This is a genomic window from Geobacter sp., from assembly GCA_009684525.1.
In the GTDB taxonomy this organism is placed as follows: domain Bacteria; phylum Desulfobacterota; class Desulfuromonadia; order Geobacterales; family DSM-12255; genus Geoanaerobacter.
On sequence record WKKR01000006.1, the window covers coordinates 173,014 to 229,077 of the forward strand.

The 56,064-nt window shown below is 60.4% G+C and carries 60 protein-coding genes and 1 other annotated feature (2 of these 61 cut by a window edge); of the genes, 51 read left to right on the forward strand and 9 right to left on the reverse strand.

Features of this window, described 5'->3' with window-relative positions; translation table 11 throughout:
* From rfbA to GJT30_17075, 14 genes are all read left to right on the forward strand, one after another.
* Window positions 1-596 carry the 3' portion of a glucose-1-phosphate thymidylyltransferase RfbA gene (gene rfbA, locus GJT30_17010; protein ID MSM41320.1) on the forward strand. Its footprint begins 307 nt before the window's first position, so the window shows 596 of its 903 coding nt (coding positions 308-903); its start codon lies beyond the left edge, outside the window; it ends in the stop codon at window positions 594-596.
* Window positions 589-1,077, forward strand: coding sequence for a dTDP-4-dehydrorhamnose 3,5-epimerase (locus tag GJT30_17015; GenBank protein MSM41321.1), 489 nt, complete (start codon window positions 589-591; stop codon window positions 1,075-1,077). Before rfbA ends, GJT30_17015 begins: the two co-directional genes overlap by 8 nt.
* 187 nt (window positions 1,078-1,264) lie before the next feature.
* Window positions 1,265-2,089 carry a rod shape-determining protein MreC gene (mreC, locus tag GJT30_17020; protein ID MSM41322.1) on the forward strand — a complete coding sequence of 275 codons (825 nt, stop codon included), beginning with the start codon at window positions 1,265-1,267 and terminating at the stop codon, window positions 2,087-2,089.
* Complete coding sequence (gene mreD, locus GJT30_17025; GenBank protein MSM41323.1) at window positions 2,082-2,570, forward strand: rod shape-determining protein MreD; 489 nt, start codon at window positions 2,082-2,084, stop codon at window positions 2,568-2,570. Before mreC ends, mreD begins: the two co-directional genes overlap by 8 nt.
* Complete coding sequence (gene mrdA, locus GJT30_17030; protein ID MSM41324.1) at window positions 2,567-4,465, forward strand: penicillin-binding protein 2; 1,899 nt, start codon at window positions 2,567-2,569, stop codon at window positions 4,463-4,465. Before mreD ends, mrdA begins: the two co-directional genes overlap by 4 nt.
* Window positions 4,462-5,562 (forward strand): rod shape-determining protein RodA, encoded by a 1,101-nt coding sequence (gene rodA / locus GJT30_17035; GenBank protein ID MSM41325.1) that lies wholly within the window; start codon window positions 4,462-4,464, stop codon window positions 5,560-5,562. Before mrdA ends, rodA begins: the two co-directional genes overlap by 4 nt.
* A gap of 748 nt (window positions 5,563-6,310) precedes the next feature.
* Window positions 6,311-7,333 carry an AmmeMemoRadiSam system radical SAM enzyme gene (gene amrS / locus GJT30_17040; GenBank protein ID MSM41326.1) on the forward strand — a complete coding sequence of 341 codons (1,023 nt, stop codon included), beginning with the start codon at window positions 6,311-6,313 and terminating at the stop codon, window positions 7,331-7,333.
* Between the two features lie 95 nt (window positions 7,334-7,428).
* Entirely contained in the window at window positions 7,429-8,790 is a 1,362-nt protein-coding gene (locus GJT30_17045; protein MSM41327.1) for a PAS domain-containing protein, read from the forward strand.
* 8 nt (window positions 8,791-8,798) lie between these two features.
* The gene (locus tag GJT30_17050) at window positions 8,799-9,452 is read left to right on the forward strand and encodes a 1-acyl-sn-glycerol-3-phosphate acyltransferase (protein MSM41328.1); all 654 of its coding nucleotides are present in this window, start codon (window positions 8,799-8,801) and stop codon (window positions 9,450-9,452) included.
* The gene (rnhA, locus tag GJT30_17055) at window positions 9,436-9,897 is read left to right on the forward strand and encodes a ribonuclease HI (protein ID MSM41329.1); all 462 of its coding nucleotides are present in this window, start codon (window positions 9,436-9,438) and stop codon (window positions 9,895-9,897) included. The genes GJT30_17050 and rnhA overlap by 17 nt, the downstream gene beginning before the upstream one ends.
* 22 nt (window positions 9,898-9,919) lie before the next feature.
* Window positions 9,920-10,237, forward strand: a complete 318-nt coding sequence (locus tag GJT30_17060) for an HNH endonuclease (GenBank protein MSM41330.1) — start codon at window positions 9,920-9,922, stop codon at window positions 10,235-10,237.
* Between the two features lie 43 nt (window positions 10,238-10,280).
* Window positions 10,281-10,871: an HAD-IA family hydrolase gene (locus GJT30_17065; GenBank protein MSM41331.1), complete on the forward strand. Its 591-nt coding sequence runs from the start codon at window positions 10,281-10,283 to the stop codon at window positions 10,869-10,871.
* A gap of 39 nt (window positions 10,872-10,910) precedes the next feature.
* Window positions 10,911-11,372 (forward strand): hypothetical protein, encoded by a 462-nt coding sequence (locus GJT30_17070; protein ID MSM41332.1) that lies wholly within the window; start codon window positions 10,911-10,913, stop codon window positions 11,370-11,372.
* A 15-nt stretch (window positions 11,373-11,387) separates the two neighbouring features.
* Window positions 11,388-12,170: an amidohydrolase family protein gene (locus GJT30_17075; GenBank protein MSM41333.1), complete on the forward strand. Its 783-nt coding sequence runs from the start codon at window positions 11,388-11,390 to the stop codon at window positions 12,168-12,170.
* An 82-nt stretch (window positions 12,171-12,252) separates the two neighbouring features.
* Here the strand turns inward: GJT30_17075 and GJT30_17080 are convergent, their stop codons facing one another.
* The 3 genes from GJT30_17080 to lptF are packed head-to-tail and all read right to left on the reverse strand — an operon-like array spanning window position 12,253 to window position 15,577.
* Window positions 12,253-13,281, reverse strand: coding sequence for a transcription factor (locus GJT30_17080; protein MSM41334.1), 1,029 nt, complete (start codon window positions 13,279-13,281; stop codon window positions 12,253-12,255).
* A gap of 29 nt (window positions 13,282-13,310) precedes the next feature.
* Window positions 13,311-14,390: an LPS export ABC transporter permease LptG gene (gene lptG, locus GJT30_17085; protein MSM41335.1), complete on the reverse strand. Its 1,080-nt coding sequence runs from the start codon at window positions 14,388-14,390 to the stop codon at window positions 13,311-13,313.
* On the reverse strand, window positions 14,387-15,577 hold the full coding sequence (lptF, locus tag GJT30_17090) for an LPS export ABC transporter permease LptF (protein ID MSM41336.1): 1,191 nt from the start codon (window positions 15,575-15,577) through the stop codon (window positions 14,387-14,389). The genes lptG and lptF overlap by 4 nt, the downstream gene beginning before the upstream one ends.
* A gap of 230 nt (window positions 15,578-15,807) precedes the next feature.
* On the opposite strand from lptF, the gene rpsB reads away from it, so the two are divergent.
* The 18 genes from rpsB (at window position 15,808) to GJT30_17180 (ending at window position 34,920) form a co-directional block, all read left to right on the forward strand.
* Window positions 15,808-16,578, forward strand: a complete 771-nt coding sequence (gene rpsB / locus GJT30_17095; protein MSM41337.1) for a 30S ribosomal protein S2 — start codon at window positions 15,808-15,810, stop codon at window positions 16,576-16,578.
* Between the two features lie 93 nt (window positions 16,579-16,671).
* Window positions 16,672-17,322, forward strand: a complete 651-nt coding sequence (gene tsf / locus GJT30_17100; protein MSM41338.1) for a translation elongation factor Ts — start codon at window positions 16,672-16,674, stop codon at window positions 17,320-17,322.
* Between the two features lie 105 nt (window positions 17,323-17,427).
* Window positions 17,428-18,147, forward strand: a complete 720-nt coding sequence (locus GJT30_17105) for a UMP kinase (GenBank protein ID MSM41339.1) — start codon at window positions 17,428-17,430, stop codon at window positions 18,145-18,147.
* A 1-nt stretch (window position 18,148) separates the two neighbouring features.
* Window positions 18,149-18,706: a ribosome recycling factor gene (locus tag GJT30_17110; protein MSM41340.1), complete on the forward strand. Its 558-nt coding sequence runs from the start codon at window positions 18,149-18,151 to the stop codon at window positions 18,704-18,706.
* Window positions 18,707-18,946: 240 nt separating this feature from the next.
* Entirely contained in the window at window positions 18,947-19,687 is a 741-nt protein-coding gene (locus GJT30_17115; protein ID MSM41341.1) for an isoprenyl transferase, read from the forward strand.
* Window positions 19,688-19,718: 31 nt separating this feature from the next.
* Window positions 19,719-20,516, forward strand: coding sequence for a phosphatidate cytidylyltransferase (locus tag GJT30_17120; protein ID MSM41342.1), 798 nt, complete (start codon window positions 19,719-19,721; stop codon window positions 20,514-20,516).
* A gap of 66 nt (window positions 20,517-20,582) precedes the next feature.
* Window positions 20,583-21,752 carry a 1-deoxy-D-xylulose-5-phosphate reductoisomerase gene (locus GJT30_17125; GenBank protein MSM41343.1) on the forward strand — a complete coding sequence of 390 codons (1,170 nt, stop codon included), beginning with the start codon at window positions 20,583-20,585 and terminating at the stop codon, window positions 21,750-21,752.
* A gap of 73 nt (window positions 21,753-21,825) precedes the next feature.
* Entirely contained in the window at window positions 21,826-22,893 is a 1,068-nt protein-coding gene (rseP, locus tag GJT30_17130) for an RIP metalloprotease RseP (protein ID MSM41344.1), read from the forward strand.
* Window positions 22,894-22,935: 42 nt separating this feature from the next.
* Window positions 22,936-23,628, forward strand: coding sequence for a tRNA (adenosine(37)-N6)-threonylcarbamoyltransferase complex dimerization subunit type 1 TsaB (gene tsaB / locus GJT30_17135; GenBank protein ID MSM41345.1), 693 nt, complete (start codon window positions 22,936-22,938; stop codon window positions 23,626-23,628).
* 103 nt (window positions 23,629-23,731) lie between these two features.
* Window positions 23,732-25,393, forward strand: a complete 1,662-nt coding sequence (gene ilvD, locus GJT30_17140) for a dihydroxy-acid dehydratase (protein ID MSM41346.1) — start codon at window positions 23,732-23,734, stop codon at window positions 25,391-25,393.
* A gap of 100 nt (window positions 25,394-25,493) precedes the next feature.
* On the forward strand, window positions 25,494-27,194 hold the full coding sequence (gene ilvB / locus GJT30_17145) for a biosynthetic-type acetolactate synthase large subunit (GenBank protein ID MSM41347.1): 1,701 nt from the start codon (window positions 25,494-25,496) through the stop codon (window positions 27,192-27,194).
* Window positions 27,195-27,350: 156 nt separating this feature from the next.
* Window positions 27,351-27,842: an acetolactate synthase small subunit gene (gene ilvN, locus GJT30_17150; GenBank protein ID MSM41348.1), complete on the forward strand. Its 492-nt coding sequence runs from the start codon at window positions 27,351-27,353 to the stop codon at window positions 27,840-27,842.
* Window positions 27,843-27,923: 81 nt separating this feature from the next.
* Window positions 27,924-28,940: a ketol-acid reductoisomerase gene (ilvC, locus tag GJT30_17155; protein MSM41349.1), complete on the forward strand. Its 1,017-nt coding sequence runs from the start codon at window positions 27,924-27,926 to the stop codon at window positions 28,938-28,940.
* A gap of 89 nt (window positions 28,941-29,029) precedes the next feature.
* A complete protein-coding gene (locus GJT30_17160) occupies window positions 29,030-29,671 on the forward strand; it encodes a phosphatidylserine decarboxylase family protein (GenBank protein MSM41350.1) in 642 nt (213 codons plus the stop codon).
* A 35-nt stretch (window positions 29,672-29,706) separates the two neighbouring features.
* The gene (gene pssA, locus GJT30_17165; protein MSM41351.1) at window positions 29,707-30,456 is read left to right on the forward strand and encodes a CDP-diacylglycerol--serine O-phosphatidyltransferase; all 750 of its coding nucleotides are present in this window, start codon (window positions 29,707-29,709) and stop codon (window positions 30,454-30,456) included.
* A 138-nt stretch (window positions 30,457-30,594) separates the two neighbouring features.
* Window positions 30,595-30,860, forward strand: a binding site (T-box leader).
* Between the two features lie 52 nt (window positions 30,861-30,912).
* Window positions 30,913-32,469: a 2-isopropylmalate synthase gene (locus GJT30_17170; protein ID MSM41352.1), complete on the forward strand. Its 1,557-nt coding sequence runs from the start codon at window positions 30,913-30,915 to the stop codon at window positions 32,467-32,469.
* Window positions 32,470-32,593: 124 nt separating this feature from the next.
* Entirely contained in the window at window positions 32,594-33,085 is a 492-nt protein-coding gene (locus tag GJT30_17175; protein ID MSM41353.1) for a hypothetical protein, read from the forward strand.
* Entirely contained in the window at window positions 33,085-34,920 is a 1,836-nt protein-coding gene (locus GJT30_17180) for a hypothetical protein (GenBank protein ID MSM41354.1), read from the forward strand. Before GJT30_17175 ends, GJT30_17180 begins: the two co-directional genes overlap by 1 nt.
* Before the next feature lie 90 nt (window positions 34,921-35,010).
* Here GJT30_17180 and GJT30_17185 read toward each other — a convergent pair whose 3' ends face one another.
* Together GJT30_17185 and GJT30_17190 are read right to left on the reverse strand one after the other, a co-directional pair.
* On the reverse strand, window positions 35,011-35,211 hold the full coding sequence (locus GJT30_17185) for a cold-shock protein (protein ID MSM41355.1): 201 nt from the start codon (window positions 35,209-35,211) through the stop codon (window positions 35,011-35,013).
* 198 nt (window positions 35,212-35,409) lie between these two features.
* On the reverse strand, window positions 35,410-36,381 hold the full coding sequence (locus GJT30_17190) for a TIGR00730 family Rossman fold protein (GenBank protein MSM41356.1): 972 nt from the start codon (window positions 36,379-36,381) through the stop codon (window positions 35,410-35,412).
* A gap of 223 nt (window positions 36,382-36,604) precedes the next feature.
* On the opposite strand from GJT30_17190, the gene GJT30_17195 reads away from it, so the two are divergent.
* Both GJT30_17195 and GJT30_17200 read left to right on the forward strand, forming a co-directional pair.
* Window positions 36,605-37,888 (forward strand): homoaconitate hydratase family protein, encoded by a 1,284-nt coding sequence (locus GJT30_17195; protein MSM41357.1) that lies wholly within the window; start codon window positions 36,605-36,607, stop codon window positions 37,886-37,888.
* 73 nt (window positions 37,889-37,961) lie between these two features.
* The gene (locus tag GJT30_17200; protein ID MSM41358.1) at window positions 37,962-38,489 is read left to right on the forward strand and encodes a 3-isopropylmalate dehydratase small subunit; all 528 of its coding nucleotides are present in this window, start codon (window positions 37,962-37,964) and stop codon (window positions 38,487-38,489) included.
* 51 nt (window positions 38,490-38,540) lie between these two features.
* Here GJT30_17200 and GJT30_17205 read toward each other — a convergent pair whose 3' ends face one another.
* From GJT30_17205 to GJT30_17215, 3 genes are read right to left on the reverse strand one after another with little or no spacing between them, the layout of a single operon-like run.
* Window positions 38,541-39,194 (reverse strand): ATP-binding cassette domain-containing protein, encoded by a 654-nt coding sequence (locus GJT30_17205; GenBank protein ID MSM41359.1) that lies wholly within the window; start codon window positions 39,192-39,194, stop codon window positions 38,541-38,543.
* Between the two features lie 3 nt (window positions 39,195-39,197).
* Window positions 39,198-39,881: an ABC transporter permease subunit gene (locus GJT30_17210; protein MSM41360.1), complete on the reverse strand. Its 684-nt coding sequence runs from the start codon at window positions 39,879-39,881 to the stop codon at window positions 39,198-39,200.
* 11 nt (window positions 39,882-39,892) lie between these two features.
* Window positions 39,893-40,708 carry a tungsten ABC transporter substrate-binding protein gene (locus GJT30_17215; protein MSM41361.1) on the reverse strand — a complete coding sequence of 272 codons (816 nt, stop codon included), beginning with the start codon at window positions 40,706-40,708 and terminating at the stop codon, window positions 39,893-39,895.
* 214 nt (window positions 40,709-40,922) lie between these two features.
* Between GJT30_17215 and GJT30_17220 the strand changes: the two genes are divergently transcribed.
* The 5 genes from GJT30_17220 to GJT30_17240 all read left to right on the forward strand — a co-directional run bounded on the left by GJT30_17220 (window position 40,923) and on the right by GJT30_17240 (window position 46,529).
* Window positions 40,923-42,437: a hypothetical protein gene (locus GJT30_17220; GenBank protein MSM41362.1), complete on the forward strand. Its 1,515-nt coding sequence runs from the start codon at window positions 40,923-40,925 to the stop codon at window positions 42,435-42,437.
* Window positions 42,434-43,207 carry an MlaE family lipid ABC transporter permease subunit gene (locus GJT30_17225; GenBank protein ID MSM41363.1) on the forward strand — a complete coding sequence of 258 codons (774 nt, stop codon included), beginning with the start codon at window positions 42,434-42,436 and terminating at the stop codon, window positions 43,205-43,207. The genes GJT30_17220 and GJT30_17225 overlap by 4 nt, the downstream gene beginning before the upstream one ends.
* A gap of 31 nt (window positions 43,208-43,238) precedes the next feature.
* Window positions 43,239-44,309 carry an MCE family protein gene (locus GJT30_17230; GenBank protein ID MSM41364.1) on the forward strand — a complete coding sequence of 357 codons (1,071 nt, stop codon included), beginning with the start codon at window positions 43,239-43,241 and terminating at the stop codon, window positions 44,307-44,309.
* 122 nt (window positions 44,310-44,431) lie between these two features.
* Window positions 44,432-45,298, forward strand: a complete 867-nt coding sequence (locus GJT30_17235) for a carotenoid biosynthesis protein (GenBank protein ID MSM41365.1) — start codon at window positions 44,432-44,434, stop codon at window positions 45,296-45,298.
* 193 nt (window positions 45,299-45,491) lie between these two features.
* A complete protein-coding gene (locus tag GJT30_17240) occupies window positions 45,492-46,529 on the forward strand; it encodes a c-type cytochrome (protein ID MSM41366.1) in 1,038 nt (345 codons plus the stop codon).
* Window positions 46,530-46,611: 82 nt separating this feature from the next.
* Here GJT30_17240 and GJT30_17245 read toward each other — a convergent pair whose 3' ends face one another.
* Window positions 46,612-47,421, reverse strand: a complete 810-nt coding sequence (locus GJT30_17245) for a nucleoside phosphorylase (protein MSM41367.1) — start codon at window positions 47,419-47,421, stop codon at window positions 46,612-46,614.
* 115 nt (window positions 47,422-47,536) lie between these two features.
* Between GJT30_17245 and GJT30_17250 the strand changes: the two genes are divergently transcribed.
* The 12 genes from GJT30_17250 to GJT30_17305 all read left to right on the forward strand — a co-directional run.
* Window positions 47,537-49,123 (forward strand): hypothetical protein, encoded by a 1,587-nt coding sequence (locus GJT30_17250; protein MSM41368.1) that lies wholly within the window; start codon window positions 47,537-47,539, stop codon window positions 49,121-49,123.
* A 172-nt stretch (window positions 49,124-49,295) separates the two neighbouring features.
* Complete coding sequence (locus GJT30_17255; GenBank protein MSM41369.1) at window positions 49,296-50,651, forward strand: signal recognition particle protein; 1,356 nt, start codon at window positions 49,296-49,298, stop codon at window positions 50,649-50,651.
* Window positions 50,652-50,694: 43 nt separating this feature from the next.
* Window positions 50,695-50,961, forward strand: a complete 267-nt coding sequence (gene rpsP / locus GJT30_17260; protein ID MSM41370.1) for a 30S ribosomal protein S16 — start codon at window positions 50,695-50,697, stop codon at window positions 50,959-50,961.
* A gap of 53 nt (window positions 50,962-51,014) precedes the next feature.
* Entirely contained in the window at window positions 51,015-51,245 is a 231-nt protein-coding gene (locus tag GJT30_17265; protein ID MSM41371.1) for a KH domain-containing protein, read from the forward strand.
* The gene (gene rimM, locus GJT30_17270; GenBank protein ID MSM41372.1) at window positions 51,245-51,766 is read left to right on the forward strand and encodes a 16S rRNA processing protein RimM; all 522 of its coding nucleotides are present in this window, start codon (window positions 51,245-51,247) and stop codon (window positions 51,764-51,766) included. The genes GJT30_17265 and rimM overlap by 1 nt, the downstream gene beginning before the upstream one ends.
* Window positions 51,767-51,833: 67 nt before the next feature.
* Complete coding sequence (gene trmD / locus GJT30_17275) at window positions 51,834-52,571, forward strand: tRNA (guanosine(37)-N1)-methyltransferase TrmD (protein MSM41373.1); 738 nt, start codon at window positions 51,834-51,836, stop codon at window positions 52,569-52,571.
* Complete coding sequence (locus GJT30_17280) at window positions 52,564-53,145, forward strand: RNA methyltransferase (protein ID MSM41374.1); 582 nt, start codon at window positions 52,564-52,566, stop codon at window positions 53,143-53,145. Before trmD ends, GJT30_17280 begins: the two co-directional genes overlap by 8 nt.
* A 55-nt stretch (window positions 53,146-53,200) precedes the next feature.
* The gene (gene rplS / locus GJT30_17285; protein ID MSM41375.1) at window positions 53,201-53,557 is read left to right on the forward strand and encodes a 50S ribosomal protein L19; all 357 of its coding nucleotides are present in this window, start codon (window positions 53,201-53,203) and stop codon (window positions 53,555-53,557) included.
* A 73-nt stretch (window positions 53,558-53,630) separates the two neighbouring features.
* Complete coding sequence (locus tag GJT30_17290) at window positions 53,631-54,281, forward strand: ribonuclease HII (protein ID MSM41376.1); 651 nt, start codon at window positions 53,631-53,633, stop codon at window positions 54,279-54,281.
* Window positions 54,278-54,667, forward strand: a complete 390-nt coding sequence (locus GJT30_17295; protein MSM41377.1) for a YraN family protein — start codon at window positions 54,278-54,280, stop codon at window positions 54,665-54,667. The genes GJT30_17290 and GJT30_17295 overlap by 4 nt, the downstream gene beginning before the upstream one ends.
* A 72-nt stretch (window positions 54,668-54,739) precedes the next feature.
* Entirely contained in the window at window positions 54,740-55,591 is an 852-nt protein-coding gene (locus GJT30_17300; protein MSM41378.1) for a carbon-nitrogen hydrolase, read from the forward strand.
* On the forward strand, window positions 55,591-56,064 hold the 5' portion of the coding sequence (locus GJT30_17305) for an NAD+ synthase (GenBank protein ID MSM41379.1). It continues 348 nt past the right edge of the window; the window shows 474 of its 822 coding nt (coding positions 1-474); its start codon is at window positions 55,591-55,593; the stop codon falls past the right edge of the window. Before GJT30_17300 ends, GJT30_17305 begins: the two co-directional genes overlap by 1 nt.

The following is a 56,064-nucleotide window of genomic DNA, read 5'->3' on the forward strand; positions in this document are numbered from 1 at the left end:
AACCAGTCTGCCTGATCCTCGGGGATAATATCTTCTATGGCAAGATGGGCCTGGACCGAGCCGTGGCCGAGTTTGACCGGGGCGCGCGGATCTTCGGCTACTATGTCAATGATCCGGAGCGTTACGGGGTGGTGGAGTTCGATGCCACGGGCCGGGTTATGGGCATCGAGGAGAAGCCGGCGCATCCCAAGACCAACTATGCCGTCCCGGGGCTCTATCTGTACGACGGCAATGTGACCGCCCTTGCCAAGGGGCTCACCCCTTCGCCCCGCGGCGAACTGGAGATTACCGACCTCAACCTGGAATACCTGCGGCGCGGCGAGCTGAGCGTGGAGAAGCTGGGACGGGGGATTGCCTGGCTCGATACCGGCACCCACCAGAGCCTCCTGGAGGCGAGCCACTTCATCGGCACCCTCGAGGCCCGGCAGGGGCTGAAGATCGCCTGCCTCGAAGAGATAGCCCTGCGCATGGGTTTCATCGACTGCAAGGGGATGGCTGCGGCCATCGCCAATACCCCCAATTCGGGGTATCGCGAGTACCTGGTGCGGGTCTACAACGAAATCGAACTGTGCGGCGGGGAGGCAGGGCATGTCTGAGCAGCCGGTGTACGTGAAGGGGAAGATCCACGACGTGACGGCGCGGCCGCTCTCCAAGTTCCTGGACGAGCGGGGGTGGCTGGCAGAGCTTTATCGCTCCGACGAGGTTGCGGCAGAGGTGATGCCGGTCATGGCCTACATCTCCATGACCCAGCCCGGCGTGGCACGCGGTCCCCATGAACATGCGGACCAGACCGACTATTTCTGCTTCATCGGCCCGTCCAATTTCAAGATCTATCTCTGGGACGCCCGTGCGGACTCTCCCACCTTCGGCACCAGGCAGGTTATCTATGCCGGCGCGGACAGCCCCTTCATGGTTATCGTCCCCCCCGGTGTGGTGCATGCCTACAGGAACATCGGCAACGAAAACGGCATTGTCTTCAACGGACCGAACCGCCTGTATGCTGGTCACGGCAAGCACTCGCCCGTTGACGAGATCAGGCATGAAGAAGCACGGGGGTCGGCTTATCTGCTGGACTAGCGGTTCCCAGGGGTACCTGTTCCCCTGCACTGAAGGGATGGTCGGGCTGCTCGGCAAGGAATATGCGGGATGCGGAGGGGGGGCTCATGTCTCCCCTTTGCCGTTTGCCGCAGTGAACGAAACCTCTTACAGGTTTTTGAACAACTCAGGTTTTTCAACAATCTGCTAACCATGGCCGGTTGCATCTATGTGGGATCTGATCAAAAAATATCGTGTGCCCTTTGTCACCGGTGCGGTTGTGCTGGTTGCCTTTCTCATCTACGGCAGCAACCTGAAGCACCGGGAGAGTGCCAACTTCTTCGAACGCGGGGTTCTGACGGTTCTGTCGCCGCTCTTCAGCGTGGGCGCCGTGGTGAGCGGCGGGGCCGAAACCGTCTGGAACGACTATATCGCCCTCGTGGATGTCCGCCGCCAGAACCGGGAACTCTTGGAGCACCTCCGCACCCTGAACAGCCGTCTCGTGGGGGAGCAGGAGGCACTGCTCGCCAATGAGCGTCTCAAAAAGCTCCTGGAGCTGAAAGAGCAGATGCCGGTCCCGTCGCTGGCAGCGTCGGTCATCGGTGAAGACGGTGCTCCCTGGTTTAAGACTCTGGTCATCGACCGGGGGGGTAAAGACGGGCTGCAGGAGGGGATGCCGGTTGTTACCTCGGCAGGGGTGGTGGGGCAGGTGGTCAAGGTGGCTGCCAACAGTTCCCGTGTGCTTCTGCTGACCGACCACGCCAGCGCCATTGCCGCGGTGGTCCAGCGGTCGCGCGCCCGTGGCGTGCTGCGCGGGACCGGCAGCAGGCGGCTTTCCCTGGAGTTCGCCATCCGGGAGGACGATGTCAAGGTAGGTGATCAGCTGGTGACCTCCGGGATCGGCGGGGTCTTTCCCAAAGGGCTCCCCCTTGGCGAGATAACCATGGTAAAAAAAGGTGAATACGGCATTTTCCAGACCATCGAAGTCAGACCGATGGTTTCCATTTCTCGCATCGAAGAAGTGCTGGTCCTGTTGAAGCAACGGAATGAGTAAACTGCTCAAGCCCGGCATAGCGATTCTTTCCGCGTTGATTCTCCAGGTGACGCTCTTCCCTGCCTATATCGTCGATCCTTTCAAGCCCAACCTGCTGCTCATCGTCGTGGTCTGGCTGGGACTGCGGGCGACGCCGGTCAGGGGCGCGCTGCTCGCCTATCTGCTCGGCCTGGTGCAGGACAGCTGCAGCGGCCTCTACCTCGGCCTTAACGGCTTTTCCTTCCTGATGACCTTTCTGGTTCTGCAGAACATCGCGCATCGTCTCTATGCCGACAACCGCTACCTCATGACCCTGGCCGTCTTTATCGCCACCATTGCGTGTGGTCTCGCGCATCTGGTGCTTCTGGCGCTCTTTTCGGCAGCGGAGGGGATTTACGCCTCCCTGCTGGTCTCCCTCATCCCCCAGGGCGCGGTCAATGCCCTGGTCGCTTCCGTGGTGTTCGGCATCGTCGATGCCGCCCGAACGGAGGAGGTAGCGTGAACCAGCAGCGTTATGTCCGCGACACCCGTGAAAAGGGGCGACGGGTCATCTGGGGTGCCATCTTCGCCGGCGTCATTTTCTTCATCCTCATTACCCGGCTCTGGTATCTGCAGATTCTCCAGGGGGACACTCTCCGGGTGCAATCGGAAAGCAACCGGCTTCGCTTTGTTCCCGTGGCTGCATCGCGCGGCACCATCCTGGACCGCAATGGCAAGGTCCTGGTCAGCAATACCCCTTCGTTCAGTGTGGCGGTGATCCCCCAGGAGGTGAAGGAGAAGGATGCGCTGTTCGCCTCACTGGCGCGCTACCTGGGGCTCGACCCGGCCGGACTCCAGGAACGCTGGGAAAAAGGGAAGGGGCGAGCCAAGTACTACCCCATCATCGTGGCTGCCGGGATCAGTAGAGACCAGGTGGAGTTCCTGCAGGAAAACCAGCTCTGGATGCCGGGCGTCGACATCGAGATGAAACCGGTCAGGCAGTACCCCAACGGGACCCTTGCCGCGCATCTGCTCGGTTACCTGGGCGAGATCAACGAGCAGGAGCTGGAGGCCAATCATTTCCGCAGCTACAATCCCGGCGACTATGTGGGGAAGAGCGGGCTGGAGCGGAGCTGGGAGGAGATGCTGCATGGTACGGACGGCGGCCGCCAGATAGAGGTGGATGCCCGTGGCCGCTATCTGCGCACCCTCAGCGAGACCAAGCCTGCCGTGGGCAACAGCCTGGTGCTGACCATCGACCTGGTCCTGCAGCAGGCAGCCGAAAAGGCCTTTGGCGACCAGGCCGGGGCAGCGGTGGTGGTGGATGTCAACACCGGCGAGATCCTGGCCTTTGCCAGCAGCCCCTCGTTCGACCCGGCACTGTTCACCGGCCGGATGCCGCCCGATACCTGGAAGGCCTATCTGGAGGACAAGCGTCATCCGCTGGAGAACAAGGCGCTGAAAGGGCAATATCCTCCCGGCTCCACCTTCAAGATCATCACGGCCCTGGCCGGCCTGGAGAGCGGGCTTATCGACGAGCATACAACGGTGAACTGCACCGGTGCCTATGAAGTCGGCACCGATGTCTTCAAATGCTGGGACAAGAAAGGGCATGGCAGGGTCGATCTGAAGCGCGCCATCAGAGAGTCGTGCGACGTCTATTTCTATCAGCTCGGCGAACGGCTCGGCGTCGACCGGATTGCCGAAATGGCACGGAGGTTCGGGCTGGGGGCGCCGATGGGAATCGGCCTTGAAAACGAAAAGGGGGGGCTGATCCCCACCATGGCCTGGAAGCAGGAGAAATTCAAGAAGAAGTGGTATCGCGGCGAGACCATGCCGGTCTCGATCGGTCAGGGCTATACCCTGCTGACGCCGATCCAGCTTGCCACCATGACGGCTGCCGTGGCCAACGAAGGGACGGTCTACCGCCCCTACCTGGTAAAACGGGTTATCGATCCGGACGGTAAAGTGATCAAGGAAACCAAGCCCGAAGTGCTGTATCGCCCCCAGGTCAGGCCGAACAGCTTCCGATTGGTAAAGGAAGGGCTTCTGGCCGTTGTCAACGAGCCGCGGGGGACCGGTGGCGCCGCTCGTCTCTACGAGGTCAAGGTTGCCGGGAAGACCGGTACTTCCCAGGTCGTCAAGCAGCGCGGTCCCAATCGGGAGGTTGCCTATAAGTACCGTGATCATGCCCTGTTTGTCGCCTTTGCCCCCTATGACAAGCCGGAGGTGGCAATTTCCGTGGTGATCGAGCATGGCGAGCACGGGGGCGCAGCCGCCGCACCGGTTGCCGGCGCTATTCTGCGGGCATATTTCGAGCAAAAAGGGGTCATCAAGCGGCCGGTGCCGCAAACGGTGGATGAAACGGAAGAGGAAGCACCGACGGGTGCCGACCGGGGAGAAGGAACCCAGCAATGATCGATCGCCGGCTCTTTACCAATTTCGACTGGATGCTGTTCGGGCTGATACTGCTTCTGGCCGCCATTGGCGTTGCGAACATCTACAGTGCGTCGGCATCCTACCGTATCGCCACAGTTCCGTTCTATCTCAAGCAGCTCTCCTGGCTGGCCGGCGGCCTGATTATCATGGTACTGGCCTGCAGCATCGACTATCACGTGCTTGAAGACCTGGCATACTGGTCATACGGAGGAGTACTGCTCCTCCTGCTCCTGGTAATGGCGGTCGGCAAGACCTCCATGGGTGCCACCCGCTGGTTGAACCTGGGTTTCATCAGCATCCAGCCGTCGGAACCGATGAAGATCGTCATCATCATGATCTTTGCCCGCTTCTTCAGCCGCTATCCGGTCCTGGGCGGGCTCGGGTTCCGTCAGATCGGCATTCCCCTTGCCATTGTCGGCATCCCGGCGATCCTGATCATGAAACAGCCCGACCTGGGGACCGCCATTATCGTGCTCTTGGTGGCGTTTTCCATCATCATCTTCATCGGGGTGCAGTGGCGGGTCGTGGTGGGGGGGGTGCTGTCCGTGGTGCCCCTGATCTACGGAGGTTGGCACTACTATCTGCGCGACTACCAGAAAAACCGCATCCTCAACTTTCTCAACCCCGAACGCGACCCCCTGGGGAGCGGCTATCACCTCATCCAGAGCAAGATCGCCGTCGGCTCGGGCGGGATCCTGGGGAAGGGATACCTGCACGGGACCCAGACGCAGCTTCGCTTTCTCCCTGAACAGCATACCGACTTCGCCTTTTCGGTCTTTGCCGAAGAATGGGGGCTGGCGGGCTGCATGGTGCTGCTTTTCCTCTACCTGATGCTGGTTTTGTGGGGGTTGCAGATTGCCGGGCGGTGCAACGACCGGTTCGGCAGGCTGCTGGCACTCGGGGTGACAGCCATGCTCTTCTGGCATATCGTCATCAATATCGGGATGGTTATCGGTCTGTTCCCGGTGGTGGGGGTCCCGCTGCCGTTTCTCTCCTACGGTGGGACATCCCTGGTTACATCCATGACCGGCGTGGCCATTCTTCTGAATGTCAGCATGCGCCGTTTCATGTTCTGACACTCCATCGAAGAGAAAAAGAGCTGGGGGAAACAAAAACGCCGGGGTTGGCTACCCGGCGTTTTTCAATTCAAAAGGATCTTGCATGGCTGCAGGCTACGTATGGCAGGGTCTGGCAGGCGGAAATCCGGCTGCCCGGAAAGGGAGAGATCTTTCCCGACGGTTCCTGGTGCTGGTATCCGGTGCATGGGCGCTCCTTTCCGTTGCTTGTCAGGCAGCCCTGTTGTTGAGCAGGACGATGCCGTCGCGGTCAAGAACCCAGATCGAGCCGCATTCGGTGCATTCGAACAGATCCTTGGCATACCCGTCGGAATGCATGTCTATCTCTACGCCGGTTGCGATGTTGCAGAGGGGACAGGTCATGGTTGGTACCTCCTTTCCTTGAGCTGATCTAACTATAATGAGAAGAATCGGTTTGTGCAATGGGAAATTGAGGGAAAAGTTTGCTAAAACAACAGTTTATGAAGTTTTTATCACGTGTTTTTCATACCATGGTCTATTTTCTTCTCCCCTGCCACTGTGTCTGGCGCCTGCTACATAACGATAACATGATGAAAAACAGTCTGTTTTTTCAATAAAACACGATTCCCGATTTCCACTGTCCAGTATGAGTGGTACACTTTTTACGGCTGTTACAGTCGTGCAACAATGTCCGAGTCTCATGAATAGACTGTTGTTTGGACTGGATGCTGTTTCGTTGCCGGTTGCTGCGGGTCGGCGGATGCCGGCGACGGCAAGGGGGTGATCCATGAAAGAGGCCCTGTTTTTTGAGCAGCTCGACGATGGCAGGCTGCGCTGCAGCCTCTGCCGGCACCGCTGTATCATCGCCGACGGCAAGCGGGGGATCTGCGGGGTCCGGGAAAACCGGCACGGAACGCTCTTGTCGCTGGTCTACGGTCGGGTCATTGCCGAACACGTGGACCCGGTGGAGAAGAAGCCGCTGTACCATTTCCAGCCCGGCAGCCTCAGTTATTCCGTTGCCACGGCAGGGTGCAACTTCCACTGCCGGCACTGCCAGAACTATTCCATCTCCCAGGTGCCGCCGGATACGGTGGAGATCCCCGGCACAAAGCGGTCTCCGGCTGAGATCGTCAGCAGGGCATCGCAGGCGGGATGCCGTTCCATCTCCTTCACCTATACCGAACCGACCATCTTCTTCGAGTTTGCCTGCGATACGGCGGTGCTGGCCCATGAGGCAGGGCTCAAGACCATCTTCGTCACCAACGGCTATATCACGCCGGAGGCGCTGGAGCTGATCGCCCCCCACCTGGATGCCGCCAACATCGATCTGAAAGGGTTCACCGACAGCTTCTACCGTGAGGTGGTGGGAGCCCGCCTGGAAGGGGTGCTGGAGACCATCCGCGATTATCGGCGGCACAATATCTGGATCGAGTTGACCACCCTGATCATCCCGGGGCTGAACGACAGCGATGCAGAAATCCGCGCCATTGCCCGTTTCATTGCCGATGAACTCGGAGTTGACACCCCCTGGCATGTGAGCCGATTCTATCCGACCTACCTGATGACCGACCGTCCGGGCACGCCGGTAGAGACGCTGAACCGGGCGTACGATATCGGCAGGGATCAGGGGCTGCGCTACATCTACCTGGGGAATGTCACTGCGCCGGGTCGGGAGGATACCGCCTGTCCCGGCTGCGGCGAACAGCTCATTCGGCGCAGCGGCTTCAGCATCCTTGCAAACCGGCTTGCCACCGGTTGCTGCCCCGCCTGCGGGACGGCCATTGCCGGCATCGACCTTGCGGGCGGATAAGGCCCACCCAGGAAAGGGGTTGCATCTTTTGCCCTGCTCCAGTAATCTTGCCGTGCCTGGCCCGTTCACGGTTTCTTTGATGGGAAACAAATGCCATGCCCCATTTCAGGCAGCGACATATCATCATCATGGCCGTCATATGTGGTATCCTATTCTGGCTGTTCGATACCATCATCGATGCCGTGCTCTTTTCGGAAGGGAGCGTGCTCCAGCAGATATTCGCCCCTTCGCCCCGCGAACTCTGGCTGCGCGGGACCTTTGAGTTCTTCCTGGCGCTCTTCACGGTTTTCATCTGCCTCATCGTCAGGCAACGGTACCGCCTGGAACATGACCTGCAGCACGCACTGGCCGAGGTGGCGACCGAGCGGGCAAAGAGTGAATCGATCGTTGCCGCCATCGGCGATGGGATCAGCATCCAGGACACGAATCTCAAGATTCTCTATCAGAACCAGGTGCATCAGCAGTTGAGTGGCGGCGACTTTGTCGGGTCCTTCTGCTTTACGGTCTATGACCAACGGGATACGGCCTGTCCCGATTGCCCGGTACTGGCGGCATTCCGGGATGGTGGTATTCATAAACTGGTGAAGGCACTCCCTGCCGATGCACCGGTCAGCCACGTAGAAATGACCGCCTCCCCCCTGCGCGATGCCGCTGGTAACGTGGTGGCAGGCATAGAACTGGTGCGGGACATTTCCGCGTATGTGCAGACCCAGGCGGAACTCGCTCGGAAGGCGTCGGACCTGGAAGCGGTGAACCGCGAGCTGGAGGCGTTCAGTTCGTCGGTTTCCCATGACCTGCGCAAACCGCTGACCATCATCTATACCGCTGCCCAGGCATTGAAGGACGAATGTAACGACAGTCACGGGCTGAGCGCTTACTACGTCAAGACTATCCATGAAGCCAGCCAGCGGATGGAGGATCTGATCGAGGCGCTGCAGAGCCTCGCCCGGATCTCCAGCTGCTCCATGGTCAAAAGCGATGTCGATCTGTCGGCCATTGCCCTGGAGATCAGCTTGGAGCTCTGCATGATCTGGCCGGGGAGGGCGGTCGACTGGAAAATTGCCGAAGGGCTGACCGGCTACGGCGATCCGCGTCTGATGCGGGTGCTTCTGGAAAATCTGCTGGGGAATGCCTGGAAGTACACCAACGAGAGGCCGCAGGCCGAGATCAGTTTCGGCCGGACAGCCACGCCGCAGGGAGAGGCCTTTTTCGTCCGGGACAATGGTGCGGGTTTCGACATGTCCCGGGTGGGGGAGCTCTTCAAGCCCTTTGCCCGGCTCCACGATGCCCGGAACTTCCCCGGCACCGGCATTGGCCTTGCTACGGTGGGGCGGATCATCGAACGCCACGGTGGAACGGTCTGGGCTGAAGGAGCCGTGAACGCCGGGGCGGTCTTTTATTTCATCCTGCCGCCGGCAGCCGGCGACGGTGCTGCACCGATTACACATCATGAGTGAGGAGAGCTGTGAACGTTTCACTGCCGCGACGCCTGTGGGTCACCTTTTCGGCCAACGTCATAGGCATCTATGCATCGTTGTGCAATAATTTCCGCACCAAAGGCGCCGGGAACATCCCCGATCAGGGGGGGGTTCTGCTGGCGGCCAATCATATCTCTGCCTTTGAGACCATCTTCCTTCCCTGGGCCATGGTCCGGCATTTCCCCATGCGAATGATCTGGGCTCCCGCCAAGGAGGAGCTGTTCCAGAAGCCGCTGCAGCGTCTGCTCTACAGTTCCTGGGGGGCCTTTCCGGTCCGCCGCGGCAGGGACGTGCGGGCAGGGAAGGTGATCAACGAACTGCTCGTCGACCAGCGGGTGATGCTCTTCCCCGAAGGGACCCGCCATCGCGATGGCCGGCTGGGGAAGGGAAACCGCGGGGTGGGGAAGATCATCTACGACACCCGGCCCACGGTGATCCCCACGGCGCTTATCGGTCTCAACCACTGGAAGTTCCCCCGTTTCGGCCAGGAGGGCCTGGTGGTGTTCGGCAAGCCGCTGGATTTTTCCGACTTGTTCCAGCTGGAGGACCGCAAGGAAACCCACCAGCTCATCGTCGACCGGGTGATGTCCGCCATTGCCGACCTGCTGAAGGAAGAGGGGGCGTATGTCGGCGAGTGCTGAACGATCGAGCGGTACGGTGGAGATATTCTGCGACGGCGCCTGCAGCGGCAACCCCGGTCCGGGAGGGTGGGGGGCGATCCTGCGCTACGAGGGGCACGAAAAGGAACTCTCCGGCGGCGAGGCAGCCACCACCAACAACCGGATGGAGCTTTCCGCGGCCATAGCAGCCCTTGCTGCCCTCAAGCACCCTTGCACCGTGGTTCTCACCACCGATTCCCAGTACCTGGTCAAGGGGATGACCGAATGGCTTTCCGGCTGGATCAGGAAAGGGTGGATCAACAGCAAGAAGGAGCCGGTCATGAATCGCGACCTCTGGGAGCGGCTGGCCGAGCTGGCAAAGGTTCACCGCATCCAGTGGCAATGGGTCCGCGGGCATAACGGCCATGCCGAGAATGAACGCTGCGACGAGTTGGCGCGCACGGCCATCGAAGCGCACAGAGGCTAGGAAGGGCGGGCGCAGGCAGAGTATGGCATTCATCATCGAGGTATCCGAGCAGGAGATCCGGCGGGAAAAGGAGAAGGCCCGGGAGCTGCGCAAAAGCCAGTGGTGGAAGAACCGACTGGCAAAAGGGGTCTGCCACTGGTGCGGCAACAGCTTCCCGGCGGACGAACTGACGCTTGACCATATCGTTCCCGTCATCCGCGGCGGCAAGAGCAGCCGCGGCAACGTGGTGCCGGCCTGCAAGGAGTGCAACAGCAAGAAGAAGTACCTGCTCCCGCTCGAATGGGAGGAGTATCTGGGAAAGGCCGGTAGTGGCGACCGGGACAAGGAAGACAGTGAGTAACGCAAACAGCTGCAAGGTGGTGATCTACGACTGCGACGGGGTCATGTTCGACTCGTTTGAAGCGAACGTCGCCTTTTACGAACGGATTCTCGGGCAGATGGGAAAGACGCTGGACCGGAGCGATGCAGAGGTCATGCGGGTGCTGCACACCTATGCCAACCGCGAGGTGCTCGCCTACTTCTTTCCTGATCAGGCCGACTGGCAGGAATCGGTCCGGTTGGCCGGCGCCATCGACTACCTCGACCTGGTGCCGATGCTGGTCATGGAAGAGGGGTACCGCGAGACCCTGCAGGCGCTGCAGGGGGTGGTCGAGCTGGCTGTCTGCACCAACCGCTCCACCTCCATGGAGACGGTCCTGGAGAGCTTCGATCTTGCCGATTATTTCGGTTGCGTCATGACCGCCAACAAGGTCGCCAATCCCAAGCCGCACCCCGAGCCGCTTTTGCGGGTGCTCGACCACTATGGCCTGGAAGCTCGCGAAGCCCTGTTTGTCGGCGATTCCGAGGTCGACCGGCTGGCCGCCCTGGCCGCCGGCGTCCCCTTTGTCGCCTACAAGGCAGACATGCCCGGTTTTGCCCGCATCGACCGGCATGGCGACATCCTCTCCCTTCTGGAGTTCACACGCTCAGCGTGACAATGGCAAAACCACAATTGATGTAGCAAAGGAGCAACCATGGTCGTTCAGGGTGCGCTGGCGCATGTGGGGGATACGGTATCCTCCGAGCAGTTTCTTCGCTTCCTGGCACAACGGGTGCCGAAGGGGGAGTATTTCATCGTTGAGCCGCCGCCGGGGATCATCATGACGGCGGCCATGGACTGGCGGATCGTTCTTCCGGATTCAAAATCGATGCAGCAGATGATTGCCGCCCTCTGGGAGGGGTACGAGAGCTTCATCCTCCCCCTGCACTGCGAGGATGCCACGGCTTGCGCCGCCATGCTGATCCAGATCAAGAACCACAAGGGGGAGTTCGACCAGTTCTCCCTCGGCCGCGACATTACGATGCAGGAGCTGTTTGTCCAGCGGATGCAGGAGACCGCCAGGACCCTTTCCCCCAGGAACGCTCAGGACGCCTTTTCCCAGGAGATCCGGCAGACCTGCGATTCGGGGTTCTGGGAACAGCTCGACTGCGCCTGACCAGGGAGGGGCATCATGCCGCACGAATCGGCCCTTAAGCGCTTCAGGGTTTTCGATAGCCATTTTCATGTCATCGACCGCCGTTTCCCCCTGGTCCCCAATGACGGCTATCTCCCCCCCGATTTTTCCTGCGCCGACTACCTGGCGCGTACCGGCGGGCTCAACCTTGCCGGCGGTGCCGTGGTGTCGGGATCGTTCCAGGCTCTCGACCAGACCTACCTGGAGGACGCCCTGCACTGTCTCGGCCCGTCGTTTGTCGGCGTGACCCAGCTTCCGGCGCAGGTGAGCGACGCCGAGGTGCTTCGGCTGGACCGGCTCGGGGTGCGGGCGGTCCGCTTCAACATCCGGCGCGGCGGTTCGGAAAGCGTGGCGCACCTGGAGAGCTTTGCCCTGCGGGTTCATGGGCTGGCCGGCTGGCATGTGGAGCTCTACGTCGATGCCAGGGAGCTGCCGGCGCTGCGGGAGACCCTGCTGAGACTCCCCGCGGTGAGCATCGATCACCTGGGGCTTTCCCGTGAAGGGCTCCCCGATCTGCTCAAGCTGGTGGAACGCGGCGTTCGCGTCAAGGCGACCGGATTCGGCCGGGTGGACTTCGACGTGGCCACTGCCCTCAGGGATATCTGCAGCGCCAATCCCGATGCCCTGATGTTCGGCACCGATCTCCCCTCCACCAGGGCACCTCGCCCCTACAGCGACGACGATCTGCTGCTGGTGATCGAGACCCTGGGCGAGAAGCTGGCTACCAAGGTCCTCTGCGACAATGCCGTTGCCTTCTACCGTCCTGGGTGCTCTGGCTGATCTCCCGCAGCTTCAGGCACGAGAAAAAAAGAGGGGGGCTGATCGCCCCCCTCTTTTCGTTCCATCCTGTCGCCCCGATCTGCTACGGCGTGCTGACCGTGATCACCGGACTGTCCTCGTTGCCGGGATTCACCACCTGGACCCGCAGGGTCTTGGCGGACGGGTCGGCCGGGTAACGCTGGTAGATGAGCCGGGTACAGTCCATGTAGATCAGCCGGTCCCGGTCTCCCGGCGCCGGGTTGCTGCCGCTTATCCGCATGCCGTCCACGACCAGCACCGATCCCTGCAGGAAGTTCCTCCCTTCGATGATCAGCTCGTAGTAATTGACATGATCCTCGCCGGTGCTGATGGAGGTGATCTCCGGCCGGGTGTCCACCATCAGCGCCAGCGGTGTGGAGACGGTCTCTTCCGGGTTTTTTACCTGGATCTGGTGAATCCCCCCCTTGACTGCCGGTACCGAAAACGCCATCCCTTCTGCCGAGAGGAACCTGCTCCGGATGGCGCCGCCGTCGAACAGCACCAGGGCTCCTTCCTGGAAATTCCTGCCGTTTATGGTCACGTCCCGGCTGCCGCTCATGGTGCAGGACGGGATGCTGTCGGGCGACAGCGAGGTTGCCACCGGCTTCAGGGGCTGGACCGAAAACGAGTAGGTCTTGCTGGTGCTGCCGTCCTCCGTTTTCAGGAAGAGGGCATAGAGGCCTGCTGCCAGGCGGGGGATGTCAAAGCTGAGCTGTTTCGGCCCGATGATCCGGGTCGGGATCTCGGTGCTGCCGAGAAAGACGGTGGTGCCTTCGGTAAAGCCCGCCCCGGAAAGGGTCACGGTCATCCCCGGTTCGCCCTGGGCAGGGATGATGCTGAGGATGGTGATCCGGTCCTTGCGCTCCTGCACCGGAACTGGCTGGCTCTTCGCCCGGGGGTCGTACTTCGGGGGGAGGGGGGACGAGGTGCCGGCAGCCATGGCGGGAGATACGAGGATGAAGGTGAACAACAGCGTCAAAAGGGATTTCATGGGAACTCCTTGGGCGAGGCAGGGGGACGGCTCGGCAGTCCGGTGCTGCATCCTATTGAGGATTAAAGCATGGCAATGGTGGATGTCAACAGGTCCGGCCATGAATCATGCCGGACGCTGGGAGCGTTCGCCTAGCCGTCCATCGTCAACGCCAGCCAGATGCCGATGGCGATGAAGAGCAGGTTGGCGGCCCAGGCCGCCACCGGCGGAGGAAGCGCTCCTGCCTGGCCGAAGGAGATGAGAAAGGCATTGATGATGAAGTAGGAAAGGCCGATGGCGAGGCTGATGCCGATGCCGACGGCGATGCCGCTGGAGCGGCCCGTGCGCAGGGCAAAGGGGATGCCGAGGAAGGCCATGACCAGGGGGCTGAAGGGTGCGGCCAGCTTGGTGTGGAGCAGGGTGAGGTAACGGGTGGCATCATACCCCCCGTGGGACAGCTTTTCGCAGTACCTGTTGAGCTCCACGAATCCCATGTTTTCCGCCTGCTTGCCCACGACCCGCAGGTCGGACAGGCTGAGTTTGAGCGGTATCGGTTCTTCCTGCCGTTGTGTCGTCCGGGTCAGGCTTCCGGCGCTGTAGTTGCGCAGGATCACGCTACGCAGGAGCCAGCCGTTTTCCCGATGTTCGGCGCGAGCCGCGTCTAGCCGCTTTACCGGCTGCATGGTTGGATCGAGCTGCCAGAGGGTGACTCCCAGCAGGGTTGTCGACGCAGGGTCGAACAGGCGCGCCTGGAGGATGGTATCGCCTTCCCGGTACCAGATCGCCCCCTGCCTGAAGAAGGCGGCCGGGCTTTTGTGGGATATCTGCACCTCCTGGATGTAGCGCATCTTTTCAAAGCTTTTCGGCACCACCCACTCGGACAGGGCAAGATTGATGAGACTTGCCACAAGGCCGATCCCCAGAAGCGGCGCCGCGACCCGCGCCAGCCCCACCCCCGCGCTCCGCATGGCGATCAGTTCGGAGGTGCGGGAGAGGCTGCCCAGGGTAAGGAGGGTCGCCATCAGCACGGCCAGGGGGATGACCTGGGTGGCGATCTCCGGCAGTTTCCAGAGGAAAAAGAGCAGGATATGGTACGGGTCGCCGCCGGCGCGGGCGAATTTGCCCACCTTTTCCAGCAGGTCGACCACCAGGTAGATTGCCATGAACGAGCCGGCGCAGAGACCGAGCAGCCGCAGATTGGTGACGACGATATAACGCGAGATAATGGTCATCTGTGGGGCCATTGTTTGGCAATCCGCTGCCAGAGCGAGCTTGCAAGGTCGATGGGGGACAAACCTCCGAAGATGGGGCGCTCTGTCACCGCGCGCCTGAAGAACCAGATCCCGAGGGCGAGGAAGAAGATGTTCGGCCCCCACATGGCGGCGACGGCGGGAACCAGACCACGCTCCCCCAGGGTTTTGCAGGCGGAGAGGATGACGTAGTAAAGCAAAAGGAGACCGATACTGACGGCGAATCCCCCCCCTTTGCCGGAACGTCGGTTCTGCACCCCCAGCGGTACGCCGGCTATGGCAAAGACGAAACAGGCAAAGGGGGTGGAGAAGCGGCGATGGAATTCGAGTTCCATCTCCCGCCGGATCCGGTCGCTGGTCGCCGGGCTCCCGACCCCGGCCCGCAGTTCTCCAAGCGACATGTCCAACTCGTTGCGGCCGATCCCCTGGCCGGTTTGCGGCAGCTGGACGTTCAGGGTGTAATCGCGAAACTGGATCAGGCGGTACCCCTCCTTCTCCAGGCTGCGGTGGATGCTCCCGCCGGTAAGGTTGAGCAGGACCCGGCGTTCGCCGGGATGCACCGTTACGCTCCCCTGGCGGGCAAAGATGGTCAGCGGGGCCTTTTCATCGCGCTGGTCCTGGATCATGACGCCGGTCATGGTCTGGCGGACGGGGTCGAAGCGGTCCACATAGATGACCAGTCCGGGGATGCTGTCCACGAAGACCCGCTCCCGCAGGTCCACTTCGGCCCGCTGTTCCACAGCCCTGGTCAGAAGCCCCTTGAAGGAGGTGTTCCCCCAGGGTACTGCGTAGATCGCGACAATGGCGGTGGCGATGGTTGCCAGGGTCGCGCACGCCATGACCGGCAGCAGCAGACGGGTGATGCTGACGCCGCTCGCCTTGATGGCGATGATCTCGCTGTCGGCGGAAAGACGGCCGAACGCCAGCAGTATGGCCAGGAGGAATGCCATAGGGATGGTCACCAGGGCAAAGGAGGGGAAGAGATAGGCGATCAGGCGGGCGATATCGGCGATCGGCACCCCCTTGGCCACGACCATGTCGGCGATCTTGAGGAATCTCCCCATCAGGAGGACAGCGGTGAAGGCCACCATCCCCAGGAAGAACGGAACGGCGATCTCGCGGATGATGTATCGGTCGAAGGTGGTCAGCATGGCTTGCGCATGATACATGAGAAGGGGCGCCAAGTAAAGGGTCGCACGCCAAAAATGCCTTGCCAAGCAGGGGGGTATGTGTTATATACATCCGCTGCTTGAAAACGCACGCTTTCCAGGCCCCCGGTGGTGCCCTACAGGTGGTGGCGGGAATCAGGACGGTCGACATCGGCCCCTGATAACGGCTTCCCAGGGTTCCGGGACACGGCGGAAAGCGGAGGCCCAACCACACACAGAGGAGAGAGAGTATGTCGAGTATCACCATGAAGGAACTGTTGGAGGCCGGTGTCCACTTCGGCCACCAGACCAAGCGCTGGAACCCCAAGATGAAGCCGTATATCTTCGGGGCACGGAACGGGATCTACATCATCGACCTGCAGAAGACCGTCAGGCTCTTCAAGAACGCCTACAACTTCGTGACTGATGCGGTCCGCGCCGGCGAAAACGTCCTGTTCGTCGGGACCAAGAAGCAGGCGCAGGATTCGGTTGCCGAAGAGGCAAGCCGCTGCAACATGTACTACGTCAACCAGCGCTGGCTGGGTGGGATGCTCACCAACTTCACCACGGTGAAGCAGAGCATCGACCGCCTCAAGCGGCTCGACGCCATGCTGGCAGACGGCACTGCCGAGGCCTATACCAAGAAGGAAGCGCTCAAGTTCGACAAGGAGCGCCAGAAGCTGGAAAAGACCCTGGGCGGGATCAAGGGGATGGGCCGGCTGCCGGGCGTGATCTTCGTCATCGACCCGAAAAACGAGGAGATTGCGGTCCAGGAGGCCAAGAAGCTCGGCATCAAGGTGGTGGCCATCGTTGACACCAACTGCGACCCCGACCATATCGACTACATCATCCCGGGCAACGACGACGCCATCCGCGCCATCCGTCTCCTGACCAGCAAGGTCGCCGATGCCGTTCTGGAAGGTGCGCAGGCACGCAACACCGATCTCCAGACCGACAGCGAAGGCGAGGATGCAGCCGTTGAGGCCGCGGCCGCTGAAGGCGAAGAAGAAACCACCGACTAGGCAGATCGATCCGGCTGGGTTGCCCCTTGTGTGGCAGCGCGCGAACAGCATGACAATACGTTCGGCTCCGCTGGAGCCGTTATGGAGGATACCGTGAGCATTACAGCAGCACAGGTGAATGAACTGAGGAAGGCGACCGGCGCAGGGCTGATGGACTGCAAGAAGGCTCTCCAGGAGACCGGCGGCGACCAGGAGAAGGCAGTCGACTATCTCCGCAAGAAGGGTCTGGCCGCAGCATCCAAGAAATCCGGCCGCGTGGCCAGCGAAGGGGCCGTTGGTTCCTACATCCATGCCGGCGGCAAGATCGGCGTGCTGGTCGAAGTGAACTGCGAGACCGATTTCGTTGCCAAGAACGAGAATTTCCAGGCGTTCGTCAAGGATGTCGCCATGCATATCGCTGCGGCCGCTCCCCAGTATGTGCGGCGCGAAGAGGTTGCCGCCGATGCCCTGGAGCGCGAGAAAGATATCTACCGCGCCAAGGCCCGTGAAAGCGGCAAGCCGGACAATATCATCGAAAAGATCATCGAGGGGCAGGTCAACAAGTTTTATGCCGATATCTGCCTCCTGGAGCAGCCCTTTGTCAAGGATCCGGACAAGACGGTGCAGACCTTCCTGAACGAGACCATCGCCACCATCGGCGAAAACATGTCGATTCGCCGCTTCTCCCGTTTCGTCCTGGGGGAGGGTCTGGAGAAGAAGGAAAGCGATTTTGCCGCGGAGGTTGCAGCCGCGGTCGGCAAGTAGGCACTGACCAGAGCCGGCCATTTGATCAAGATGGCCGGCTTTTTTTATGCGGGGCAGCCGGATGTCCCTTGGCGTCCGACACTTCAAAGCGAGCAGGAGCTGATCATGTCTCAACCATACTACAAGCGGGTGCTCCTGAAGCTCTCCGGTGAGGCACTGGGTGGAGCGCAGGGCTACGGAATCGACCCCGAAACCATCAGCTCCATCGCCAACGAGGTGAAGGGAGTGGTGGAGTGCGGAACGGAGCTGGCGCTGGTCATCGGCGGCGGCAACATCTTCCGCGGCCTGGCCGCTTCCTCCAAGGGGATGGACCGCGCCAGCGCCGACTACATGGGGATGCTGGCCACCATGATCAACTCACTTGCCATGCAGGATGCGCTGGAAAAGGTCGGGGTCGATACACGGGTCCAGTCTGCCATCGCCATGCAGGAGGTAGCCGAGCCCTATATCCGGCGTCGCGCCATGCGCCATCTGGAGAAGGGGCGGGTGGTCATCTTCGGCGCCGGCACCGGTAACCCGTTCTTTACTACCGACACCGCCGCCAGTCTCAGGGCGATGGAGATCGGTGCGGAGGCGATCCTGAAGGGGACCAAGGTGGACGGAGTCTATTCCGCCGATCCCAAGAAGGATGCCACTGCAGTCAAGTTTGCCAGTCTGACCTACCTGGAGGTTCTGAAGAGAGGGCTGCAGGTCATGGATGCCACTGCTACCTCTCTCTGTATGGACAACAGCCTCCCGATCATCGTCTTTGACATCACCACGCCGGGGAACGTCCGGAAGGTGGTCTGCGGCGAAGCGATCGGCACCATCGTGAAAGGAGAGTAACGTGACCAAAGATGTCATCGCCGCCATGAAATCCCACATGGAGAAGACCGTCGAGTCTCTCCGTCGCGAATATCAGAAGATCCGCACCGGCCGCGCGTCGACTTCTCTCTTGGATGATGTGAAGCTCGACTACTATGGCACTCCCACGCCGGTGAGCCAGGTTGCCACCCTGGCTGTTCCCGAGCCGCGCACCATCACCCTGCAGCCGTGGGAGTCGAAGCTGATCCCGCTGATCGAGAAGGCGATCATGAATGCCAATCTCGGGGTGACGCCGGCCAACGACGGCAAACTGATCCGGCTGGTTCTCCCCCCCCTCACCGAAGAGCGGCGTAAGGATATCGTCAAGCAGCTGAAGAAGATGGCAGAGGAGGCGAAGGTGGCATTGCGCAATCTCCGCCGCGACGCCATCGACGGCGTGAAAAAGCTGGAAAAAGACAAGAAGATCTCCGAGGACGATCTCAAACGGGCCGAAAAAGAGGTGCAGGACGTTACCAAGACCTTCGAGACCAAGATCGACGAGGTGCTGGTCCACAAGGAGAAGGAAGTCATGGAGGTCTGAGTGGCTTGCAGCAGGCAGGTGGGCGCCCTGGGCCGCATGATTTTTTCTTGCGCGCCCCGTTGAATTGTGATTAAATCCCAAAACCCCTGTCGGAAGGGGTTTTTTGTTTTTGTGCAGACCGTGGTATGCAGCGCGAATTACGCTGGCTCACCGAAAGCCCCTCGCAAGAGAACAGCATGCCTTTTCCCTCGCCGCCATGGTATCTCTGAATTTCATCGCTCTGTGTGGGATGAGTAACATATGAATCGACTCAAGCCGGATAAAATGCCGCGCCATCTTGCCATCATCATGGATGGCAACGGTCGTTGGGCCAAGCAGCGCATGCTGCAGCGCATTGTCGGTCATCAGAAGGGTGTGGAGGCGGTCCGTGCGACTGTCGAGGAGTGTTCGAAGCTGGGCATCGGCTTCCTGACGCTGTTTGCCTTTTCCGCCGAGAACTGGCTCAGGCCCAAGACCGAGGTCCAGGCCCTGATGGCGCTCCTGAAGAAGTATATCCGCTCGGAAGTCCCGCGGATGATGCGGAACAATGTCCGCTTCGGCGTCATCGGCAACCGCGAGGACCTGCCGGCGAGCGTGAACCGGGAGATTGACGACGCCATCGCCCGGACTGCCGGCAATACCGGCATGCTGCTGACCCTGGCCCTTTCCTACGGGTCCCGCCAGGAGATTGCCCGTGCCGCAGTGCGCCTGGCAGCCGATGCCGTGGCCGGCACCGTCGACCTGACAATGGTGAGCGAGGAGCTGTTCACCAGTTATCTTTTCACCGGCGGCATCCCCGATCCCGATCTTCTGATCAGGACCAGCGGCGAGATGAGGATCAGCAACTTTCTCCTCTGGCAGCTCGCCTATACCGAGCTCTATTTTACCGACGTCAACTGGCCGGAATTCGACCGGACCGAATTGCACAAGGCATTGAAGGACTATCAGGAGCGTGAGCGCCGTTTCGGGCTCACCAGTGATCAATTGCGGGTCTGCCGCTGACCGCGGCGCTGCCGCCGGCAAGGAGTTGACCATCAAGAGACTGCTCACAGCCGCCATTGCCCTTCCCCTGTTGATCCTGCTCATCCTCAAGGGGGGGGTGACGGGATTCACCTGGTTCATCGCCGTGGTTGCAGCGTTCGGCATGGACGAGTTCTACCGCATGGCCCTGCCCGACCGTCGTCCCGAGGGAGCGGTCCTCTCGCTCTTCGGAGTCCTGATCCCCGTCTTGTCCGGTGCCGGCGACAGCTCGCTGTTCCCGGTGACCATGACCCTGCCCGTTCTCGTTGCCGCCCTGCTGCTCCTGTTCCGCTTTCGCGACATACGCCAGGCCTCACAGGAGTGGGCGATACTGGCTGCCGGCCTGCTCTATGTCCCGCTATTGCTGGTCCATCTGGTTTGGCTGCGGGCCGGGAACCACGGGATTTCCTGGATCTTCCTGATGCTGGTGATCGTCATGGCCGGCGATTCTGCAGCCTATTACGTCGGCTCCGCCCTGGGAAGGGTCAAGCTCTATCCGCAGGTCTCCCCCAACAAAAGTGTGGAGGGGGCTCTGGGAGGGCTGGCAGGAAGCGTGGTCGGCGCGCTGGTCGCGAGGATGACCTTTTTCCCCGAACTCGGGGTGGCCGATGCCGTGGTTGCGGCGTTGGTACTCGGCGTGCTGGGGCAGTTGGGAGACCTGTTCGAGTCCCTCCTGAAACGGAGCTGCGGTGTCAAGGATTCGGGTACGCTGGTGCCGGGGCATGGCGGCATACTGGACCGTCTGGACAGCATCCTTTTTGCGGCTCCTGCAGCATACTGGTATGCCCATTTCGTCTTTCCGCTCGGCTAGTGTCCATCCGGAAACACCGGATGAGACACTAGCGGCCGAGGGTTCACTGAAGAAGCGCGAGGTCGTATGAAAAAACTGAGCATTCTGGGATCGACCGGTTCCATCGGTGTCAGCACGCTGGAGATCGTTGCGGCCCATCCGGACCGTTTCGAGGTGGTGGCGATCACCGCAGGGAGCAACATCGAGCTGCTGGCCCGGCAGATCGCGGCCTTCAGGCCCCGGCTGGTGGCCGTGCTGAACGACGAACTGGCCGGCCGGTTGAAAATGCTCCTCCCCGGCGGCTGTCAGCCGGAGATCATGTGCGGTGTGGAGGGGCTCATTGCTGCAGCCACCCATGCCGATGCGGAGATGGTGGTTGCCGCCATTGTCGGCGCTGCCGGGCTCGTGCCGACCATGGCAGCCATCCATGCCGGAAAGGGTCTGGCGCTTGCCAACAAGGAGACCCTGGTAACCGCCGGGCACCTGGTCATGGAGGCGGTGGCTGCCAAGGGGATAAAGCTCTACCCTGTGGACAGCGAACATAGCGCGGTCTTCCAGTCCATCGAGGGGCATCGCGGCGAGGACATCGAAAAAATCATCCTGACTGCATCAGGTGGCCCGTTTCTCAACACGCCGGCAGCGAAGCTGGCAGAGGTGACGGTAGCCGATGCCCTCAACCACCCCAACTGGAGCATGGGGAAGAAGATCACCATTGATTCCGCCAGCATGATGAACAAGGGGCTGGAGGTGATCGAGGCGCGCTGGCTGTTCGATGTGCCCCCGGAGAAGATCGACGTCAACATCCATCCCCAGAGCATCATCCACTCCATGGTGGAGTATGTGGATGGCTGCGTTATCGCCCAGCTGGGGACGCCGGACATGAAGGCGCCCATTGCCTATGCCCTTTCCTATCCGGAACGGGTGGCGACCGGCGTGAAACCGCTGGACCTGACGGCCTTTTCCGGGCTCACCTTTTTCCGGCCGGATCTGGAGAAGTTCCGCTGCCTGCAGCTTGCCTACCAGGCCATGGCTGCCGGTGAGAGCATGCCGGCCGTCATGAATGCGGCCAACGAGATCGCCGTGGAGTCTTTTCTCGACGGCAGGATCCGTTTCCTCGATATCTCCGCGGTCATCGAACGGACCATGTCGCTGCATCAGCCCCATTCCCTCGGCACCATCGAGGAGGTCCTCGGCGTTGACCGCTGGGCCAGGGAAAAGACACGGGAACAATTGCAAGCAGTGAATCGGAAATCGTGAGACAACGTCAGAACCCTGCACCGAAGGGCCTTTTTTCGTTGCGAGCTGCGGTTTCCATCAGTCGGAGTTACCTATGACAAGTATCGTCGCTGCCATAGTCGTTCTGGGTGTCCTGATCTTCGTGCATGAACTGGGGCACTTCCTGCTGGCCAAGCTGTTCGGCATCGGCGTGGAAAAATTCTCCCTCGGCTTCGGCACCAAGCTGTTCGGCTTCAAGCGTGGCGAAACCGAATACCTGGTTTCTGCCTTTCCGTTGGGCGGATACGTGAAGATGGTGGGGGAGGGAGGAGACAGCGAACTCTCCGAGGAGGACAAGGCCCGTTCCTTTGCCGCCAAGCCTCCGCTGCAGCGGATCGCCGTGGTCGCGGCCGGTCCCCTCTTCAATCTGGCCTTTGCCTGGCTCTTGTTCATCATCCTCTACCTGATCGGCGTACCCGCGGTCACCAGCAAGGTCGGCGAGGTCCCCAAGGACAAGCCGGCTGCCCTTGCCGGTCTGAAGGCGGGCGACGTGGTGACCGCCATCGACGGCGCACCGGTCAACCGCTGGGACGACCTGGCAAACCTGATCGCCGGGAGCGGTGGCAAGCCGCTGGAGATCCAGGTCCGACGCAACAACGAAACCCTCACCTTCCGGGTCACGCCGGAAACCCGGAAGGGGAAGAACCTGTTCGGCGAGACCGTTTCCTCTCCGGCCATCGGCATCGTCTCGGCGGGCGAACAGGTGACCGACCACTTCGGTCCCGGCGAGGCACTGGTCAAGGGGAGCGTTCAGACCGTCACCGTCATCAAGCTGACAGTGCTGTCCCTGGTCAAGCTGGTGGAGCGGGCTATCCCCCTGGACACGGTGGGGGGGCCGATCATGATCGCCAAGATGGCCGGCGAACAGGCCTCTGCCGGCGGGGTGAGTTTCCTTGCCTTCATGGCGCTTCTGTCGGTAAACCTGGGGGTCCTCAACCTCCTGCCGGTGCCTATCCTGGATGGTGGCCACCTGTTTTTCTTCAGCTGGGAGCTGGTATTCCGCCGTCCGGTGAGCATGAAAACCCGTGAGATCGCACAGCAGATCGGCCTGGCGCTCCTGATCGGCCTGATGGTGCTGGCGTTTTACAACGATATCATCCGTTATTTCGTCGGGCAGGGATAATATGCCCGTGCACTCTGATTCGCGGGATTTTTTCGGACTGGCATGAGACTCCTGACCATCGACACGGCCACGTCTGTGTGCAGCGTGGCCATTACCGACGGCGAGCGACTCGTGGGGGAGTACCTGCTGGCAGGGGGCCCGGCCCTTTCGTCGCGGCTCTTCGATTGTATCGACAGCCTCTTGGCCGGGTGCCGCCTCTGTCTGGGCGACATGGACGGTTTCGGGGTTTCCATCGGGCCGGGTGCCTTTACCGGGCTGCGGGTGGGGCTCGGGGCGGTGAAAGGGATGGCGCTTGCCACGGGTAAGCCGATTGCCGGGTTTTCCTCCCTTGCCATGCTGGCCCTGAATGTCCCCATGGCCGATCGGCTGATATGCCCGCTCTTCGATGCCCGCAAGGACGAGGTCTACGCCGGCTTCTACCGTTTCGGCGAGTCGCTTAGATCGGCCGCACCCGATGCGGTCCTTTCCCCCGCCGACCTGCCCGCGCGGATAACCGAGCCGGCCCTGTTCCTCGGCGACGGTGCGGTGCGCTATCGCGACCAGATCGCAGCGTCCCTGGGCAGCCTGGCCGTTTTCGCACCTGCCTATGCCCATACCCCCCGTGCGTCCCACGGCGCAACCCTGGCCCTGGCCCTGCTGCAACGCGGCGTACAGATCTCCCCCGCCTCTCTGCTGCCCACCTATATCCGGGCATCCGAGGCGGAAATGGCCAGGCAGCGACGGGAATCCGTATAACGGTTTTTTATTGATATTGACAGGCATCCGTCAAATGCGTTATTTTCTATGTTCACTTTTTTCCGCCATCTTGCCAGGCATTACCACGACTTCGGAGTGATCCATGCGCAGCGACATGATTAAACAGGGACTTGAGCGGACGCCTCACCGGGCCTTGATCAAGGGGACCGGGGTGCCGCAGAGCGAATTCTCCAAGCCGTTCATCGGCGTGGCCACCAGTTTCACCGACCTGATCCCGGGCCATGTCGGGATGCGCGACTTGGAGCGGTTCATCGAGAAGGGGGTCCATTCCGGCGGCGGCTATGCCTTTTTCTTCGGCATCCCCGGCGTCTGTGACGGGATCGCCATGGGGCACAAGGGGATGCACTATTCCCTGCCGACCCGTGAGCTGATTGCCGACATGGTGGAGTCGGTGGCCGAGGCGCACCGGCTGGACGGCCTGGTACTGCTCACCAACTGCGACAAGATCACCCCCGGCATGCTGATGGCCGCAGCCAGGCTCGACATCCCCTGTATCGTGGTGACAGCCGGGCCGATGCTCTCCGGCCGCGGCGAAGGGAACCGGAGATATTCGTTCGTCAGCGACACCTTCGAGGCCATGGCCCGCTACAAGGCCGGCGTCATCGACGCCAAGGAGCTGCAGGTCTGCGAAGACAACGCCTGCCCTGGCATGGGTTCCTGCCAGGGGCTCTTTACCGCAAATACCATGGCGATCCTTACCGAAACCCTCGGCATGAGCCTGCCCCGTTGCGGTACCGCTCTTGCCGTTTCGGCGCTGAAGCGGCGCATCGCCTTTGCCTCCGGCGAAAAGATCGTCGAGATGGTCAACAACGACCTGACACCCCGCAAGATCCTGACCAGGGCGGCATTCGAAAATGCCATCCGGGTCGACCTGGCGCTGGGCGGGTCATCCAATACTGTTCTGCACCTTCTGGCCATTGCCCGCGAGGCCGGCGTCGACCTGCCGCTGGAGACCTTCGACACGCTGGCCAAGGATACACCGCAGATCGCTTCCATGAACCCTGCCGGCGAGCACTTCATGGAGGATCTCGATGTTGCCGGCGGCGTTGCCGGCGTGCTCAAGCAACTCGGCGACAAGATTCTCGACAACCCGACGGTGTTGGGGCTCTCCACCAGGCAGATCGCGGCAAGCATCGAGCAGGTGGACGAGACGGTCATCAGGCCGCTCACCGATCCGGTCAAGAAAGAAGGAGGGATAGCAGTCCTCTTCGGCAATATCGCGCCGAAGGGGGCTGTCGTCAAGCAGTCGGGCGTATCGGCGGCCATGATGAAGTTCGAGGGGACGGCCCGCTGCTTCGATGCAGAGGAACTGGCGATGGCGGCCATCATGGAAGGCCGGATCAAGTCCGGCGACGTGGTGGTGATCCGCTACGAGGGGCCCAAGGGGGGGCCGGGGATGCGGGAGATGCTCGCGCCGACTGCCGCCATCATGGGGATGGGGCTGGGCGACAGCGTTGCCCTGATCACCGATGGCCGCTTTTCCGGCGGCACCCGCGGTCCCTGCATCGGGCATATTTCGCCCGAGGCGGCAGAGGGTGGCCCGATCGCGCTGGTGCGGGACGGCGACCGGATCCTTTTGGACATCCCCAACCGCACACTGACACTCATGGTCGATGAAACGGTCCTTGCGACCCGGAAGGCCGAATGGAAGGCCCCTGAGCCGAAGATCAAGGGGGGCTGGCTGGCACGGTATGCGAAAGTTGTCACATCGGCGCATACCGGCGCGGTCACTACGGCGGAATAATTGTGATCAAACCATAATCTGCAGGGGCGAGCGGAATCTGCCCGTCAGGTCAGTGTCTGCGGCCCTGCGGTATGTATCCCTGTCTAGGGGAGGGAACCATATGAAAATGAATGGAGCACGCATACTTCTGGAGTGCCTGAAGCGGGAAGGGGTCGATACGGTCTTCGGCTATCCCGGCGGCACGGTTATCAATATCTACGACGAGATCTTCAGCTTCAAGGAGATCCGCCATATCCTCCCTCGCCACGAGCAGGGGGGTGTTCATGCGGCAGACGGCTATGCCCGGGCGAGCGGCCGGGTCGGGGTTGCCATTGCCACCTCCGGTCCGGGAGCCACCAACACGGTGACCGGCATCGCCACTGCCTACATGGATTCGGTGCCGCTGGTGGTGATCACCGGCCAGGTGCCGACGCCGCTCATCGGCAACGACGCCTTCCAGGAGGTCGACATCATCGGCATCACGCGCCCCTGCACCAAGCACAACTTCCTGGTGCGCGACGTGAAGGAGCTGGCGACCATCCTCAAGAAGGCTTTCTACATCGCCCGCAGCGGCCGGCCGGGTCCGGTGCTGGTCGACATCCCCAAGGATGTGCAGATCGCCCAGACCGAATTCAAATATCCGGAACATGTGGATATCCGGGGGTACAAGCCGACCATCGAAGGGCATCCGAAGCAGATCGAACGGGCCATGGAGATGCTTTTGGCGGCAAAAAAGCCGGTGATCTACGTGGGGGGCGGGGTCATTTCCGGCAACGCCTCGGAGGAACTGACCAAGCTCTGCACGACCCTGAACGTACCGGTGACCACGACCCTCATGGGGCTGGGTGCCTATCCCGAGGACAGTCCCAATTCCCTGCGCATGCTGGGGATGCACGGCACATATTACGCCAACATGGCCATGACCTATACCGATGTGCTGGTGGCCATCGGGGCGCGGTTCGACGACCGGGTTACCGGCAAACTGACCACCTTTGCCCCCCATGCCAGGATCATCCACATCGACGTGGACCCGACCTCCATCAAGAAGAACGTGCGGGTCGATCTCCCCATTGTCGGTGACGTGAAGGACGTGCTCTTCAAGATGATCAAGGAGGTCGAAGCCCACCCGGAGAAGGTGAAGGCGTTCAAGGAGGCGATCAAGCCCTGGCAGGAGGAGATCGACGGCTGGAAGGCCAAGCACCCCCTGACCTACAAGCATGCCGCCACGGTGATCAAGCCCCAATACGTCATCGAGAAGCTGCGTGAGCTCTCCGAGCCCGACGCCATCATGGCGACCGACGTGGGACAGCATCAGATGTGGACCGCCCAGTTCTTCACCTTTACCAAACCGCGCACGCTCCTGTCGTCGGGGGGGCTGGGCACCATGGGTTACGGTCTTCCGGCAGCCATGGGCGCACAGGCGGCATTTCCCAAGCGCCAGGTGATCGTGGTCTGCGGTGATGGCGGTTTCCAGATGAACATGCAGGAGATCGCCACCATGGTGCAGAATCGCCTGCCGGTGAAAATCTGCATCCTCAACAACAATTTCCTCGGCATGGTGCGGCAGTGGCAGGAGCTCTTTTTCGACAAGCGCTACTCGCAGACCTGCATGGAGCTCCCCATCGACTTCATCAAGCTGGCAGAGGCGTTCGGCGCCAAGGGGTTCCAGGCGACCAGGCCGGACGAGGTCGAGAGCGTCATCAAGCAGGGGTTTGCCGAAAAGGGACCGGTGATCATGGAGTTCAAGGTCGCACGGGAGGAGAAGGTCCTCCCCATGGTGCCCGCAGGGGCATCCCTGAACGAGATGGTTCTCAACGCCTAGGTGGCTTCGCCAAAGGTCCGGCTGCGGCGTTGCTCTGCGTCGCACGGCGCTCAACGTACTGATGTACGCCTCGCGCCCTGCTCCTGGCGCGCCTTGCATCCGGAGCCTTTTGCTGTGCCGCGATAAACACTATTTTTTAGGAGGAGGTTATTCCTCATGAAGCATACGATTTCCGTGCTGGTCGAAAACGAGTTCGGGGTGCTGTCGCGGGTTGCGGCCCTTTTTTCCGGCCGCGGCTTCAACATTGATTCGCTCTCCGTGGCACCAACCAACGACGAGACGATCTCCCGGATGACCCTGGTCACCCGGGGGGATGACCAGATCCTGGAGCAGATCACCAAGCAGCTCAACAAGCTGATCGACGTCATCAAGGTCATCGATTTCACCGATGGCAGCGCCATCGACCGGGAGATGGCCCTGATCAAGGTAACTGCGGAAGACGAAAGCAGGGCCGAGGTGCTGCGGATCGTCGACATCTTCCGCGCCAAGATCATTGATGTCACACCCCGCTCCTACACCATCGAGGCAACCGGATCGCCGGTCAAGATCGACGCCATCCTCGAACTGCTCCGTCCGCTCGGCCTGAAGGAACTGGTCAGGACCGGGCCGGTGGCCATCGGCCGGGGCGCCAAGGGGTGGAAAGGGTAACCGTTATCGACTCCGCATCGTGGCACTGCCCGGCGGATGCAAGCTCGATAGATGATGTTCAACACACAAGGGAGGAAGAAGATGCAGATCTATTACGAGAAGGACAGCAACCCCGCGATACTGAAGGGGAAGAAGATTGCCATCATCGGTTATGGCAGCCAGGGACATGCACACGCCAACAACCTCAAGGAGAGCGGCGTCGACGTCATTGTTGGTGAGCTTCCGGGAAGTGACAACTACAAGAAGGCGGAGACTGCCGGTTTTACGGTTTCCGATGCCGGTACTGCAACGGCTAATGCCGATATTATCGTTATCCTGCTCCCGGACGAGCTTCAGGGCGGCATCTATCGCGAGGCGATCGCTCCGAACCTCAAGCAGGGCGCCTACCTGATGTTTGCCCACGGCTTCAACATCCACTACGGCCAGATCGTGCCGCGTAGCGATGTCAACGTCTTCATGGTTGCCCCCAAGGGACCGGGCCACCTGGTGCGCCACGAGTACCAGAAGGGTGGCGGCGTGCCCGCCCTGATCGCGATCCATCATGATCCGGCCGGCAACACCAAGGAGATCGCCATGGCCTATGCATGCGCCATCGGTGCCGGCCGCGCCGGCATCATCCAGACCTCCTTCAAGGAAGAGACCGAGACCGACCTGTTCGGCGAGCAGGCCGTGCTCTGCGGCGGCATCACCGCCCTCATCCAGGCCGGCTACGAGACCCTGGTGGAAGCGGGGTACTCCCCCGAGATGGCGTATTTCGAGTGTCTCCACGAGACCAAGTTGATCGTCGACCTGATCTACGAAGGCGGCATCGCCAATATGCGCTACTCGGTCTCCAATACCGCGGAATATGGCGATCTGACCCGTGGACCGCGCGTCATCACCGAAGATACCAAGGACGAGATGCGCCAGATCCTCACCGAAATCCAGAACGGCGAATTCGCCCGTGAGTGGATGCTGGAGAACCAGGCCAACAAGCCGGTCTTCAATGCCCTGCGTCGTCAGGCAGCCGATCACCCCATCGAGGAGGTCGGTGCACGGCTTCGCTCCATGATGGCCTGGATCGGCAATTCGAAGATCGTGGACAAGACCAAGAACTGATTATTCCGACCCCGTTCTGAGAGGCCGGACCTGGGGATTTCCCGGGCCGGCCTCTTTGCGGTTTGCACCGGAAAGGAAAACTCAGCCTGATGCGCAACAACTCTACTCCCGTGGCGATGGAAGGCATCCCCTTTATCCTCGGCGGTGCCCTCCTTACCGTGGTTCTCTTGCTGCTACACTGGCTGTTGCCGGCCCTGGCGGCGCTGGTCTTGACCCTCTTCATCCTCTACTTTTTCAGGAACCCGCAACGGACGGTCCCTGGCGACGAGAACGCCGTCCTGGCACCGGCGGACGGGAAGGTCATCTATCTGGGCGATGCCTTCGAGGAACACCTGGGGAAGGAAACGACCAAGATCAGCATCTTCATGTCGGTCTTCAACGTGCATATCAACCGGGTGCCCGTTACCAGCACGGTAACGGATACCTTCTACATCCGGGGGAAGTTCCTGGATGTGCGCGATGAACGGGCCACCTTCGAGAACGAGCAGAAGGGGCTGGTGCTGGAAACGGCAAAGGGATGGAAACTGGTGGTTGTGCAGGTGGCGGGACTCATCGCCCGGCGGATCGTCTGCTATGCGGAAAAGGGTACCCCGCTGGTACGGGGGAAGCGCTACGGGCTGATCCGTTTCGGCTCGCGGCTCGACGTCTACCTGCCGAAAGAGACCGTCGTCAGGGTGAAAATGGGCGACACGACCGTTGCTGGCGAAACGATTCTGGGGATCCTGCCGTGAACAACGATACGGAAAAGGTTGACCGCAGCGAAAGCATTCGGAAGGGGATCTACATCCTCCCCAACCTGTTCACCACCGGCAGCCTGTTTGCCGGCTTCTACAGCATGGTGGCGACCCTCTCCGGCGATTACCGGACCGCTGCCATCTGGATACTCGCCTCCTCCATCTTTGACGGACTGGATGGCAAGGTTGCCAGGGCTACCGGCACCACCAGCAAATTCGGCGTCGAGTACGACTCCCTTGCCGACGTGGTCTCCTTCGGAGTGACGCCGGGGCTGCTCATGTACGCCTGGGCCCTGCGCCCCTTCGGGCGGCTCGGTTGGGTGGCGGCCTTTCTTTTTGTCGCCTGCGCTGCCCTGCGCCTGGCGCGCTTCAATGTCCAGGTCAACACGGTGGAAAGCAAGCGCTTCATTGGTCTCCCCACGCCGGCGGCTGCCAGCATGGTCTCGGCGACCGTGCTTTTGTTCTACCATTTCGGCTGGCCCAGCTCCTTCAAGAAGCTGGCGATCTTGGCACTCATCTATTTCCTCGCCTTCCTGATGGTCTCCAACGTCAAGTACTACTCCTTCAAGGACCCCGAGCTGATCAAGCGGCAACCGTTCGGCTTCCTGGTCCTGGCGGTTCTGCTCTTCATCGTCGTGGCTGCCGAGCCGGTGCTGATGCTGTTCGTGATCTTTCTCTGCTATATCCTTTCAGGTCCCATCGCCTTTTTCGTGACCTGGCCGCGGCGCCGGCGGCTGGAAAAGGCTATCCATAAAGGGCATGAAACCTCCCGCAATCTTTGAACGACCGGCCGGGATATCCGGCTGCCGGGACGCCCTGAGCCGACATCCCATTTTATGCGGGTCTGTGAATATCTTTACGCCATTCGATTTTATTACTTGACAACAAACTGCTGTTTTATTTACTCTCGGTTAAAATCAGCAAAGGCAGTGAAGAGGAGTAGTAATCCTGACCCTTGGTCAAGAGAGCCGGTGGGTGGTGCGAACCGGTCCAAGAAGGGATGAACTCGCCTCAGAGCCGCTCCCGCGAGGGGGGAAGCCCCGGTAGTCGGAGACGTAGCGCCAACGTAACGGGCGAAATAAGGCCTTTCCAGAGATTCTTTGCGCGTTCCGTACGGAGCATGTCAGCAGAGATGCAATGGATCGGTGAAATGGGTGGTACCGCGGAGATAACCTCTGCCCCATGTTTGGGGCAGAGGTTTTTTTTCGTTTGTGGGTAAATACGAGGAGGTAACGAGCATGGCAAAGGCAAAGAAAAAAGACGAGCAGCAGCTGATCAGGATCTTTGATACCACGCTGCGTGACGGTGAGCAGTCGCCCGGCAACAGTATGAACATTGAGGAGAAACTGCGGGTAGCCAAACAGCTTCAAAAACTGAATGTCGACGTCATCGAAGCGGGATTCCCCATCGCATCGGAGGGAGATTTCGAGGCGGTCAAGCGGATTGCCCAGACCATCAAGGGCCCCGAGATTGCCGGCCTCTGCCGCTCCAGCGACAAGGATATCGACCGGGCCTGGGAAGCGCTCAAGTATGCCGGGGACAAGGGGCGGATCCATACCTTCATCGCCACCTCCGATATCCACATGAAATACAAGCTGAAGATGGAGCCGAAGAAGGTTCTGGAGGCGGCGGTCAAGGCGGTGAAGCGCGCCAGCTCCTACACCCCCAACGTGGAGTTTTCCTGCGAGGATGCCGTCCGGACCCGTCTCGACTTCCTTGTCGAGGTGGTGGAAGCGGTCATCGATGCCGGGGCGACCACGGTCAACATCCCGGATACGGTCGGCTACACCATCCCCTTCGAGTACTTCAACATCATCAAGCACTTAAAGGATAACGTGCGCAACATCGACAAGGCGGTGATATCCGTCCACTGCCACAACGATCTCGGGCTGTCGGTCGCCAACTCGATCGCCGCGGTCCAGGCCGGTGCGGGCCAGGTGGAATGCACCATCAACGGTATTGGTGAGCGGGCCGGCAACTGCTCGCTGGAAGAGTTCGTCATGATCCTCAAGACGCGTAACGACATTCTCCCCTTTGTCACCAACGTGCAGACCGACCAGCTGACGCCGGCGAGCCGGCTGCTCTCCACCATTACCGGTATCGGCGTGCAGCCCAACAAGGCGGTGGTCGGCGCCAACGCCTTTGCCCACGAGTCGGGCATCCACCAGCATGGTGTGTTGATGGAGAAATCGACCTACGAGATCATGACCCCTGAATCGGTCGGTCTGAAGGCGAATGTCCTGGTGCTCGGCAAGCATTCCGGCCGCCATGCCTTCAAGAAGCGCCTGGTGGAACTGGGCTACGACCTTTCCGAAGAAGATATGAACCGCGCCTTCGATAAGTTCAAGTCGCTGGCCGATCTGAAGAAGGAGGTCTTCGACGAGGACCTGGATGCCCTGATCGCCGACGAAGTGATGCGACCCAGCGAAAAGTACAAACTCGACCATATCACTGTCACCTGCGGCTCGTTTGCCGTGGCTACCTCGACCGTGCAGTTGGAGATCGACGGCATTGCGGTCCGCACCGCCGAACTGGGGGACGGCCCGGTTGATGCCACGCTCAAGGCGATCAAGAAGCTGACCAAGACCAAGTGCAAGCTCCTGCAGTACAATGTCGGTTCTATCACCGGCGGTACCGATGCCCAGGGCGAGGTTACCGTGCGGGTGGCTGACGGCGACAGAACCGTCACCGGGCGTGGTTCCTCCACGGACATCATCGAGGCCTCGGCCAAGGCGTACATCAACGCCCTGAACCGCCTTTCCTCCCAGAAGGATCGTTTCGTCGAGGCGCTCTAGCCTTACCGGTAGCAACTGTTCCACGACAAGGGGGTGTCTGGAGGCACCCCCTTCTTTTTTCCTTAGAATTTGCTTTTTTCGGGCGCAAGTCAGCAGCGTATCTGCCGATGACAATAGGTATCCCATGAAGCGCTCCACCATCATATATGCACTCCTGTTCGCCCTGGCCTGCGGAACCGCTGCCGCGGCTGAACAGAGGGCTCTGCAGAGCTGGTATTTCCAGGGGACAGCCTTCCGGGAAGGGAGCGTCGCCGGGCTGCCAGCGGTTCGCCTGGCTGACGGTTATCTGCCTGCCATTATCATAGTCGATGAATCCCCTGATGCTGTGCGGTTGCCGCGTGGTACCGGCGGGGTGGTGGTTTTCTGCTATGTGCAGAATATCGGTGGCAAGCTGTCGGATCATGACGGATTTCTGCCGGTTGCCGGTGCAGCCGTGGAGCTCAGGCGCGGTGCATGGCGGATGGCCGGACGTACGGACAGCCTCGGCTACCTGGTGCTGGCGGTGCCGGCCGGCACCTATGAGATCACGGTCAAGGGGCAACGGCGAGAGGCGCGCGTAGAGATGGGGAGATCGGCACTGGTGGCCGTGCGAACCGGGAAACGGATGGTGGATTAGTGAAACGACGGGCAATTGTCGGATGCATGTTCATGGTGGCGGTCTGGGGAGTGCTGGCCCCGGCTGCAGGTGCCGGGTCGCTTGACCGCTACTATCTGGAGCGTTTCGGAGAGTTGTCCCAAGGTACGTCGCCAGTGGCCGGTGTGCGTGTGGAAAGCGCCAACGGGACATCGGGTGTGTCCGAACGGTGCGGAACCCTTCTCTGGCGAGGGGTGACGCGCGACTGGAGCCTATTGGAGACGGGAACCCAGCAGACGCTCGCAAAATACCTTGCCAAGCCGGTCCTGGCGGGAGAGGCGATCGTCGAATCGGGCGACGGCCATTTCCATATCCACTATGCCACAAGCGGCGACGATGCCCCTCCGCTGGCCGATACCAATGCCGACGGCATTCCGGACTGGGTCGAGACCGTTGCCTCTGTGATGGAGGCGATCTATACCCGGGAGGTTCTGGACCTTGGCTACCAGCCGGCTCCTACGGTTGGCGGACAGCCCTACGACATCTACCTGAAAAATAACGTTGGCGGCCAGGTTGCCACCTACCTGGGGATCACCCAGTCAGACACCCCCCTGAGCAGTACCTCGTACAGCAGCTTCATCACCCTCGACAACGATTACGCGGAGTTTCCGGTCCGTTACATGCCACTGCAGTATCTCAAGGTCACGGCCGCCCACGAGTACCACCACGGCATCCAGTATGGCTACAACTTCTATTTCGATTCCTGGTATGCCGAGGCCACATCCACCTGGATCGAGGACGAGGTCTACGACTCGGTCAACCAGCTGTATGATTATCTGCCCTATTATCTGCAGAATCCCAGCCTTGCGCTGAACATCTCTCCCAGTGTCTATACCGGGGGAGGCTATGGCCGCTGGGTGTTCAACCGTTACCTTGCCGAGATCAACGGGCGGGCCGTGGTGCGGAGTGTCTGGGAGAACCTGAAACTGATCCCTCCCCCCGCAGACGGCAGCGATATCCCCATGATCCCGGTGATCGACACGGTACTCGGCGGGGCTATCGACCAGCACCTGATCGGGCTGGGGAAACGGTTCATCATGGAGAACTGGGCGAGCCACCTGGACGAGATTTCCCTTATTCATCCAGTGGCTACCGTTGCCGGGACCACAACGGTTTCCAGCTATCCGGCCAACAACTACTCATTCAGCTTTCTCAAATATGAGTCGGTCACGGCCCAGTCGACAACGCTGACGATTGCCTTTGCCGGCAAGCCGTCCGGTGTGGCCGCGGTTGCCTTCCGCCAGAATGGGTCGGGCAGCTTCAGCGAGTTCGCCTATGACCCGGTTACGGCGACCATTGTCGTTCCCGGTTGGTCCATCACTACCCCTGTCGTCCTCATGCTGTGCAATAACCTGTCCGGGACTACGACTACCCCCGCGGACCCGACCGGGGTGATCGCCAGCCTGACGGATGCGCAGGTTGTCACGGCAAAATCGCCAACACTGGTTTCCGGACCGACGGTGGTCAGCTCGACAGGGGAGAGCGGAGGAGGTGGGTGCTTTATTGCAACTGCGGCTTATGGCAGCTATCTCCATCCCAAGGTCCGGCTCCTCAGGGAGTTTCGGGATCGATGGCTCCTCACCAACCGGGTCGGGCGCTGGGCGGTTGCCTGCTATTATCGCATCAGCCCTCCTCTGGCGCGGATTATCGCCCGGCACGGGTGGATGCGCAGCTGCTGCCGGGTGATGCTGGCCCCCGTAGTGCTGGCAGTGGAATATCCTCTGGGTGGCACAGCGGTGGTGGCTGCCGGGTTTCTGGGCTTCTTGCTGATCTGGCGGCGGCGGGGATATCTGCGGGTGTGGACAGCGCTTCATTGATGTCGTGAACGGGACAAAAATGGCGTCGTGAAAAGAAAAGCCCTGCCGGTATGCCGGCAGGGCTTTTCGTTCGTTTGTGTGCTGTGTGTGTCAGGCCTTGCGGACGTTTGCAGCCTGGAGACCCTTGGGTCCGTTGATGACATCGAAGGTTACTGCCTGGCCTTCGGTGAGAGTCTTGAAACCTTCTCCCTGGATGGCAGAGAAGTGCACGAACACGTCGTCACCGTTCTCCTGCTCGATAAAGCCGAACCCCTTAGCATCGTTGAACCATTTCACTTTTCCCTGTGCCATTGATGAACTACCTCCTTCATTTCAGCTCCGGTCATGCTGCCGGATGAGTGGGGATTGCCGCAGTTTCCGGACTCTTCGGCAGGGAAGTGCCAAGATCCAACAGGGAACTTGCCTTCTCTGGTGCTGCAAAGGCATCCGAGACTTACTGCAGTGTAAACCTACCATGCGTCCTGAGGGCTGTCAACCCTGTTTCTGCGCTCAGAAGGTGTTTATCCGGCCGATGAAGGCAATGAGGAGCCCATAGTGCTGGTGGTCGAACTCAAGGGAAAGCCGGGGAAGTTTCATCAGGTCCGGTTCGTCAGCCTCCTCCGGGAGCGCGGCGCAACGGGTGATCCCCGTCCCGGGCCGCCGGATTTCGGGGAACTCGCAGCAGAGCACTTCCACATCCTCATTCGAAAGCTCTTTGTTGAGCCTGATGATGAGCCGCCCGCCGACAAAGCGGAGCGAGTGGTAGGTGCGGTAGAAGGTTTCGATGACCTCGATGGCCTCCATCTCCGTCCGGGTGATGGTGAAGATGGAGAAATCCTCGGCGGAGATCAGGCCCCGGCCGAGCATCGCCTCTTTGATGAAGGTGAACCAGCGGTCCCAGTAGCCGCTTTCGTCATCGATGAGCACCAGGGGCTTTGGCGCGGTTTTGCCGGTCTGCACGAGGGTGAAGACCTCCATCGCCTCGTCCAGCGTCCCGAATCCGCCGGGGAAAACGGCCAGCGCATCCGCCTCCTTGACAAAGGCGATCTTCCGGTTGAAGAAATATTTGTAGGTGATGAGCCGGGGGTTCTGGATCATGACCGGGTTGGGCGACTGCTCGAATGGGAGCCGGATGTTGACGGCAAAGGAATTTTCGCTGCCTGCCCCTTCGTTGCCCGCCTGCATGATCCCCGGTCCGCCGCCGGTGATGATCATGTAGCCTTTTTTTGCCAGCTCGTTGCTGAAGCGGATGCATTTCTGGTAGATCAATTCGCCCGGTTCCGTCCTCGCCGAGCCGAAGATGGTGACCTTTTTCTTATGGCGGTACGGCGCAAAGACCTTGTTGGTATACCGCATCTCTTTCATGGTGTTGTTGAGCATTTTCAGGTCGGCGAGATAGTCGGTCTCCTGGCCTGCCTTGAGTGCCGAGATGATCATTTCCCGGACGACCGCCGGATGGTGGATGCCCCCGGTGTCGCGCATCAGCTGGTCAATCTCCTGATCCAGCGGTCCGTTGGTCCTGGTAAAGCTGAGTTCGGTCACGGGTTGTCTCTCCTTGGCCCTGAATTACCGGCGAGTATAGCATCTGTCCGGCGTACAGGCAAATGAGAAGCGGATTCGGAGATAAAATCCGTTGATTTGCAAACACGGTTTGGAGTACAGTAGCGCACGTTCAGTGCGAATATCCATCCGGAAAGGATCTGTTATGGGCAAGACTACAGCTGAAAAGATCTTTGCCAGTCACCTGGTTGACGAGCCATTCCCCGGCACTAAGGTGCTGAAACTCGATGTGGTCATGTGCCACGAGATCACCACTCCCATTGCCATCGCCGATTTGATGGCGCGGGGGAAGGACCGGGTTTTCGATACCTCCAGGATCAAGGCTGTCGTTGATCACGTCACCCCGAGCAAGGACACCAAGACCGCCACCCAGGCCAAGATGCTGCGTGACTGGGCGCGACGCCACAACATCAAGGACTTCTTCGACATCGGCGCCAATGGCGTCTGCCATGCCCTCTTTCCGGAAAAGGGGTATATTCGGCCGGGATATACCGTGATCATGGGCGATTCCCATACCTGCACCCACGGCGCCTTCGGGGCCTTTGCCGCCGGCATCGGCACCACCGACCTGGAGGTGGGGATACTCAAGGGGGTCTGCGCCTTCCGCGAGCCGAAGACCATCCGGTTCAACCTGAACGGTACCCTGCCCAAAGGGGTCTATGCCAAGGATGTCATCCTCTATCTCATCGGCCAGGTCGGCGTCAACGGCGCCACTGACAGGGTCATGGAATTCCGCGGGCCAGTGGTGGACGCCATGACCATGGAATCCCGTATGACGCTCTCCAACATGGCCATCGAGGCCGGGGGCACCTCGGGCATCTGCATGCCCGACATGGTGACAGTGGAATATCTCTGGCCCTTCATCCAGAACGACTATGCTTCGAAAGAGGCGGCCCTGGCAGACTTTGCGCAGTGGCGGTCCGATGACGACGCGGAATACGACAAGATCATCGATTTCGACCTCTCCAACCTGGAGCCGACGGTTACCTTCGGCTACAAGCCCGACCAGGTGAAGCCCATAAGCGAGATTGCCGGCACGCCGGTGGACCAGGTCTATCTCGGCTCCTGCACCAACGGCCGGCTCGAAGACCTGCGGATTGCGGCCAGGATCCTCAAGGGGCGCAAGATCGATACGTCGGTGCGCGCCATCCTCTCGCCCGCGACCCCGAAGATTTACCAGGAAGCCCTGCATGAGGGGCTGATCGATATCTTCATGGAGGCCGGATTCTGCGTGACCAACCCCACCTGCGGCGCCTGTCTCGGCATGAGCAACGGTGTCCTGGCGGAAGGGGAGGTCTGCGCCTCGACCACCAACCGGAACTTCATGGGCCGCATGGGCAAGGGGGGGATGGTCCATCTCATGTCCCCGGCCACCAGCGCCGCTACCGCCATTGAAGGAAAGATCGCCGATCCGAGGAAGTACCTGTAGGGGGGTTCCCGGTTGCCCGTGACAAGGGCCATCCAGGATCTGTCCCGCCATTTCACAGCCAAGGAGTTACCATATGAAACAGTTCGGAGGCCCTGTCCTCTTTCTCGACCGTTCGGACATCAATACCGATGAGATCATCCCGGCCAAGTACCTGACCGAGATTACCAAGGAAGACCTGAAACCTTACATCCTTGAGGACCTCAAGCTCCCCGGTTTCGATCCCAAGGGGGAAAAGACCAGCGCGGCACGGGTCATTGTCAGCCGCTCCAATTTCGGCTGCGGTTCTTCGCGTGAACACGCCCCCTGGGTCTTTGAGGTGAATGATGTCACCGCAGTCGTGGCCGAGTCCTTTGCCAGGATCTTCCGCCAGAACATGTTCAACTGCGGCATGGCAGCCATTGAACTGCCCAAGGAAAAGATCGATGCCCTGTTCGCCTATGCCGGCCATGCCGATGTCGCCATGAGCCTCGATATCGCTGCCCAGTCGCTCACCGTGAGCGGAGGGGGAAAGAGCGAGAGCTTCAGTTTCGAGATCTCCCCTTTTGACAAGGCGCTGGTCCTGGCCGGGGGATGGGTCGACTACGCGGATACGAAGTACTGATCTCCACATGCTCCAGACGTTCACGAAACCCGCCGACCCCGGCGGGTTTTTTTATGGGACCAGCCTCCCTGCGACCAGATGGATGTTCCTGTTTCCCAGTCTGTCCGGGTGGGACGGGTCATGGGTGGTGAGGAGGACCGAGGTCCCCTGGGCAGGCAACGCCGTGATCACGGATTCGAGGATTGCAGCGCTTTCCCTGTCCATGTTGGCAAACGGCTCATCGAGCAGCAGCATGCGGGGTTTGACGGCAATGGCGCGCGCCAGGGCCACGCGTTGCTTCTGCCCGCCCGACAGCTCCCGCGCCGGGCGTTCCCCATGGCCCGACAACCCCACGGCAGCCAGGGCCTCTTCAATGATGCCGCGTCGACTCCTGGCGCGGCTGCCCCGGACTTTCAGGCCGAATGCCACATTGCCTGCCACGCTGGCGTCGAGCAGGTAGGGGTCCTGATGGAGCAGTGTCACGTTGCGGCGCAGTCGGCACAGCCTGGATCTGGTCCATCGGACCGGTTCGCCGACAAAAGCGATCTGCCCGGACGAAGGGGGGATGAGAAATGCGAGGATGGCGAGCAGGGTGCTCTTTCCCGCGCCATTGGCGCCCGTCAGGGTGTAAAGAGTCCCTTCCTCTATGGAGAGATGGTCGATGTCGAGCACGACGCTCGTGCCGAACACCTTGGTAACGTCATGCAGGCTGTAGAGAAGGGGCATCGGCTACCTTTCCTGCAGGAGGTTGAGTATCAGGTTTACGGCAAAGGCAATGGCCATGAGGATGCCGCCGAGGGCGAGGCCGAAGGCGAATTCACCCTTGCTGGTTTCCATGGCGATGGCTGTGGTCATGGTCCGGGTGTAACCCCGGATATTCCCTCCCAGCATCATGGCCACCCCGACTTCGGCGATGACCCTGCCGAACGCGGCGATCACTGCGGCCATGATGCCGAAGCGCACCTCCCGGACCAGCTGGATGGTCCCCTGAATGGGGCCGGCCCCCAGGGTGGCCACTGTCGGGAGTATGCGGGGATCTGCCCCCTTGATGGTGCTGACGCAGTAATGGATGACGATGGGGAGTGCCAGCAGGGTCTGTCCGATGACCATGGCTGCCGGGGTGAAGAGCAGCCCCAGTTCGCCCAGCGGGCCCTGGCGGCTGATGAAGGCATAGACCAGGAGGCCGATCACGACCGTCGGCATGGCCATCAGGGTGTTGAGGAGAGTGAGGAGTGCCCGTTTCAGCGGGAAGTTGTTGATGGCGATGGCAACGCCGGCCGGGATTCCCGCCAGGGCAGAGATGCAGATTGCCCCGGCCGAAACGGCGAGCGATGTCCGTACTGCGGCCGTGACTTCCCGGTCCAGAGAACCTATCAGGTTGAAGGCGGTCTGCAGCGATTCCCAGAAAAACATGGGGTTTCCGCCTATCTGTAGACGAAGAACAGCGGTTCGCCATTCACCCGGAAATCGGTAATGATCTTCTGCCCCTCTTTTCCGGTAAGGTAGTCGATGAACTTCATGGCAAGGTCATACCTGGCATGCGGATAGCGCTTCGGATTCACCGCAATGGCCCCGTAGGGGTTGAAAAGCCCCTTTTCTCCCTGGAACAGGATGACCAGATCGGTCTTGTTCTTTTTGAAGGCGTTGTAGGTGCCGCGGTCGGCGAGGGTGTACCCCTGCCTCTGGGTGGTCATGATGATGACCTCCCCCATCCCCTGGCCGGTTTCCAGATACCAGTTGCCCGCGGGTTTGACCCCGGCGGCCTGCCAGAGCTCCTTTTCCTTCTGGTGGGTGCCTGATTCATCGCCGCGGGAGATAAAGGGGGACTCCTTGGCGCGAATCCTGAGCAGCGCCTCGGCTGAGGTCCGGGCACTCCTGACGCCCGCGGGATCGCTGGCCGGGCCGATGATGATGAAGTCGTTATACATGATATCCCGGCGGTTGATACCGTAACCGCTGGCGACGAACTTGTCCTCCAGCTTCCGCGCATGGACCAGTACCGCATCCACATCGCCTGCTTCGCCGAGTTTGAGCGCCTTGCCGGTGCCGACGGCGATGACGTCCACCTTGCAGTGGTTCCTCTGCTCGAAAGGGGGGAGCAGCACCCCGAGCAGGCCGGTGTTTTCCGTGGATGTGGTAGTGGAAAGCCTGAGGTGCTCAACGGCACCTGCCCTCGGAGACAATGCCATCAGGATGAGGACCGACCAGAGCAAGGGGGAAAACAGGCGAATGAACTTCATGAATGACCTCCGTGGCGGATTATGCACCCATTATTTTACCAGGCAAAGCAATTCGTGCCGCAGGTTTCGCGGCTGCATAAATTCTGTGTGCTCTCTCATGCCGCTCTGGGCGATGTTCTGTATACGACAGTTGGTAAATGTACATGATTTTGATTGACTCGCGACCGGTTATCTAAAATAATTGCCGAACTTTGCGAAGGTGGCGACAACACCGATGAAGAAACCAAACCTATCCTGGATAGCGGCAGTCATCCTTTTCTGGGGGATATCCGGCAGCGCAGCTGCGGCAACGGAACCCGAGAGCGGGGAAGGGACCATCTTCACGCTCTGGCCGCTTATCGACTATCGCGAGAGCCCCGGCGAGGGGTTCAGCAACCTGGCGGTCCTCGGCCCGCTCATCAAGGTACAACGGCAACAGGACGAGCGGACTACGGCTCTGCGGCCCCTGTTCTACCGCATCAGTCACGAGCGGGATGAAACCGCATCGACGGACTATCTCTATCCGCTTGCTGCCACTGATTCGTCGCCAGAGGTCACACGTTTCCAGTTTCTCTATCTGGTGCAGAAGAACATCTACCGCAAGGACGAAGGGGAAGGCGAGGAGCGCGACAGCATGTTCTTCCCCTTCTATATCAGCGGCACCTCGAAGAAGTACGGTCCCTACACGTCGGTCTTCCCCATCTACGGCGATATCTATGAGCGGTTCTGGCGGGACGAGTACCACTATGTCCTTTTCCCGCTCTATGGCAAAACGGTGAAGAAGGGGACCACTTCGCGGAACTATCTCTACCCCATCTTCAATACCCTGGAGGGGGAGCGGGAGTCGGGTTTTCACGTCTGGCCGCTGTACGGGCAGTCCGCCAAGGAAGGGGTCTATCGCAAGCGTTTTGTCCTCTGGCCGTTCTACCTGTCTGAGACAAAAGGGCTCGACACCGACAATCCCACGGAAAAGCTCATGCTGTTCCCGCTCTACGCCGCTACCGATTCACCGCAAAAAACGGCCCGCACCTACCTCTGGCCGTTTATCGGCTACAGCGAGGATCGGGCGAAAAAGGAAACGGAGCGGGATTATTTCTGGCCATTCATCTGGACGGCGCGGGGGGAAAATCGCCAGGTCGACAGCTATCTCCCCTTTTATTCCCATGAGAAGAAACCGGGCAGCAGCAAGAGTTGGTACCTGTGGCCCCTGTTCCGGCAAGACACGCTCCAGTCAGAGTCGTTCCGCCAGGAGCGGGATCGTATCCTCTTTTTCCTCTACAGCGACAACACCGAATCGTGGCCGAAAGACGGGACAGAACGCCGGCGGGTTGCCCTCTGGCCGTTATTCGTATACAATCGTGATGCCGGCGGGGTGAAGTCGTTCGGCTTGCCCGCACTCATGGAGCCTATTCTCGACAGGCCCGGCATCGAACAAAGCTGGGCACCGCTTTGGCGTATCTATTCACAGCGATGGGCAGATAACGGGGATTCCGCGGTATCCTTCCTCTGGAACCTTTACTGGCATGAGGCGCGAGGGGATTCGCTGATGTACGAGTTGTACCCCCTGCTCCGCTATCGCTCCACGCCACGCGAGGTCGATATGCACCTGCTCAAAGGCCTGTTCCGCTATCGCTCCGGCAGGGAGGGGAAATCGATCCGGCTTTTCTGGCTCCCCTTCGGGATAACCTGGGGGGCGTCGCATGCGACGACTTCTGAGGCACTGCCGGCTGGTCAGGGTACTCAACCATGAATTTTTTCGAACGTATCGGCAAAAAACTGATCCGCTTCCATGAGATCATCGGCGAAATGCTGATCCTTTTGGCGCAGACGTTCTATTTTTTCAAGGAAGCCCCCCGCAATATCCCGAGCATCACGACCCAGATGATGATCATCGGCTACGAGACCCTGCCGGTGGCCACGGTCATGGCGTTTTTCGTCGGGATGGTCCTTGCTCTGCAGACCGGGGTCGAGCTCAATAAATACGGCAGTCAGGATATCATCGGCGCCATTGTCGGGCATTCCATGGTGCGTGAACTCGGGCCGGTCATGACCAGTTTTCTCGTGGCCGGCAGGGCCGGGTCGGCCATGGCTGCCGAGATCGGTGTCATGAAGGTCTACGAGGAGATCGACGCTCTCAAGACCCTGGATATCAACCCGATCCGCTATCTTGCCATGCCCCGGCTGATCGCCTGCCTGCTCTGCGTGCCGGCACTGGTCATCTATTCCGACCTGATCGGGATCGTCGGCGGGGCAATCATCAGCAACCTCCACCCACAGATTTTCGTGTCATACTATACCTACTATGACAGCCTGACCAATGCCTTGAAACTCAGAGAAATCGGCACCGGCCTGGTAAAGGCGGTCGCCTTTGGCGGGATCATTTCGCTGGTCTGCTGCTATGTCGGGTTCAAGACCAGCGGAGGGGCACGGGGTATCGGCGTTTCCACGACCAGGTCGGTGGTGCTCTCCTTCATGTTGATCCTGGTGGCCGACTATTTTCTGACCCGTCTTCTCATGTAGCGCTGACAACAAGCGAGAAAGGTGCTTGTCCATGGCATTTACCACTGAAAAAAAAGTTGGCGTCTTCTTCGTCATCAGCCTGATCATTCTGGGGGCATTGCTCGAAGTAGGGGAGAAGTGGAACCCCTTCGAGAAAAAGATCCGCTTCAAGACTTACCTTTCCAGCGTCACCGGGCTCAAGCTCGGCGACCAAGTCAGGCTGGCCGGCGTCGATGTGGGGCGGATCAAGGAGATCAATGTCAAGGACCAGAACGTGGAAATCATCTTTGACGTCAAGCCCGGAACCCGCGTCAAGACCGACAGCGTGGCAAGTCTTCGACTTACCAACCTCCTTGGCGGGCAGTTCCTCAGCATCTCGCTGGGATCCCCCGGTGCACCGCTGATGGAACCGGGGGGGACCCTGCAGGGGAAAGATTCCGCCAACATCGACGTCATCGTTGACAATATCAGCGACCTGTCCAAGGATGCCAAGGTGCTCATCAAGGAGCTGAACAAGAACCAGAACGAGGTCATGCACAAGATTTCCGCCATTCTGGACGATAACCGCGGCAACCTGCGCGATTCCATTGCCAATCTCCAGAGCATCACCGAGAAGTTCGACCGGGGCGAAGGCTCCCTGGCCATGCTTTTGAACGACAAGGCCTTGTACAACAATGCCAACGATGCCGTGATCAGCATCCGCAATGTTGCCGGCAAGATCGACAAGGGTGAGGGGACCATCGGCAAGCTGGTCAACGACGATTCCCTCTATACCGAGGCCAAGAGCGCCATGAGCGGCCTCAAGACCGGCGTCAACGAGATGAGTGCCGGCTTCAAGGACATCAAGGAGATCGCCGGCAAGATCAACCGTGGCGACGGGACCATCGGCAAACTGGTCAACGAAGACATCCTGTATAACGACCTGCGGGATACCTCGAAGAATCTGAAGGAGATCACGCAGAAGATCAATGATGGACAGGGGACGCTCGGCAAGCTGGTCAACGAGGACAAGCTCTACCGGGATACCACCGCGACCCTCAAGAAGGCTGAAAAAGCCATGGAGGGGCTGGGCGACACCGGACCTATATCTGTTCTGGGGAGCATCGTCGGCACCCTGTTCTGATGCCCCTTGCCGGCATTGTTGTCAGGTCGTGCTGCGCGTGGCATTGACAGCATGACGTATCCTCCATCACTGTTGCACGGGAATGGCGCTCTCCGGCGCCATTCCCCTTTTGGGAGCACGAAATGAACGAGTTCCTCTCGATTGCAGTCGGCACCATCACTATGCGACCTTATGTCTTTGCCTTTTTTGCCGCCTATCTCTGTGCGGCAGTGCCCCATCTGGGGTGGAAAAAGGTCGGCATCTTCACGGTGCTGGGGTATGCCATTGCCTTTGCCTCGGAATACAGCTCCATCAACAACGGCTTTCCCTATGGCTGGTATTACTACATCGACACGACCCGCGACCGCGAACTCTGGATCGCCGGAGTGCCATTCTTCGATTCCCTCTCCTATGTTTTTCTTACCTATTGCAGCTATACCACGGCACTCTTCATCGTTTCACCCTTGAGAGGGTGGCGGGGTGGGGTGATCACCCTGGAGACCCGCGCCATTCGCCGCTCCTTTGCCGTTCTCTTCCTGGGGGCACTGCTTCAGGTCTTCCTGGACATCATCATCGATCCCGTTGCGCTGCAGGGGTCCCGCTGGTTCCTCGGCCAGATCTACGGTTACCGGACTGCAGGGGTCCATTACGGTGTCCCGCTTTCCAACTATCTCGGTTGGTTCGGGGTCAGCCTCCTGCTGGTCCTGACACTGCAGATCATCGACCGGCGGGTACAACGTGACGTGGAGCGGCCGGCAGGGGTGCGTGAAATCCCCTTCCGGGCACTCATGGGCCCATTTCTCTACTTGTCGGTCCTGATCTTCAACCTGACCGTGACCGTTCTCATCGGTGAGCGGCAGATGGCGCTCACCGGCATCTTTACCTTCTTCCTGCCCGTGGCCATCGTGGTCACCCTTGCCCTGCGGCGTATCAACCGTTACAGCAAGGAAGAGCTGGCAGAACATCTGCGCGATTTCCCTTTTTCTCCTGTCGGCCGCACACAGCGTTAGCAGTACCACCTCAGTCTTCCATCTTTGAGGCTGCCCGGTCTCACGCCCCGCCTTGTGCCGGAATAATGCGAATAGATCAATAATTCCGCTGGCATTGTTTTCGAGTTATGTTAGAATCTGTTCAAAATGTGGGTTTTTGCAGTCGCTGTCAGGGGGGCCGCACCACAAACATCACTCACTGGGGGGTATGTCGATGAAAAAAATTTCGGTCGGAGTGGCGATCCTTGTTCTGACAACAGCTTCCGCCTGGGCCAAGGATGATATCCAGAAGCGAGCGCAGGGGCTTTTTCGGCCAATACCGGCAAAGGCACCGGTACAGAAGGGAAACCCGGCAACGCCGGCAAAGGTGGAGCTGGGGAAACTGCTCTTTTTCGAGCCGCGGCTTTCCTCTTCTTACCTGATCAGTTGCAACACCTGTCATAACGTGGGTCTCGGCGGGGTCGACCTGCAGGAGACCTCCATCGGGCATGGCTGGCAGAAAGGGCCCCGCAACGCGCCAACGGTCCTGAATGCGGTCTTTAACGTCGCCCAGTTCTGGGACGGCAGGGCCGAGGACCTGGCAGCGCAGGCCAAGGGGCCGGTGCAGGCCTCGGTGGAGATGAACAATAAGCCGGAGCGGGTCGTGGAAACGCTGAAAAGCATCCCTACCTATGTGACGATGTTCAAAAAGGCCTTCCCGGGCGAGAAGGACCCGGTGACCTTTGACAACATGGCCAAGGCCATCGAGCTCTTCGAGGCTACGCTGCTTACCCCCGATTCCCGCTTCGACCGCTATCTGAAGGGGAACGGCAAGGCACTCAACAGTGCGGAGGTGCAGGGGCTGAAACTGTTCATGGACAAGGGCTGTGCCGCCTGCCACGGCGGGATCAACCTGGGTGGTGGCGGTTACTTCCCCTTTGGCGTTGCCAAGGCACCTGATGCCGACCTCCGCCCTGTCGGCGACCTGGGGCGTTTCAAGGTGACCAATACCGAGAGCGACCGTTTCTCCTTCAAGTCGCCATCGCTCAGGAATATCAACCTGACGCCTCCCTATTTCCATTCCGGCAAGGTCTGGACTCTTGGCGAGGCGGTGTCGGTCATGGCATCGTCCCAGTTGGGAACCAGCATGACCCCTGCCGAAACGGCACAGGTTGTCAGTTTCCTGAAATCCCTTACCGGCAAGCAACCGGCGGTGGAGTACCCGATACTCCCTCCCAATGCCGACGCAACACCGAAACCGATGGTACAGTGAACGGAAAGAGGCCGGGAGGGTAACCTCCCGGCCTCTTTCATTGCAATCAAGCGGCCTTGCCCGGGTCAGTGACCCGACTGCCTCATGCCAGGATATCTTCAGCCAAAAGCCTTTGCATGACGTCCGCCAACTTCCTGCCCGCGCTCTTGGAATTGCGTGCCAGCCGCAGCAGCTGGGGGATGATCCACGGTTTTTTGCCCACCGTCAAGATAACCCGCCAGATCTGCAACCGCAGGTTCCTGTCGCAGAATTCATCCAGACTGAAGCCGAGTTCTTCATTGAATCCGTCACTAATGGCTCGGACCGCCACCAGGGGGGTGCCGTTACGGTTTGCTATCCGGGCTACCGCAGACGTTTCCATCTCGATCACCGACAAGGCCGCACCGGCTGGAAGGCGGAGTGCCAGCTCCTTTTTGGTCACGATCTTTCCGGCAGTGACAAAGGTTGTCCGGTGGGACACCGTCTCCTTGCATCTGGCCAGGAATGCTTCGATGCGCTCGGTCACGGCTTGTGAGAGACCCTGCTGCTCACTGAACAGGCGCTCGTGGAGTAAGAGCAGGCGATTGGCAAGCACGATGTCACCGACCTGAAGGTCGGGTACGAGCGCTCCGGCAAAGCCGAAGTTGACGATGAGACTCGGCTGGACGGCATCGATGAGTATCCTGGTCGCCGTTGCCGCGTGCGTCGGTCCCATGCCCGACTCCACCAGGCAGACGTGCTGTCCGCCCGTCTCGAACCGGTAGAGTCTGTACCCTTCCACGGTTTCCTTCCGGATCTGCTGCATCTGGCCGAGCAGCGGCCTGATCTCTTCCGGCATGGCAGCCACCATGCCGATAACGGCTTGTCGTTTCACGGTTCCCCTCCGGCAGATTTCGCCCACTGTAACAGACATGGGCTGCTGCGGCAATCCCTTCCGCCAGATTGTGAGCAGTCGCTTCAGTTGCCGAAAATTATGACGATATGTTCTCTATTCCGCAGCTGAAAATGGGGAATACCCCGGAGGATGCATGTCGCTTCGCCTGAAGAGTATTCTGATTGTTGTCGCAGTCATGGCACTCCTGACGGTTGTACTTTGGGGCGCTGCCGGATATGTGTTTGAGCGGAGTTACCAGAAGCTGGAGCAGCGTGAACTCCTGGAGAGTTACCACCGGGTCAAAGGTCTCCTGGCGGATAACCAGGAGATGCTGAGCAGCCAGGTCGGTGACTGGGGTGCCTGGGACGAATCCTACGATTTCGTGGAAACGGGCAATCCAGCGTTTATCCAGCGCAATATCCCTGCTTCGACGTTCAAGGATATCAAGGTCAATCTGATCATGTTCGTCAACACTTCGGGCAGGATCGTCTACGAAGGGTGGTACGACTGGAAGACGGCCCAGGTAACCGGCAGCAAGATCAGCCTACACAATCACCTTGCCCCGGGGAGCAGGCTACTCAGCCACTCCTTCCCATCCGACAGCGTCAGCGGTATCATCAACCTCGCCGAAGGCCCGCTGCTGCTGGCTGCGCGACCGATTCTCCCCTCCAGCCGGACCGGCACCATCCGCGGCACCATCATCATGGGGCGATTTCTCGATGACGTGGAGATCGAGCGCCTGAGCAAGGCATCGCGGGTTTCCTTTGCTGTCGGGCGGATGGGGGACCCCTACCTGTCGCCGGAGTTTTCCGCAGTGCTGACGGCAGTCTCTTCGTCGAAGCAATCGTTGGTAAAACCCTTTGGCGAGCGTGAGCTGGCGATTTATGGACTGATGGACGATCTTTACGGGAAACCGGCTCTGGTCCTGAGAACAAAAATCCCTGCGGAAGTCAGCCGCGAAGGTGTGCGGGCTGAACGCGCCTATACGCTCATCCTCTGGCTGGCAATGGGGTGCGGGATCCTTCTCCTCGGAATAGCCTTGCACAGAGTACTGGCGCCGTTGTCTGCCCTGGGGAGTGCTGTAGGGAGAGCCTGGAATGGAACCGACCCTGGTGAAGAAGTACCATCCGACGGTGGCGGCGAGATAGCCACGATCTCCCGTACCATCAACGGCCTGCTGAAGGTTGTCCGCGGCAGCCGCACGTCAGTTGCAGGAGCCGATCCTGCACGGTTTAGGCGCTTCTTTGAACGGGTACCGGTGGGCTGTTACGTTGCCGGCCCGGATGGCAAGATGCTCGAATGCAATGCCATTTTGGCCGATGCCCTGGGATTCGATTCCGCGGGTGAAGCCGTTGCTGCCGGACTGCTCGTCTGCCCGGACGAGGCGCAACGGGATGCATTGCTGAAGAAGCTTGCCAAGCAGAAGACCCTGCAGCAGCAGAAGGTGGAACTCTCCTGCCGTTTCGGCAAGCTCCTGCCGACCGTGCAGAACATCGTCGCGCTGCTCGATACGTCGGGCGAGGTGCAGCAGATCGAAGGCTGCATCCTCTCCCACGATGAGCCGGTGGCAGCGCTTCCCGACGATCCCCCCGCTGGAGAAGCGGTTGTCGCGGCTCCTTCTGAAGAGTCAGACCCCGCTGCTGGTGATACGCATGGGGATGAAGCCGGTTCGGCAGTTCAGCCCGATGCATCTCCTCTTGCCGGTGACGATGGCGACCAGGATGAGACTCCGCCGACATAGCATTTCTTCCCTTCACCCCTCCTGTCCGTGAGAAAATCCGCAGTAACGCGTTGGTTAAATTTGTCTTGACAATCCAATGGTTATTCACCTATATTCAATCCCTTACGAATGGCTAGCTGCGCCCTTTTTCCGGCTCTTGTCGGCGAAGTGCGAAAACCCGAGTGGAATCTACATGTTCGAGAATCTTTCCGACAAACTGGAACTGGTCTTCAAGAAGCTTCGCGGTCAGGGGGTCATGACCGAGGAGAATATCAAGGACGCCCTGCGCGAGGTGCGCCTGGTGCTCCTGGAGGCGGACGTCAACTTCCGGGTCGTGAAGGACTTCGTCGAGAAAGTCCGCGTGCGCGCGGTCGGCACCCAGGTCCTGCAGAGCCTGACGCCGGGCCAGCAGGTGGTCAAGATCGTTCACGACGAGCTCGTTGCCCTCATGGGGGGGGACGAGGACAATGGCCTCGATCTGGCGGCAAAACCGCCGGTGGCAATCATGATGGTCGGTCTGCAAGGGGCGGGGAAAACCACCTCCTGCGGCAAACTGGCCCGTCATCTCAAGGGGCTGCGTCGTTCGCCCCTGCTGGTCCCGGCCGACGTCTACCGTCCGGCCGCCATCGATCAGCTCAAGACCCTGGGGGCACAGCTGGGGATCGAAACCTACGATTCCCGCGCCGACCAGGACCCTGTCGTCATCTGTCGTGACGCCATGCGCTATGCCGAGCTCAACGGTTTCGACACCGTGATCCTCGATACGGCCGGCCGCCATCAGATCGACGACTTCCTGATGAATGAACTGGTCCGGATCAGGGACGAGGTGCAGCCGCGGGAGATCCTCTTCGTGGCCGACGCCATGACCGGCCAGGAAGCGGTCAACGTTGCCAGCGGATTCAACGAGCGTCTCTCCATTTCCGGTGTCGTCCTCACCAAGCTCGACGGCGACGCCAAGGGTGGTGCGGCCCTTTCCATCAAGGCGGTTACCGGTCGTCCGGTCAAGTTTGTGGGTATCGGCGAAAAGCTGGATGCGCTGGAGGTCTTTCACGCAGACCGCCTGGTCTCCCGCATCCTCGGCATGGGGGATGTGCTGACCCTGGTTGAAAAGGCGCAGGGGGTCTATGATGCCACCGAGGCCGCACAGCTCCAGCAGAAGCTGAAAAAGAGCCAGTTCGATCTGGAAGATTTCCGCAATCAGCTCCAGCAGATCAAGAAGATGGGGTCGCTGGAATCGATCATGGGGATGATCCCCGGCATGGGGAAGATGATGAAGCAGATGGGGAATGCCCAGCCGAGCGAGCGGGAGATGATGCGGATCGAAGCGATCATCAACTCCATGACTCCCAAGGAGCGTGCCAATCATACCATCATCAACGGCAGCCGGCGGATGCGGATCGCCAAAGGGAGCGGGACGTCGGTCCAGGAAGTGAACCAGCTCCTCAAGCGCTTCACCGAGGCACAGAAGGTTATGAAGCAACTGCAGAAGCTCGGTCCCAAGGGGCTTATGCGGGGGATGGGCGGCATGCGCGGCATGCTTCCCTTTTAACCAACACATTACATCGACACCACGTCGAACTCAGGAGGAAACAATGGCAGTAAAAATCAGACTTGCCCGTGCTGGCGCCAAAAAGAAGCCGTTCTACCAGATTGTGGTTGCCGACGAGCGCTGCAAGCGCGACGGCCGTTTCATCGACAACGTGGGGACCTATGATCCGAATCTCGACCCCGCTGCCATCCGGCTCGAAGAGACCAAGACCCTGGAATGGCTCAACAAGGGTGCCCAGCCCACCGACACCGTGAAGCAGCTCATGAAGAAATCCGGTCTCTGGGCCAAGTTCACCGCCAAGGCAGCATAGCGCTCTGTTGTCCCCGGTCCGCCGGATATTCTACACCCACAGAGGATACCGACATGAGACAGCTCGTAGAGACCATCGCGAAGGCACTTGTTGACGACCCCGGCCAAGTCAAGACCAGCGAGGAGTTCGAAGAAGACACGCTGGTGATCAAATTGACGGTGGCCAAGGAGGATATGGGGAGGATCATCGGCAAGGAAGGGCGGACTGCCAAGGCCATCCGGACGCTGCTCAACGCTGTTTCTACCAAGGACAACAAAAAGGCGGTCCTCAAGATCGTCGAGTGATGATGGATTCTGATGATCTGATCCCTCTGGGGAAAGTAATCGGTACCCACGGGATCAGGGGAGAATTGCGGGTTCTTTCATATTCAGGGGAGTTCACGACCTTGAAGGCGCTGCGCCGGCTTCTGCTCCGGGGGGAGCGTGGCGATGTGATGGATGTGGCGCTGGCCGGTGTCCGTCTTCATGGCGGCAAGGCCTTGATCAGGTTGAAGGGCTACGACGACATCAATATCGTGGAGAGCCTCGTCGGCAGGGAACTGGTCGTCTACCGCCACCAGCTGCCCGAACCGGACGAGGGTGAGTATTACTGGCACGACCTCCTGGGGTTGCGCGTGATATCGGAGACAGGGGAGGACTTCGGCACCCTGGTCGATATCATCGAGACCGGCAGCAACGATGTTTATGTGGTTGCCGATGGAAACCGCGAGTACCTGTTCCCGGCGCTCGAAGAGGTCGTCCGGGAGATAGACCTGGCCGGAAGGACCATGACCGTAAGCCCGCTGGAAGGGCTGCTCGATTTATGAGAGTTTTTCCCGATCCGATGCCTATGCCGGTCATGCAGCACCAGACCATGCTATGCCCCAGCGTTCTATGACATTCGATATATTGACGCTTTTTCCCGGCATGTTTGCCGGTCCGCTGAGCGAAAGCATCGTCGGACGGGCAGTAAATGCCGGGCTGATAGATATCCGCTGCCACAACATCAGGGATTTTGCCACCGACCGTCACCGGACCGTGGACGATGCCCCCTATGGTGGTGGTGCCGGCATGGTGATGAAGGTCGAGCCGCTGGCAGCCTGCATCGAGCAGGTTAAGGCGGAGCGTCCGGGGGCACAGGTCCTGCTCACCTCGCCGCGCGGTATTCCCTTCAACCAGCAGATGGCGCGCGAACTCTCGTGCGAACCGGGCCTGATCATCATCTGCGGGCGCTATGAAGGGATCGACGAACGGATCACCGAGCTGTACGTGGACCGGGAGGTCTCCCTGGGGGACTTTGTCCTGACCGGCGGCGAACTGGCGGCGATGATCCTGGTAGATGCGGTTGCCAGGCTCCTCCCCGGTGTCCTGGGGTGCGGCGCCTCGGCGCATGACGAGTCCTTTGCCGACGGACTGCTGGAATATCCGCAGTACACCAGGCCTCCCGAGTTCCGCGGTCTCGCGGTTCCCGAAGTGCTGCTGTCGGGCAACCATAAGGAAATTGCCCGCTGGCGGAGAAGACAGGCTTTGCTGCGCACGCTGGCCGGACGTCCCGAACTGCTCTCTTCGGTGGAGCTTACTCCTGACGAGCGGGAACTCCTGCGCAGGATGCGGGAGGATGGCCATGACTGAGGCTGCTGTTCCGGCATCCCGGGTCGCCATTGCCCTGCTGCACCATCCGGTCTATGACAAGAACCGCCAGGTGGTAACCACGGCCGTTACCAACCTGGATATTCACGATATTGCCAGGGCCGCCAAGACCTTCGGGATGTTCCGCTACTACGTGGTGACTCCCGTGGCAGAGCAGCAGGCCCTGGCCGAACGGATACGCGCCCACTGGATCGAAGGCTGGGGGGCCGGCTACAATCCCCGGCGCCGCGAGGCATTGGAACTGCTTCGGGTGGTCGATGGGCTCGAAGCGGCCGTAGCCGACATGACCGGCGCCTTTGCCGTGGCACCCAGAATCGTCGTTACCGGAGCTCGCGGCCGGAGCGGTTGCATCGACACAGCCCGCCTGAGAGAGCTCCTGGAGGAGGAAACCCGGCCGACCCTGCTCCTGTTCGGCACGGGCTGGGGACTCACCGAGGAAGTTTTTGATGGCGCCGATCTCATCCTGGAACCGATCAGGGGGAGCGATACCTATAACCACCTGTCGGTGAGAGCGGCGGTGGCCATATACCTTGACAGACTGTTTGGATCCCGATGAAGGCGTATCCAGCACGAAAAGCACACGCTATCTGCATAGAGGAGGAAGTAACGAGATGAACAAGATCGATTATTTGGAAATGGAACAGATGAAGAAGAACGTGGTCCCCTTCAAGCCGGGCGATACCGTGAAGGTGCACGTGAAGATCGTAGAAGGCGACAAGAGCCGTATCCAGGCCTTCCAGGGGGTGGTGATCAGCCGTCAGAACGGCGGGCTGCGCGAGTCGTTCACCGTGCGCAAGATCTCCAACGGTGTCGGCGTGGAAAGGGTGTTCCCGCTCCATTCGCCGTCACTGGAAACCATCGAGGTGGTTACCAGGGGTCAGGTACGGCGCGCCAAGCTCTACTACCTGCGCAAGCTGCGCGGCAAGGCTGCCCGCATCAAGGAAAAGAAATACGTGGCAGGGCAGTAGACAGGGTTCTGCAAGCCCCGGTTCGCCGGGGCTTTTTCATTTCTGCTGCAGTTGCACAGGGCCGGAGGTGACGATGAATCTCGAACTCTTTGCCGGGGAAGACGGGGAACTGTCGCTCTATGCCTTTGAGTCCCGGGTGCGGCGCCAGGGATATCGCATCATCGCCGGTCTGGACGAAGCGGGACGCGGGCCGCTGGCCGGCCCGGTGGTCGCTGCCGCCGTCATCCTTCCCCATGGCATGGAGATTTCGGGGCTGGACGACTCGAAGAAACTCACGCCAGGCCGCCGCGAGGCGGTTCTCGAAATCGTCAGGGAAAAGGCCCTGGCCATTGGGGTCGGTATGGCCGATCATGCCGCCATCGATCGGATCAACATCCTCCAGGCAACGCTCGCGGCCATGCGGAGTGCCGTTGCCAACCTCTCCCTTATCCCGGATTACCTCCTCATCGACGGCATCAGCACCATTCCGGTCAATATCCCGCAAAAAACCATCAAAAAGGGAGATTCCCTCTCTGCTTCCATTGCTGCCGCTTCCATCGTTGCCAAGGTGACGCGTGACCGGCTGATGGAGGAGTATGACCTGCAATACCCCGGATACGGCTTTGCCAGCCACAAGGGGTACGGTGCAGCGTCGCACCTGGCAGCCATTGCCGCTCTCGGACCTTCGCCGATCCATCGCCGCACCTTTCGCGGGGTAAGGGAACACCTGCGGAGCGATGCATGAAGCGGGGAGGGGAGAAGGGCGCCTCCAACCAACAGGTCGGTGAGGCGGGGGAAGAGCTGGCAGTTGCCCTGCTCAGCGCCAAGGGGTATCGGATCGTCGAGCGCAACTTCCGCTGCAAGGGGGGGGAGGTGGACATCGTGGCCCGCGATGGCTCGACCCTGGTCTTTGTCGAGGTGAAGACCCGCCGCGACCTTTCCTACGGCCCCCCGCAGCTGGCGGTCACCCCCTTCAAGCAGCGCCAGATCTCCAAGGCGGCACTCTTCTGGCTTGCCCGGGCCAAAAAGCCCGACGCGGCCGCCCGCTTCGACGTGGTGGCCATCACCCTGCTCGCGGGTGCTTCACCGCAGGTCGAACATATCGTCAATGCCTTCGATCTGGCGTATTGACATGCGGTGGGGCGTTGCAAAGCCCTTTCTCGTATGCTACGGTTAGCCATTGAAAAAATGAGGGAGCATGCCATGGACTTCACCGTTGCCCTGGCCCAGATCCGACCCAAACTGGGCTGCCTGGCCGACAACCTGACCACCATCGAGGCTGCCGTAGAGCGGGCCATTGCGGAGCGTGCCGATCTGGTGCTCTTCCCCGAGTTGGGCCTGACCGGCTATTTTCTCAAGGACCTGGTGCCGGACGTGGCCCTTTCCCTGGACGCCCCAGCCATCGCCCGGCTGATCGACCTGTCCCGCCACATCGCCATTGCCGTCGGTTTTGTCGAGGTGACAGCGGACTACCGCTTCTTCAATACCGCCCTCTATCTGGAGGATGGACAGATCCGCCACCGTCACCGCAAGGTCTATCTCCCCACCTATGGACTCTTCGACGAGCAGCGCTATCTGGCCCGCGGCGAGTGTTTCCGGGCCTTCGACACCCGTTTCGGCCGGATGGGAATGCTCATCTGCGAGGATATGTGGCACCTCTCAGCCCCGTATATCCTGGCCATGGACGGCGCCACCACCCTGATCTGCCTCTCCAGCAGCCCCGGCAGGGGGGTCACCGATGCAGATTCCCTCGGCTCCACCGATGCCTGGCAGAAACTCACCTCTACCGTTGCCATGTTTCTCAACAGCCGGGTGCTCTACTGCAACCGGGTCGGGTACGAGGATGGCGTGAATTTCTGGGGCGGTTCCGAGGCGGTCGATCCGGACGGCTCGACCATCGTCCGCGCGCAACTCTTTGAAGAGGATCTGGTGCTGGCGAGGCTCAGCCAGGGCGCGCTACGGCGCGAACGGATCTTTGCCCCGATGATGCGGGACGAGAACCTCTTCATCACCATGAAGGAGCTGAGGCGGATCGAGCAGGGGAGGGAGTGCTGATGGCGGGATTGACGGTGAACGGCAAGCTTTTGCGCCAGGTCCTGACCGGTTTTGTCAGGGAGGAAGTCACCAAGGTGGGGCTGAAAAAGGTGGTGCTCGGGCTCTCCGGCGGCATCGACTCGGCCCTGGTCGCCCATCTGGCAGCAGAGGGGCTGGGGCCGGAGAATGTCCATGCCATCGTGATGCCCTACAAGGCCAGCAACCCGGAGAGCGAGGCCCATGCCCGCCTGGTGGCTGAGAACCTGGGGATATCGTACCAGGTCATCGAGATAACCCCGATGGTGGATGCCTACTTCAATCTCTTCCCCGATGCGGACCCCATGCGGCGCGGCAACAAGATGGCCCGGGAGCGGATGACCATTCTCTTCGACCATTCGGCAGCCCTTGGCGCCCTGGTGCTCGGGACCAGCAACAAGACCGAGCTGCTGCTCGGCTATGGTACCCTCTACGGTGACATGGCCAGCGCTCTGAAC

Excerpts from the sequence above, each read along its gene's own strand:
- GJT30_17015 (MSM41321.1), top strand. The coding sequence starts at position 589 with ATGTCTGAGCAGCCGGTGTACGTGAAGGGGAAGATCCACGACGTGACG.
- mreC (MSM41322.1), top strand. The coding sequence starts at position 1,265 with ATGTGGGATCTGATCAAAAAATATCGTGTGCCCTTTGTCACCGGTGCG.
- mreD (MSM41323.1), top strand. The coding sequence starts at position 2,082 with ATGAGTAAACTGCTCAAGCCCGGCATAGCGATTCTTTCCGCGTTGATT.
- rodA (MSM41325.1), top strand. The coding sequence starts at position 4,462 with ATGATCGATCGCCGGCTCTTTACCAATTTCGACTGGATGCTGTTCGGG.
- amrS (MSM41326.1), top strand. The coding sequence starts at position 6,311 with ATGAAAGAGGCCCTGTTTTTTGAGCAGCTCGACGATGGCAGGCTGCGC.
- GJT30_17045 (MSM41327.1), top strand. The coding sequence starts at position 7,429 with ATGCCCCATTTCAGGCAGCGACATATCATCATCATGGCCGTCATATGT.
- rnhA (MSM41329.1), top strand. The coding sequence starts at position 9,436 with ATGTCGGCGAGTGCTGAACGATCGAGCGGTACGGTGGAGATATTCTGC.
- GJT30_17060 (MSM41330.1), top strand. The coding sequence starts at position 9,920 with ATGGCATTCATCATCGAGGTATCCGAGCAGGAGATCCGGCGGGAAAAG.
- GJT30_17065 (MSM41331.1), top strand. The coding sequence starts at position 10,281 with ATGTTCGACTCGTTTGAAGCGAACGTCGCCTTTTACGAACGGATTCTC.
- GJT30_17070 (MSM41332.1), top strand. The coding sequence starts at position 10,911 with ATGGTCGTTCAGGGTGCGCTGGCGCATGTGGGGGATACGGTATCCTCC.
- GJT30_17075 (MSM41333.1), top strand. The coding sequence starts at position 11,388 with ATGCCGCACGAATCGGCCCTTAAGCGCTTCAGGGTTTTCGATAGCCAT.
- GJT30_17080 (MSM41334.1), bottom strand. The coding sequence starts at position 13,281 with ATGGCCGGACCTGTTGACATCCACCATTGCCATGCTTTAATCCTCAAT.
- lptG (MSM41335.1), bottom strand. The coding sequence starts at position 14,390 with ATGACCATTATCTCGCGTTATATCGTCGTCACCAATCTGCGGCTGCTC.
- lptF (MSM41336.1), bottom strand. The coding sequence starts at position 15,577 with ATGTATCATGCGCAAGCCATGCTGACCACCTTCGACCGATACATCATC.
- rpsB (MSM41337.1), top strand. The coding sequence starts at position 15,808 with ATGTCGAGTATCACCATGAAGGAACTGTTGGAGGCCGGTGTCCACTTC.
- GJT30_17105 (MSM41339.1), top strand. The coding sequence starts at position 17,428 with ATGTCTCAACCATACTACAAGCGGGTGCTCCTGAAGCTCTCCGGTGAG.
- GJT30_17115 (MSM41341.1), top strand. The coding sequence starts at position 18,947 with ATGAATCGACTCAAGCCGGATAAAATGCCGCGCCATCTTGCCATCATC.
- GJT30_17125 (MSM41343.1), top strand. The coding sequence starts at position 20,583 with ATGAAAAAACTGAGCATTCTGGGATCGACCGGTTCCATCGGTGTCAGC.
- rseP (MSM41344.1), top strand. The coding sequence starts at position 21,826 with ATGACAAGTATCGTCGCTGCCATAGTCGTTCTGGGTGTCCTGATCTTC.
- tsaB (MSM41345.1), top strand. The coding sequence starts at position 22,936 with ATGAGACTCCTGACCATCGACACGGCCACGTCTGTGTGCAGCGTGGCC.
- ilvD (MSM41346.1), top strand. The coding sequence starts at position 23,732 with ATGCGCAGCGACATGATTAAACAGGGACTTGAGCGGACGCCTCACCGG.
- ilvB (MSM41347.1), top strand. The coding sequence starts at position 25,494 with ATGAAAATGAATGGAGCACGCATACTTCTGGAGTGCCTGAAGCGGGAA.
- ilvN (MSM41348.1), top strand. The coding sequence starts at position 27,351 with ATGAAGCATACGATTTCCGTGCTGGTCGAAAACGAGTTCGGGGTGCTG.
- ilvC (MSM41349.1), top strand. The coding sequence starts at position 27,924 with ATGCAGATCTATTACGAGAAGGACAGCAACCCCGCGATACTGAAGGGG.
- GJT30_17160 (MSM41350.1), top strand. The coding sequence starts at position 29,030 with ATGCGCAACAACTCTACTCCCGTGGCGATGGAAGGCATCCCCTTTATC.
- GJT30_17170 (MSM41352.1), top strand. The coding sequence starts at position 30,913 with ATGGCAAAGGCAAAGAAAAAAGACGAGCAGCAGCTGATCAGGATCTTT.
- GJT30_17175 (MSM41353.1), top strand. The coding sequence starts at position 32,594 with ATGAAGCGCTCCACCATCATATATGCACTCCTGTTCGCCCTGGCCTGC.
- GJT30_17185 (MSM41355.1), bottom strand. The coding sequence starts at position 35,211 with ATGGCACAGGGAAAAGTGAAATGGTTCAACGATGCTAAGGGGTTCGGC.
- GJT30_17190 (MSM41356.1), bottom strand. The coding sequence starts at position 36,381 with ATGCGCGACACCGGGGGCATCCACCATCCGGCGGTCGTCCGGGAAATG.
- GJT30_17195 (MSM41357.1), top strand. The coding sequence starts at position 36,605 with ATGGGCAAGACTACAGCTGAAAAGATCTTTGCCAGTCACCTGGTTGAC.
- GJT30_17200 (MSM41358.1), top strand. The coding sequence starts at position 37,962 with ATGAAACAGTTCGGAGGCCCTGTCCTCTTTCTCGACCGTTCGGACATC.
- GJT30_17205 (MSM41359.1), bottom strand. The coding sequence starts at position 39,194 with ATGCCCCTTCTCTACAGCCTGCATGACGTTACCAAGGTGTTCGGCACG.
- GJT30_17210 (MSM41360.1), bottom strand. The coding sequence starts at position 39,881 with ATGTTTTTCTGGGAATCGCTGCAGACCGCCTTCAACCTGATAGGTTCT.
- GJT30_17215 (MSM41361.1), bottom strand. The coding sequence starts at position 40,708 with ATGAAGTTCATTCGCCTGTTTTCCCCCTTGCTCTGGTCGGTCCTCATC.
- GJT30_17220 (MSM41362.1), top strand. The coding sequence starts at position 40,923 with ATGAAGAAACCAAACCTATCCTGGATAGCGGCAGTCATCCTTTTCTGG.
- GJT30_17225 (MSM41363.1), top strand. The coding sequence starts at position 42,434 with ATGAATTTTTTCGAACGTATCGGCAAAAAACTGATCCGCTTCCATGAG.
- GJT30_17230 (MSM41364.1), top strand. The coding sequence starts at position 43,239 with ATGGCATTTACCACTGAAAAAAAAGTTGGCGTCTTCTTCGTCATCAGC.
- GJT30_17235 (MSM41365.1), top strand. The coding sequence starts at position 44,432 with ATGAACGAGTTCCTCTCGATTGCAGTCGGCACCATCACTATGCGACCT.
- GJT30_17240 (MSM41366.1), top strand. The coding sequence starts at position 45,492 with ATGAAAAAAATTTCGGTCGGAGTGGCGATCCTTGTTCTGACAACAGCT.
- GJT30_17245 (MSM41367.1), bottom strand. The coding sequence starts at position 47,421 with ATGTCTGTTACAGTGGGCGAAATCTGCCGGAGGGGAACCGTGAAACGA.
- GJT30_17250 (MSM41368.1), top strand. The coding sequence starts at position 47,537 with ATGTCGCTTCGCCTGAAGAGTATTCTGATTGTTGTCGCAGTCATGGCA.
- GJT30_17255 (MSM41369.1), top strand. The coding sequence starts at position 49,296 with ATGTTCGAGAATCTTTCCGACAAACTGGAACTGGTCTTCAAGAAGCTT.
- rpsP (MSM41370.1), top strand. The coding sequence starts at position 50,695 with ATGGCAGTAAAAATCAGACTTGCCCGTGCTGGCGCCAAAAAGAAGCCG.
- GJT30_17265 (MSM41371.1), top strand. The coding sequence starts at position 51,015 with ATGAGACAGCTCGTAGAGACCATCGCGAAGGCACTTGTTGACGACCCC.
- rimM (MSM41372.1), top strand. The coding sequence starts at position 51,245 with ATGATGGATTCTGATGATCTGATCCCTCTGGGGAAAGTAATCGGTACC.
- trmD (MSM41373.1), top strand. The coding sequence starts at position 51,834 with ATGACATTCGATATATTGACGCTTTTTCCCGGCATGTTTGCCGGTCCG.
- GJT30_17280 (MSM41374.1), top strand. The coding sequence starts at position 52,564 with ATGACTGAGGCTGCTGTTCCGGCATCCCGGGTCGCCATTGCCCTGCTG.
- rplS (MSM41375.1), top strand. The coding sequence starts at position 53,201 with ATGAACAAGATCGATTATTTGGAAATGGAACAGATGAAGAAGAACGTG.
- GJT30_17290 (MSM41376.1), top strand. The coding sequence starts at position 53,631 with ATGAATCTCGAACTCTTTGCCGGGGAAGACGGGGAACTGTCGCTCTAT.
- GJT30_17295 (MSM41377.1), top strand. The coding sequence starts at position 54,278 with ATGAAGCGGGGAGGGGAGAAGGGCGCCTCCAACCAACAGGTCGGTGAG.
- GJT30_17300 (MSM41378.1), top strand. The coding sequence starts at position 54,740 with ATGGACTTCACCGTTGCCCTGGCCCAGATCCGACCCAAACTGGGCTGC.